Below are 56,240 nucleotides of genomic sequence, written 5' to 3'. Positions count from 1 at the left end.
GCGCACCGATGGCGCAGGCGCCGCTGGTGCAGCAGCAATGCGCAGGTTTTTCTCTCATTGAATAGCCGCCTGGCCGGGTCACCCGGCAGGCGACTGCAAGGATGTGTTCATGGCACGCAGTGCATTGGCAACTTCGCCCGATACCTCGCCGGACAAACGCGCGGCACGCGACTGGCACTGGCCGGCTGACGTGACGATCGTCACGGTGCCCGGTCTGCATGGCAGCGGCCCAGGGCACTGGCAGACCCGCTGGGAGGCGCGCTTTCCGGCGTGGCACCGTGTGGAACAGACGGATTGGTCGACACCCGAGCTGCCGCGCTGGTCGGCACGCGTGGGTGAAACGGTGCGCGCGGCACTGGCCGAGCGTGCGACGTCTCGGCAGAAGCGTCGCGTGGTTCTTGTTGCGCACAGCTTCGGCTGCCTGGCGTCGCTCCATTGGGCCACCCAGGCACACGCAGCAGGTGAGGTGCGCGATTCGGTGGCGGGCATCCTGCTTGTCGCACCGGCCGATCCGGACAAGTTTGGCGTGCGCGAGCTGTTGCCGCAGCGCACCTTGCCGTTTCCTGCCGTGCTCGTTGCCAGCCGCAATGACCCGTGGATGCCGCACTGCTATGCCGTCGACTGGGGCTCGCGCTGGGGCGTCGAACTGGTCGACGCGGGGGAGGCTGGCCACATCAATGCCGATTCCAACCTTGGCGACTGGGACGCCGGCCTCGCACTGCTCGATCGCCTGATCGGCCGCGCAAGTGCGCAACACACCACCTGTGATGGTGCCGACTGGCAAGCACAGTGGGATGTCTTACCGAGCACTCCTTATATCTAAAACGATGATGCACATGCGCAAATATTCGTTTTCGTCATAAGAACAGTTCGCCACAATTGGTTCATCTGCATATCGGCCGTAGTGTTTTCGACTCTGCGGCCATTTTTATCGGTTGCGCTGATGAGCCTGTCTTCTGCGTTGTCCCTCTCCAAGCGGCCTAAGCTGGCCAATAAGCCCGCCAATGTGCTCCCCGGCTTCGGGCTGGCGCTGGGCTTTTCGCTGCTGTACCTCGCGCTGATCGTCCTGATCCCGCTGTCGGCGACTGTCCTTAAGACGTTCACCATGACGTGGGACGCGTTCTGGACCACGGTCACCGCGCCGCGTGTGGTGGCCTCGTACAAGCTCACCTTCGGCGCGTCGTTGATTGCGGCGGTGGTCAATCTGGTATTCGGGCTGATCCTGGCGTGGGTGCTGGTGCGCTATCGCTTTCCGGGCAAGCGGCTGATTGATGCACTGGTCGATCTGCCGTTTGCGCTGCCCACCGCCGTGGCCGGCATTGCGCTCACCGCGCTGTATGCACCGAATGGCTGGATCGGCTCGCGCCTGGAGCCACTGGGCCTGAAGGTTGCGTTCACGCCGCTGGGCATCGTGGTGGCGCTCACGTTCATCGGCCTGCCGTTTGTGGTACGTACGGTGCAGCCGGTGCTCGAAGATCTGGAGACCGAGCTGGAAGAGGCTGCTGCCAGCCTGGGTGCCACGCGCTGGCAGACCTTTACCCGCGTGATCTTGCCGACCTTGCTGCCCGCGCTGCTGACTGGCTTTGCACTGGCCTTTGCGCGCGCCACGGGTGAGTACGGCTCGGTCATCTTCATCGCCGGCAACATGCCGATGATCTCCGAGATCACGCCGTTGATGATCTATTCCAAGCTCGAGCAGTTCGACTACGCAGGTGCCACGGCCATTGCCGTCGTCATGCTCGGCATCTCGTTCACGTTGCTGCTGGTGATCAACCTGTTGCAGGCCTGGACGCGCCGCCGCAGCAATCGCAATGACACCATCGAGCGTGCCCCTGAAACCTTGACCACCAGCGCGGCAGGAGCCTGACATGGCCGGTACTGTTTCCCGTCAACTCGGCCAGGCACCGGCGGCTGGCCCTTCCGCACGAAAGGGTGCCACCGCCGAATCCGCCTGGGTGCGTGCGACGCTGATCCTCGTGTCGTTTGTCTTCCTCGCGCTGTTCCTGTTCGTGCCGCTGGCGAGCGTGTTCTACGAGGCGTTCAAGAAGGGCGTGGATGTTTATCTCGAAGCGCTGATCGAGCCCGATGCACTGTCCGCGATTGTCTTGACGCTGACCGTCGCGCTGATTGCCGTGCCGCTCAACGTGGTGTTTGGCGTGGCAGCAGCGTGGGCCATCGCCAAGTTCGAGTTTCGCGGCAAGAACCTGCTGCTCACGCTGATCGACTTGCCGTTCTCGGTGTCGCCGGTCATTGCGGGCCTGATCTACGTGCTGCTGTTCGGTGCGCAGGGATGGTTCGGACCGTATTTGTCGGACCACGATTTCAAGGTCATCTTTGCCGTGCCGGGCATTGTGCTGGCGACCATCTTCGTCACCTTCCCGTTTGTCGCGCGTGAGCTGATTCCGCTCATGCAGGCGCAAGGCAGCGAAGAGGAAGAGGCAGCCATCGTGCTGGGTGCATCGGGTTGGCAAACCTTCTTTCGCGTGACGCTGCCCAACATCAAGTGGGGCCTGCTGTACGGCGTGATCTTGTGCAATGCGCGGGCGATGGGTGAGTTTGGCGCGGTGTCGGTGGTGTCGGGCCACATCCGCGGGCTGACCAACACCATGCCGCTGCATGTCGAAATCCTCTACAACGAATACAACTTTGCGGCCGCATTTGCCGTGGCCTCGTTGCTGACGCTGCTGGCACTGGTGACGCTTGCGCTCAAGACGCTGGTCGAATGGCGCAGCCGCCGTGAGCTGGCTGACGCAGACGCGGGTGTGGGCGAGGGCCCAGGGCAGCGCGTAGCCCAGCAACAGACATCCAATTCGAACTCGCACATCTCCGTGCAATCTCCGCTCGAAGGGAGCGCAGCATGAGCATCCAGGTTCAACACATCACCAAGCGCTTTGGCAGCTTTTACGCCCTCAACGATGTCTCGCTCGACTTCAAGCAGGGCGAGCTGACCGCGCTGCTGGGTCCGTCGGGCTGCGGCAAGACCACGCTGCTGCGCATCATCGCGGGGCTGGAGCATGCGGATTCGGGAAGCATTCATCTGAACGGTGAAGACGCATCGGACCAGCACGTGCGCGAGCGCCAGGTCGGCTTCGTCTTCCAGCACTACGCGCTGTTCAAGCACATGACGGTGTTCGAGAACGTGGCCTTTGGCCTGCGTGTGAAACCGCGTGCGCAGCGGCCGAGCGAAGCGCAGATCCGCGCCAAGGTGAAGGAGCTGCTGGAACTCGTGCAGCTTGACTGGCTGGCCGATCGCTATCCGCCGCAACTGTCGGGTGGGCAGCGTCAGCGGATTGCCCTGGCGCGTGCGCTGGCGGTGGAGCCGCGTGTGCTGTTGCTCGACGAGCCGTTCGGTGCGCTCGATGCCAAGGTGCGCAAGGAGCTGCGCCGCTGGCTGCGTCGCCTGCACGACGATCTGCATGTCACCAGCCTGTTCGTCACGCACGACCAGGAAGAAGCGCTGGAAGTGGCCGACAACGTGGTGCTGATGAACCGCGGCCAAGTCGAGCAGGTCGGCAGCCCGGATGCGGTCTACAACACGCCGGCCACACCGTTTGTCTATGGCTTCCTCGGCAACGTGAATCTGTTCCACGGCCGCCTGGAAGAAGGCGAGGGCGGCAGCGTGCTGCACGTGGGCGATTCGTCCATTGCCGTGCCGTCGGGCGGTGTGGATTCGTCGCGTGCAGATCAGGCGGTGGCGTTCGTGCGCCCGCACGAGATCGACCTGGAGCGCTATGCACCCGGCGCCGAGGGCATTCCCGTGACGCTGCGTCGTGCGCTCACGCTCGGCGCCATCGCGCAACTGGAGCTGGAGCGCGAGGACACCGACGACATCATTGAAGTCTCCCTGCCCATCGAGCGTTTCCGCGCCGAGGGCTTCCGTGAAGGCGAAACGCTGGTGGTGCGCCCGCGCGCCATTCGCGTGTTTGCACAGAACGCGCGGCCCACCGTTGCGCAAGCCACCGCTTAATTCCGCAGCTCGGATGACAACCAATACGAGAGGACACGAGCCATGAACTTCCAACAACTGCGTTCCATCCGCGAGGCGGTGCGCCGCCAGTTCAACCTGACCGAAGTGGCCAACGCGCTGTACACGTCGCAGCCGGGCGTGTCGCGGCAGATCCGCGAACTGGAGGACGAGCTGGGCGTGGAGATTTTCGAGCGCTACGGCAAGCGCCTGACCGGGCTGACCGAGCCAGGCCGTGAAATCGTCCGCATCGTTGAGCGCCTGCTGCTCGAAGCCGAGAACCTGCGCCAGGCGGGTGAGGAATTCTCCGGCCGACAGTCCGGCCGCCTGACGGTAGCGACCACGCACACGCAGGCGCGCTATGCGTTGCCGAAGGTGGTGCAGTCGTTCCGCAAAGAGTATCCGCACGTTACGCTGGCGTTGCAGGAGGCATCGCCTTCGCACATCGTTGAGCTGCTGCTGACGGGCCAGGCCGATATCGGCATCGCCACCGAGGCCGTGGCCAATGAGCCGGGGCTGACCTCGTTCGAGGCCTATCGCTGGCGCCACGTGCTGGTGGTCAGCCCGGACCATCCGCTGACCAAGAACCCGCTGCCCACGCTGGAAGACGTGGCACAGTATCCGCTCATTACCTACGACGCCGGTTTCACGGGTCGCCGCAACATCGATGCTGCGTTTGCCGGCGCCGGCCTGCATCCCGAGATCGTACTGACCGCCATGGATGCGGACGTGATCAAGACCTACGTGGCGCTGGACGTGGGCGTGGGCATCATCGCGTCGATGGCGTACGACGGGCGCAAGGACGACAACCTCGTCTGCATTGGGGCAGATCACCTGTTCGAGCCGAACACCACGCGTGTGGCGGTGCGTCGCGGCGCCTACCTGCGTGGCTATGCGCACGACTTTATCGGGATGTTTGCGCCGCATCTGTCGCGCGAGACGGTGGCGGAGGCGGTGGCTTCCACGGTGGTCACCCAGGGGGTACGGGAGGTGCTGGCGGCGTAGGCGCCACGCCAGCGGGGCGGGATGGCAGCCGTTCATCCCCCCAATCTCACCATTCGTCGCACACCAATGGCGCCTGCTCAGGCGCCATTCCTATACTGCGGACATCCTCGGTTCCACCTGAGACTGCCATGTCCGCCATCCCCTACAACACCTCCACTGAATCGGACGATGCTCTGCTGCGCCGCGCGCGCCACCGCGCCGGCGCACGCATGGGGTTCCGCCTCCACCTGCTATCGTTCCTGGCTGTGAACGCCGTGCTGGCAGCGATTGCGCTGTCGCGCGGGCAGTTCTGGTTTGTCTGGCCGTTGCTCGGCTGGGGGATGGGGCTGGCCGCGCACGGCCTGAGCTTGGCCTGGAGCAGGGGCAACGGCTACCAGCGCATGGTCGACCAGGAACTCGCGCGTCTGCGGGCACAGGCCGGACAGTCCCAATCCGGCCGCCAGTGATGCGGGAAACCCCAAGCTTCAACGCCGGAGAACCCTCCGGTAAGATCGCCCGCATGTTCGCCAATGTGTCGTTCCCTTCGCTTGCCGACTGCCTGCGCCTCCTGCGGCGCTGGCTGATCCGCTACGCCGTCATCATCGTCGCGGACACGGCGATTGCGGCGGCGCTGGCATTCGGCATCCGGCCGGAGGAGTCGTTCTGGCAGAACTTCGTGTTCAGCCAGGCGATCGGCCTGTCGGTGTTCACGCTGATCGCGATTCCACGCCATACGTTCTGGGGGGATGGGCCGCCCAGCAAGAAGGTATTTCCGTGGATCGTGCTGGGCGCGGTGGTGGTCGGCGTGCCGTTCGGACAATGGATTGCCCGCATGATCCTTTGCATGAACAGCAGCAGTTCCATGCCGTGGCGCGCCGACAGCCTGCGCATGAGCTTCATCATCACGGTGCTGGCGTCGCTGGGTGCATCGTATTACTACTGGTCAAGTGGCAAGCTGGCCGCGCTGCAACGCCAGGCCGCGCTGGACGCACTGGAGCGTGAAGAGGCCGAGAAGCAGGTCGTGCGCGCGCAACTGATGGCGCTGCAGGCGCAGATCGAGCCGCACTTTCTGTTCAACGTGTTGGCCCATGTGGATGTACTGATTACACGTGACCCGGCCGGCGCGCGGCGCTTGCTGCAGCATCTGATCGGTTTTCTGCGCACGTCACTCTCGCATGCCCGCGCCGAGCAATGCACGCTGGCGCAGGAGTTTGCGCTGCTGCGCGCGTATCTCGACATCCAGGCGCTGCGCTTCGGCAATCGGCTGCGGTTCTCGCTGGCGCTTGATGACGCCATTGCCAACATCGTCATCCCGCCCATGCTGATCCAGCCGCTGGTGGAAAACGCCGTCGTGCATGGAATCGAGCCAGCGCGTGAGGGCGGTGAGATCGCACTCTCTGCCCGGCGCGACGGCGAGCGCCTGGTGCTCGAGGTGCGTGATACCGGTGTCGGCTTCGGCAACGATGGCGGCAAGGGCTCCGGGCTTGGCCTCACCCACGTGCGCGAACGCTTGTCGCGCCTGTTTGATGGCGACGCGCGCCTGACGATCACCGAAACCGCGCCGCACGGCGTGACGATCATCGTTGAGCTGCCGCTCGCACGTGAGACCGCCGAGACGCCTGCACAGGCCGATGCACCTGAATGGCGCTGCCGCTTCTCCCAATCCTCACGCCCAGCTACCAACCCCGCGCTGTCTTCGCGCGCGCCCGCCGGAACCTGACCGATGCCGTCTTCCCCCCGCCTGCTGATTGCTGACGACGAACCGGCGCTGGCCGACAACCTGGTTGCTGAGCTGGCTGCACTCTGGCCTGAGGCCACGCTGCTGCCAGCCGTGCATGACGGGCAATCCGTGCTCGACGAGATTGACGATGCGCAAGCCGGGCAGGGGCCGGACGTCGTCTTTCTCGACATCCGCATGCCGGGGCTCTCGGGCATCGACGTGGCGCGTGAGTTGTCGGATCGGGAGGATCGCCCACTGGTGGTGTTCGTCACGGCCTACGACCAGTTCGCGCTCGATGCCTTCGAGCAGGCCGCCGTTGACTACGTGCTCAAGCCGGTGCAGACCGAACGGCTGGCCGAGACGGTCAAACGCCTGAAGGATCGTCTGACCGTGCGCCCCAGCAGCAACGGCACCGCAGACCCGGCACAGACGCTGGCCGAGCTCGTCGAGCGTCTTGCCGGCCTGCAAGGCGCCGCGCAGACGCGCGTGACGCCGCAGGGCGGCTATCTGCGTTTCATCAAGGCGCTGGTCGGCCAGGAGGTGCGCTTCATCCCCGTGGATGACGTGCTGTATCTGGAAGCGACAGACAAGTACGTCAACGTGGTCGCTAGCAGTGGTGAATCGCTCATCCGCATGAGCCTGCGCGAGTTGCTCTCGCAGCTTGACCCTGAACACTTCTGGCAGGTGCACCGCGGCACGGTGGTCAACGTGACGCATGTGTCGAGCGCCGTGCACTCGTCGCTGGGCCGGTTGGGCCTGAAGATCCGTGGGCGGTCAGAGACGTTGCCGGTGGCGCGGCAATACGCGCATCTATTCCGTCAGATGTAGACCGATTCGGGCGTGTACGCGTGCGGGCCTTCCGCTATGATCCGTTGTGTCGTCAACGAGTCAAGCGCGAGACCACCCGCCATGGAGACCGCAGTCGTACACCCCGCAGGTACCAACCCCACGCCACGCCACGGCGGGCAGATCCTAGTCGATGCGTTGGTTGAGCACGGTGTCGACATCGCCTTTGGCGTGCCGGGTGAGAGCTACCTGTCGGTGCTCGAAGGCTTTTACCAACGTCGTGACCGCGCACGCTTCATCGTCTGTCGGCAGGAAGGCGGCGCCGCCAATATGGCCGACGCCTACGGCAAATTGACCAGCCGCCCCGGCATCGTTTTTTGCACGCGCGGGCCCGGTGCCACCAACGCCAGCATCGGCGTGCACACCGCGTTTCAGGACTCCACGCCGATGATCCTGTTCATCGGCCAGGTCGGCCGCGATTTCGCCGATCGCGAAGCGTTTCAGGAGATCGACTACCGCCGCATGTTCGGCCAGATGGCCAAGTGGGTGGCGCAGATCGATAGCGTGGAGCGCATTCCCGAATACATTGCCCGGGCATTCCAGACCGCCACTGCCGGCCGGCCCGGCCCGGTTGTTCTGGCGCTGCCGGAAGACATGCTCACTGAAGTGGCCACGGTGGCCGACGTGCCGCCAATGCCGCGCGCGATGGCGTGGCCCGGCCCGCATGACCTCGCCCAACTGAAGACGCGGCTGCAGAACGCGGAGCGCCCGCTGTTGCTGCTGGGCGGCTCCGGCTGGACGCCGCAAGCCGCCGCACGCATGCAGGCTTTTGCCGAGCGCTGGAACCTGCCCGCTGGCTGCGTGTTCCGCCGGCAAGACCTGTTCGATAACCGCCACCCGAACTACGCGGGCGATGTCGGTATCGCCATCAACCCGAAGCTCGCCGCACGCGTGAAAGAGGCCGACGTGGTGCTCGCCATTGGCCCGCGCCTGGGCGAGATGACGACCTCCGGCTACACGCTGTTCGACGTGCCGCGCCCGAAGCAGACGCTCATTCACGTACACGCCGGTGCGGAAGAACTGGGCCGCGTCTACCAGGCGGACTTGATGATCCACGCATCCATGCCCGCGATGGCCGAGGCACTGGACGGTATTTCGCCTGATGTGACACCGCGCTGGTCTGCCTGGACGGAAGCGACCCATGCCGACTACCTCGCCAACATCGCGCCGCCGCCGTTCAACGGCAAGGGCATCGACATGGCCCGCGCCATGCAATGGCTGCGTGAGCGTCTGCCGCACAACAGCATCCTGACCAACGGCGCGGGCAACTACGCCACGTGGCTGCATCGCTTCTATCAATACGGTGGGCTGGCTTACGGCTCGCGCACGCAACTCGCGCCGACCAGCGGGGCGATGGGCTACGGCGCACCCGCTGCCGTGGCTGCCAAGATCGTCTGCCCCGACACGCCCGTCATCTGCATGGCGGGTGACGGCTGCTTCCTGATGAACGGCCAGGAGCTGGCGACCGCCATGCAGTACAACGCGCCGGTGATCTTCATCGTGGTCAACAACGGCATGTACGGCACCATCCGCATGCATCAGGAACGCGAGTATCCCGAGCACGTGAGCGGCACCGAGTTGCGCAACCCGGACTTCGCTGCGCTGGCCCGCGCTTACGGCGCCGAGGGGCATACGGTGCGCTCGCTGGAGGGCTTCCAGTCGGCAGTGGAGGCCGCGCTGGTTGCCCCGGTTGCCACGATCATCGAAGTGCAGACCGATCCGAATATCATCAGCCCACGCGCAACGATCGATTCATTGCGCGCGCAGTCACGCAGCTAATCTCCTTCTACCAACGCCCACCCCTTCGACACTGCCATGACGATGACCCCAGTGACCGACCTGTGCGACATGCACGAAGACAAGCTCGTCTACGGAAGCCTGCGCGTGCTCACGCCGGTGTTCCGCAGCTTTGGCAAGCGTGCCGCCTTTGCCGGCCCGGCCTCCACACTCAAGGTGTTTGAAGACAACGGCCTGGTGCGGGCCGCGCTGGAAGAGCAGGGCGCGGGGCGTGTGCTTGTCATTGATGGCGGCGGCTCGCTGCGCTGCGCGCTGGTGGGCGGCAACCTCGGCAAGCTGGCCGAAGAGAACGGTTGGGAGGGCATTCTGGTCAATGGCTGCGTGCGTGACACGCGTGAGCTGATCGAGTGCAACGTCGGCATTCATGCGCTGGCGGTGCATCCGCGCAAGAGCATCAAGAAGAACACGGGCCAACGCGAGGTGGGCGTGCAGATGCCCGGTGCGTACATTCAGTCCGGCGAGTGGGTCTATGCCGATGAAGACGGTGTGCTGGTTTCGCAGGATCAACTCGTATGAGCCACGCCAATGCCATTCACGTGTTCGTCTATGGCACGTTGCGCGCAGGAGAGGCCAATGACCTGCGTGTCGCGGCGGTCAAGCGCGGCATTCCGGAGCCCGAACTGCTGGGCACGGCCACGCTGCACGGCCGCTTGTACGACTTCGGCACGTATCCGGGCCTCGTGCTGGATCCGACCGGCACGGCCGTGCGCGGTGATGTCTACCGTATCGACGCGGCGCTCGTGCCGGTGCTCGACGAAATCGAAGAGGTGTACCCCGGCGGCGACGCGCTCTTCCTGCGCGAGAACCACGCCGTGATGCTGGGTAGCGAGCCTGTCGAGTGCATCGTCTATCCGGTCAGCCCCGCGCACATTGCTGGGCGACATGTCATTACGGGCGGGGATTGGGTCGCGCATCGGCTGGCGCGCGGCTGATTTCATCCGCCCGAGCCACGGAGAACGCCGCAACCGCGGCGTTTTTTTATTCCTTACGCCCATGTGATGGTTGTGGGTGCTGATTTTTCATAATGCGGAAAGTCTTTTTGGTCCGCAAAAATCTGGCATCGCAGGGCACCATCTGCATCTTTCATGATGGGGAAAATCTTGCCGTATTGTGAAATATTGATCGCAAGTATTTGAAAACAAAAGGATAAAAACTTACTTTCGAGGTGAGGTTCTTCTTGTTGCGGTGCACGGGGCTTCCCTACACTCTTATATAAGACATAGGACATGAGCTGCCCGACGGTACCCCAAGAAAGTGCCGGCGGCTCAAAGCGATGAGTGAGTGACCTCAGCATTGATTTGATGGATGCGATCGGACAGGAGAGTGTGATGACCCGCGAACAGGAAGTGCAGCAACTGCAGAAGGAATGGGACACCAACCCGCGTTGGAAGGGCATCAAGCGTGGTTACACCGCCGAAGACGTGGTGCGCCTGCGTGGCTCGCTGCAGATCGAGCACACGCTGGCCAAGCGTGGTGCCGAAAAGCTGTGGGGGCTGATGAACAACGAGCCCTTCGTCAACGCACTGGGTGCCCTGACGGGCAACCAGGCCATGCAACAGGTCAAGGCTGGCCTGAAGGCGATCTACCTGTCGGGCTGGCAGGTTGCCGGCGACGCCAACAGCAACGGCGAAATGTATCCGGACCAGTCGCTGTACTCAGTGGACTCGGTGCCCAAGGTCGTCAAGAAGATCAACAACACGTTCCAGCGCGCTGACCAGATCCAATGGTCTGAAGGCAAGGACGACATCGACTTCTTCGCCCCGATCGTGGCGGATGCGGAAGCCGGCTTCGGCGGCGTGCTGAATGCGTTCGAATTGATGAAGGCCATGATCGAAGCGGGCGCTGCGGGCGTGCATTTTGAAGACCAACTGGCTGCCGTGAAGAAGTGCGGCCACATGGGCGGCAAGGTGCTGGTGCCGACGCGTGAAGCCGTGAGCAAGCTGGTGGCCGCGCGTCTGGCTGCCGACGTGATGGGTGTGCCGACCGTGCTGATCGCTCGCACCGACGCGGAAGCCGCTGACCTGCTGACCACCGACGTGGATGAGAACGACCAACCGTTCTGCACCGGCGAGCGCACCGTGGAAGGCTTCTACCGTACGAAACCTGGCCTGCAGCAGGCCATCTCGCGCGGCCTGGCCTACGCTGAGTACGCCGACCTCGTGTGGTGCGAAACCGGTAAGCCGGATCTGGAATACGCCAAGAAGTTTGCCCAAGCCATCCACGCCAAGTTCCCGGGCAAGATGCTGGCCTACAACTGCTCACCGTCGTTCAACTGGAAGAAGAACCTGGACGACGTCACGATCGCCCGCTTCCAGAAGGAACTCGGCGCGATGGGCTACAAGTTCCAGTTCATCACGCTGGCCGGCTTCCACGCGCTGAACTATTCGATGTTCAACCTGGCCTACGGCTATGCCCGCAACCAGATGAGCGCCTTTGTCGAGCTGCAGGAGGCCGAGTTCAAGGCTGCCGAAAAGGGTTTCACCGCAGTGAAGCACCAGCGCGAAGTCGGCACGGGTTACTTCGACGCCGTGACGCAGACGATCGAACGCGACGCGTCGACCACGGCGCTGAAGGGGTCGACCGAAGACGAACAATTCTTCGAAGAAACGGCGCAAGCCAAGAAGGTTGCTTGAGGTTGCCGACGCATCCGGCATCCAAGTCACCTGGGCCCGCGTGCTGACCACACGCTGGCCTCTCAAACCGCGCTCCCTCAACAGCGCGGTTTTTTTATGCGCGCTTGAAAATCGATTCGAGGTCCAGCGCCGACGTGGGCGTCGTGTGCAGGTCGAGCGAATGCTCGATGTGCTCGAGGTGCTCGCGCATCAGGTCGTGCGCGCGTGCGGCATCGCCGGCAGTGATGGCTTTGGCGAGGGTGTCGTGCTCGTGCTCGGGACAGGCGGGCAGGCCGGGGCGGTCGTACAGCGTGATGATCAGGCAGGTGCGCGAGACGGTCTCGCGAATCAGCCGCTCCAGGACGTGGTTGCCGGCCATCTCCGCGATGAGCACGTGGTACTCGCCGGAGAGGCGGATGGTGGCTGCGCGATCTCCACGCTCACGTGCGGCATGCTCAGCGGCAATGTGGTCACGCAGGCGTGCGGCCTGTGCGCGGCTGCATGCACGTGCCAGCATGGCGGCCAGTTCGGGTTCGATGATACGGCGAGTCTGGAAAACGTCGCGCGCCTCCTCCACGGAAGGCTGCGCGACGAAGGCGCCTTTGTTGGGCACCAGGGTCACCAACTGCTCATGCGCCAGCCGCGCCAGCACTTGGCGGATGCGCGGTCGGCCCGCGCCGGTGGCTTCACACAGACGCTCTTCGACCAGCTTGGTGCCGGCTGGAAGCCGGTGTTCCATGATGGCCGTCAGTAGGCCTTGGTAGATCGGTTCGGCAGCCGGCTGGTTGTCGGCGGTTTCCCGTTCGGATGCGGGCATGGCAGATGACGGTGCAGAAGAAAAAACGGGATGGTGCATGGTAGCAAATGCGCCACCCCGCGCTGCACTAGGCCAGTGCAAACGGTGCGAGCATGCCGGTGTAGGCCTTGGGCAGAGGGCGGGCCCAATCGCCACGCTTGCTGGTGGAAAGCCGTATGCCGACCAGCGCCTCCACCAGCTTTACAGCCGCCACCACGCCGTCGATGACAGGTATGCCCAGTTCGGCGCTCAAGTCTTCGCATAGGTCTGCCATGCCGGCGCAGCCGAGCACGATGCAGTCGCTGCGGTCTTGCGTCAGCGCGTCGTGGCAGGCTTGCAGGATGATGTTGCGTGCGTTGGAGCCGGGCTTTTCCAGGTCAAGCACGGGCAGGTCACTGGCGTGCACGTTGCGACAGGCATGACGCATGCCGTAGCGCTCGGCCAGGTGCCAGGCCATGCCGACGGTGCGTTCCAGCGTCGTCACCACACTGAAGCTGTTGCCGATCAGGCTCGCCATGTGCATGGCCGCTTCTGCAATGCCGATGACGGGGCCATGCGCCAGTTCGCGTGCGGCGTAGAGGCCTGGGTCACCAAAGCAGGCGATGACGTAGGCATCGGCGCCGTCGCGTTCGCCGTGGCGGATTTCTTCCAGGATGCCGGGCACCGAGAGTGCCTCGTCGTAGTGGCTCTCGATGGAAGCTGGGCCCATCTTCGGGCTGACTGCCGTGGTGCGTGTGCTGGGTGCGGCTGCCGCCTGTGCGCAGCGGCCGATCAGCGCGGTCATGCTGGCGGTCGTGTTGGGGTTGATGATGCGGATGTCCATGTTCTGCGTGCGCGGATGGGTTCGGATTAGGGGGTGAGGGTGCCTTGCCTGCGGCTCAACACGGTGTAGAGCACCAGCGAGATGCCCACGCCGATGAACCAGCTGTAGTTGGCCAACCACTGCAGACGCTCGAACACCACGCACGCCATCGGAATCAGCGCGGAGGGGATCATCGTCCAGACGGCGGCCGGGTTGTAGCCGTTGCGGAACCAGTAGCGGCCCGTGGGGCGCATCGAATAGAGGTCATCCACGTGTACCTGCTGGCGGCGCACGAAGTAGTAATCCGCAATCAGGATGCCGAACAGCGGGCCGATGAAGGCGCCCAGCACGTCGATCGTGTAGTGGATCACCTCGGGGTTGTTGTAGAGGTTCCAGGGCGTGATGAAGATCGATGCCACTGCCGCGATCATGCCGCCCGTGCGCCAGCTGATGTGCTGCGGCGCCACGTTGGAGAAGTCGAACGCCGGCGAGACGAAGTTGGCGACGATGTTGATGCCGATGGTGGCAATCATGAACGTCAGCGCGCCAATCACCACCGCTGTCGTATTGTCGATGCGGGCGATGACTTCCACCGGATCGGAAATCAACTGGCCAAACACGGGCAGCGTGGCGGAGGTGGTGATGACCACCAGCAGCGCAAAGCCGAGGAAGTTGACCGGCAAGCCCCAGAAGTTGCCGCGCTTGACCGAGCCGAAATCCTTGCCGTAGCGGGAGAAGTCACCGAAGTTGAGCATCGGGCCCGAGAAGTACGACACCACCAGCGCGATCCCGCCCAGCATGACCGGCACGGCATCCCAGCCTTCGTACTTGAGGAAGGAGAGCGTGAAGTTGATGTTCTCCCAGCCTGCCTTGTGCACCAGCCATACCGCCAGCGCGATCATCACCGCATACACCGCCGGGCCGGCCCAGTCGATGAACTTGCGGATGGATTCCATGCCGTGCCAGAACACGCAGGCTTGCAGCACCCACAGCAACATGAAGCCGCCCCAGCCCAGCGTGGACAGGCCGGCAAAGCCATGCTGCTTCACGTCGGCATACGGCGCGAGCTCTGGCATGAACTTCAGTGCCAGCACCAGGAAGGCGTGCGAGGCCAGATACGTCTGGATGCCGTACCACGCCACCGCAATCAGCCCGCGGATGATGGCCGGAATGTTAGCGCCCAGCACCCCGAACGATGCCCGGCAGATCACCGGATACGGTGTGCCAGTGGCCTGGCTAGGTTTGGCGACGAGGTTGCAGAAGTACTGCACGATCAAGATGCCCACGATCAGGGCAAACAACACCTGCACGCTGGACAGCCCCAGCGAAAACAAGCTTGCTGCCGTCAGGTAGCCGCCCACGCTGTGCACGTCCGACATCCAGAACGCGAAGATGTTGTAGGTGCCCCAGGTTTGCTTGCGCAGCGGGGCGAGGTCTTCGTTGGTGAGCTTGGGGTCGTAGTTCGCCTTGATGACGACGTTGGGGTGCGTGTCGGGCGGATGCGCCGCGTTGGCCGCTGAAGCGGTGGTCGTGGTCATGCAGTCATCTCCTTTGGTATTGCCGGCATGAAGTTGCGTTTTTTCTGCCGTGCAGTCATTGTGCGCAAGTGCGTACACAAAGTTATATAGTTTTGTGTACAAAGTTGTATGCAGTGGCAGACCAAGTGTCAAGGGCAAAAGAAAAGCCGCCCGAAGAGGGCGGCTGTGGGCGACTGTATGTGATGCCGGAGTTGTGCTGCTTCAGCGGTAGACGATCACCGGAATCTCCGTGTGCGTAAGCACTTTTTGCGTCTCGCTGCCGAGCAGCAGCCCCGCCAGCCCGCGCCGGCCGTGCGAGGCCATGAAGATCACGTCACACCCGTGACGTTCTGCCGCATCAATGATGCCCATGTAGGGCACGGCAAAGCAGCTCATGTCGGTGTCGCAGTGGATGCCGGCGCTGCGGGCGGCCTCTTCCACGTCTTTGAGCACCACGCGCGCCTGCGCTTCCACACGCTCCTTGAAGGCCTGGGGGGTCTCCACGACGATCTCGGAAAAGGGCGTGTAGGGGTATTCCTCTAGGCAGGTGTAGGCCGTCAGGCGCGCGCCCAGCGTTTTGGCAAAGTCGAGCGCGCCTGCCACCGCCTTGCGCGACAACTCGGAGCCATCGGTGGGGATGAGGATGTGCTGGAACATGCGACCTCCTTCATGTGTGGGGATACGTGCTGTCTTGATTGTAGGCTGCACGTATCGCAGTACACATTCGGAGTGATCGCTAGTCCATCCCGATGAGGGCGTCGGCCCGGCGCCAGTACGCCGGGTTGCCGTACGTGTTCTTGAGGAAGTCGATAAACAGCCGCACGCGCAGCGGCAGGTGCTTGCGTTGCGGAAACACCGCGTGGATGCCGATCGGCGGCGCCTCGAACGCATCGAGCACCGTCACCAGCTTGCCGGTGGCGATGTCGTGGCCGACCTCCCACCACGAGCGCCAGGCCAGGCCGTAGCCCTGCGCGCACCATTCGCGCAGCACGGCACCGTCGGTGCACTCCATCGTGCCCGACACCTTGACGGTGACGGTCTTGCCGCCTTGCTGGAAGACCCAGCCGCGCTGCACGTTGGCGCTGGCGCCGAAGGCCAGGCAGTTGTGACCCGAGAGCTGCTCCAACTGCGTCGGAACGCCATGGCGCTCCAGATAGGTGGGCGCAGCTACTACCACGCGACGGTTCTCCCACAGGCGGATCGACACGAGGCTGGAGTCGGGCAGGTCACCCAGGCGGATGGCGCAGTCGAACCCTTCGTTGACGAGGTCGACCACGCGGTCGCCCAGATCCAGCGTCATCGACACGTCCGGGTGTGCCTCGATGAAGTCCGGCACCATCGGCGCAACGTGGCGGCGGCCAAAACCGGCCGGGGCCGTCACGCGCAGGTGTCCGCTGGCTTTCACGCCGCCGGCAGACACGCTGGCCTCGGCGTTGTGCAGGTCGTTGAGGATGCGCTGGCAATCCTCCAGGAACGCCGAACCCTCAAAGGTGAGGGTGATGCGCCGCGTGGTGCGTACCAGCAGCTTCACGCCCAGACGTTCTTCCAGTGCGTCGATACGCCGGCCGATGATCGCAGGCGCCACGCCTTCGGCGGCGGCTGCGGAAGACAGGCTGCCGCGCGTGGCCACGGCGACAAAGGTTTCGAGTTGCTTGAAATGATCCATGCTGATACCAGCGCTGTTAGGCGGGAAGTCCCGCCGGTGTCGATGTCCGGCGCAAGCGCCATTGCGCCAGACCGATCTCTAGTGCCGCTAGGGCCAGCCAGAAGAGGCAATGCAACCCGACCCCGCGATAGATTGCGACAAAGAATGCATGTATCCGCTGGGCCAGGACGCTCGTCACGAACTCGCCGTCAGCCAGCGTCGCCAAGGATTGGCGCAGCGCGATGCGCGTGGTTTGCTCGTCGATGTGCGCGAGCGTGTGCAGGCGCTCCACCAGCACATTCTTGATCGTCTCGCGAAACGTCTGCGCGCCCAAGAGTACGGCACCTGCTGCTGCCAGTTGTCGTAGCGCGCCGTTGCCGACCGCCTCGGGGGCCTGCACTGCCTGGGCAACCGTAACGTCTACCACATGCTCGATGGAAACCGTCGAGAGCTGCGGATGCTGATCCAGCAGTGTCTGCAGTTGCGTCTGTATCGTGCCGAGCGCTTGCTGCGTCAATGTCCGGATGACGGGGCGGGCAGCCTGTAGGTGCTCCGCCAGCGTGCGTTCCACACAGAGTGCCAGGGCGGCCTGCATTGCGCAGATCGCCAGGACGATCGGCAGGTACAGGAAGTACAGGCGTGCAGCCCAGCGCCCGACGCGCGTGCGTCGGCGGAGCAACCCGGCGCGATGCAGCCCCCATGTCGCCATGACGCCGAGCACCAGTCCGGCCAGCAATGCCAGTCCGGCGTATAGCGTCAGTTTTGCGACCGGCACGAGTTGTGCAATCGACCAGAATTGAGCCCACAGAGACATAGGGTTTGGAATGTATCGGAAAGCGCGGGATTGTGACGAATATAAAGGTTATCACTCGTCATTCAGATGGTAAAAGTTAAAGATCAAGTGACCATTGCCGTCTTTGTGCGGTGCGTCACCTTTTCTACAATGGCCACCGTTGCGAAGGTCGGAGAGGCGTTCTGTGCAGTAGAACAAACGGAGCGCGCGGCCTTCGAGGTCCGTGGAGCTTTTGCATGAGTTCGATTCGCGCGGTGGTCTTTGATGCCTATGGCACGTTGTTCGACGTGTATTCCGTGGCTGCGCGCGCCGAGCAACTCTTTGCCGGCAAAGGCGAGGCACTGTCGGTGCTCTGGCGCGACAAGCAGATCGACTACACGCGTATCCGCTCACTGGCCGGCCTCTCGGGCGAGTACTACAAGCCGTTCTGGGATATCACCATCGATGCGCTGCGCTACGCGGCGGCACGGCTGGGGCTGCCCCTGTCGGAGCACGACGAAGCCACACTGATGCGCGAATACGCGTGCCTGTCGGCGTTTCCCGAGAACGTGCCCGCACTGCGCCGCCTGCGTGAGATGGGGCTGCCGCTGGGCATTCTCTCCAACGGCAATCCGCAGATGTTGGACATCGCCGTCAAGAGTGCGGGTATGTCAGGCCTGTTCGACCACGTGCTGTCGGTGGATGCTGTCAAGCTGTACAAGACCGCACCGCAGGCTTACGCGCTGGCACCTCAGGCTTTCGGTGTACCGGCGGAACAGATTCTTTTTGTGTCGTCCAACGGCTGGGATGCCTGCGGAGCGACCTGGTATGGCTTCACGACCTTCTGGATCAACCGCCTGGGGCATCCGCCCGAGGCGCTCGACGTGGCGCCCACCGCGGCTGGCCACGACATGCGCGATCTGCTGCAGTTCGTGCAGGCAACACAAGCAACGTAAAACGTAAGGCATGGCATTGAATCGGCCCAGCCATAGGGCCGAACCCGTTCAACCCTCACATCATCCTCTGGAGAAAACCATGGCGCTCACGCTGCCCCAAGGCATGGAGATCAAGGCCGAGATCCTGCCGGCCTACGAAGACATTCTGACCCCCGAAGCACTGGCGCTGGTCGCCAAGCTGCACCGTGCCTTCGCGCCGCGTCGCAAAGAACTGCTGGCTGTCCGTGTCGAGCGCGCCAAGCGCCTGGACGCCGGCGAGCGCCCGGATTTCCTGGCTGAAACGAAGGCCATCCGTGAAGGCGACTGGAAGGTTGCCCCGATCCCGCAGGCACTGCACTGCCGCCGCGTGGAAATCACCGGCCCGGTCGACGCCAAGATGGTCATCAACGCGTTCAACTCGGGCGCGGACAGCTACATGACCGACTTCGAGGATTCGAACTCGCCCAACTGGCACAACCAGATCCAGGGTCAGGTCAACCTGAAGGCAGCCGTGCGCCGTACGCTCACGCTGGAATCCAACGGCAAGTCCTACAAGCTCAACGACAAGATCGCCACGTTGCAAGTGCGTCCGCGCGGCTGGCACCTGGACGAAAAGCACGTGCTGATCGACGGTGAACGCGTGTCGGGCGGCATCTTCGACTTCGCGCTCTTCCTGTTCCACAACGCCAAGGAGCAAATTGCCCGCGGCGCCGGCCCGTTCTTCTACCTGCCGAAGATGGAAAGCCATCTGGAAGCGCGCCTGTGGAACGACATCTTCGTGATGGCCCAGAACGAGATCGGCCTGCCGCAAGGCACGATCAAGGCCACTGTGCTGATCGAAACCATCCTCGCCGCGTTCGAGATGGAAGAAATCCTGTATGAACTGCGTGAGCACAGCGCTGGCCTGAACGCCGGCCGTTGGGACTACATCTTCTCGTGCATCAAGAAGTTCAAGGTCGACAAGAATTTCTGCCTGGCCGACCGCGCCAAGGTGACGATGACCTCGCCGTTCATGCGCGCCTATGCGCTGCTGCTGCTCAAGACCTGCCACAAGCGCGGCGCGCCCGCCATCGGCGGTATGAGCGCACTGATCCCGATCAAGAACGATCCGGAGAAGAACGCCATCGCCATGGCCGGCATCATCGGCGACAAGAAGCGCGATGCGACCGACGGCTATGACGGCGGCTGGGTGGCGCACCCGGGTCTGGTCGAGCCAGCCATGAAGGAATTCGTGGCCGTGCTGGGCGACAAGCTGAACCAGTTCGAGAAGCAACGCCCGGACGTGGAAGTGAAGGCCGCCGACCTGCTGGATTTCCAGCCGGAAACGCCGATCACCGAAGCCGGCCTGCGCATGAACATCAACGTTGGTATCCACTACCTGGGTGCCTGGCTGGCCGGCAACGGTTGCGTGCCGATCCACAACCTGATGGAAGATGCCGCAACTGCGGAAATCTCCCGCTCGCAAGTGTGGCAGTGGATCCGCTCGCCCAAGGGCAAGCTGGAAGACGGCACGAAGGTCACGGCCGAACTCGTGCGCGGGCTGATCCCGCAAGAATTGGCCAAGGTGAAGGAGACGGGCGCGGTGGGCCACTTTGACCGCGCAGCAGTGATCTTCGAACAGATGTCGACGTCGGAAGACTTTGCGGAATTCCTGACGCTGCCGCTGTACGAAGAAATCTAAGCGACACTTGGGTCGCAATGGAAACGCCGGCTGGGGCAACCCACCGGCGTTTTTCATTTGGCGCAGGGTTGCCCGTGCCGCGCGATAATGTCGGGAAATCTTGCGGAGGCCGCTTTGCGCTTTGAACATCTGGTGGAAGTCAATGATCCACTGAACCCCCTCATCGACACGCTGACCCTGAACCAAATCTGGCAAGGCCTGGTGCTGCGCGTGCGAGAACAGACCGAATTTGTCGAAAGCCTGGACGAATGCATCATCACTGCGGAAGGCGATGGCTGGGTCGAACGCGAGCTGGTGTTCGGCAAGGCGCGCATTCAAGACCGCGTGACCCTCGAACCGCACAAGCGCGTGACGTACACGACGGCCGCCACGGGCGAGCACGCCGGCGGCTCGCTCACGATGACGATCGAGACGAACGACAACAACGCGGCGTTCATCCGCTTCGTCTACGACACCACGCTGCCCAGCGCAGATGAGACCGGTGACACGCGCTACGCCGAGATCGTCAAATCGGCCTATCGCGAGAGCGATATCGATACCGTGCGCCGCATCCGCGAGATTGCCGCCACCGGCCGCCTCGGCTGATCGTTTCTCTGCCCGCCCGATGCGTGGAGGACGCACCGGGCCGGGTTTGCCCTCAAGTCGTCTCACATCACTAGAACGAGACCATGACGACATTCACGCCCACCCTGGAAGCCCTGCGCGCTCGCTATGGCGAGCGCTTCAAATGGCTCGTGCTGCTCACGCTGATGGTGGGCGCGGTGTCGTCCGTCATCTCGGCCACCATCGTCAATGTGGCGATTCCCGATCTGAGTCGGCATTTCGTGCTCGGACAGGAGCGCGCGCAGTGGGTGTCGGCCAGCTTCATGGTGGCGATGACGTTGTCGATGCTGCTCACGCCGTGGCTGCTGCTGCGCTTCGGGTTGCGGGGCACGTTCATCGGCGCGTTGTTGTTGCTGGGTGTGGGAGGGCTGGCAGGCGGCCTGTCACCCAACTACGAGGTGATGATCACCATGCGAGTGGTGGAGGGCATTGCCGCCGGCATCATGCAGCCGCTGCCCAACATCCTGATCCTGCGTGTGTTTCCGGAGCGGGAGCAGGGCAAGGCGTTTGGTTTGTTCGGTTTTGGCGTAGTGCTGGCGCCTGCGGTGGGCCCAAGCGTGGGCGGCTTCCTAGTGGAGCTGTTCGGCTGGCGCTCGATCTTCTTCGTGGTGGTGCCGTTCACGCTGGTGGGCTGGCTGATGGCGCGACGTTTCATGGCGCTCAATTCGTCCATGGCGGGTGAGCCCAAACCGCTGGATTGGCGCGGGCTGCTGCTGATTGGCGCGGCAACGGTGTCGCTGCTCAATGGGTTGGTGGCGCTGCATGCGGATGCCGCGCACGGCATGGTGCTGATGGTGGTCGCGGCGGCGTGCGTGGCGGGCTTCGTATTCTGGCAGCGGCGGGTGGAGTCACCGTTGCTGGATTTGCGGCTGTTCAGCTATCGGCAATTTGCGATGGGGGCGGTGGTCGCGTTCATCTACGGGGCGGGGCTGTACGGCTCGACCTATCTGGTGCCGGTGTATATGCAGGTGGCGCTGGCATATGCGCCGTCACGCGCGGGGCTGGTGCTGCTGCCGGCTGGGTTGGTGCTGGCGGTGACCATCATGCTGGCCGGGCGCCTGACCAACCGTATCGAGCCGTTCCGGCTGGTGTCGTTCGGGTTGGCGGCACTGGCGTTGTCGTTCTTCTTGATGGCGACCAACACGCGTGCAACGAGCTATCTGCTGCTGATCGCGATTGCCATCATCGGCCGCATTGGACTGGGTTTCGTGCTGCCGTCCCTGAGCCTGGGGGCCATGCGCGGTGTCGATTTCACGCTGATTCCGCAAGGCTCCAGCGCTGTCAATTTCCTGCGCCAGTTGGGTGGGGCGATTGGGGTGTCCGCCACGGGCATCTTTCTGCAATGGCGGCTCGCCTCGCGTGGCATCGAGACCATTCACAGCGCGGCGGTCGACCCAGAGGCACGCATTCTCGCCTTCGATGAGACCTTCATCTTTCTCGGCACGCTGTGCGCGCTGGCAGTGTTGGCTGCGTGGCGTATGCGGCGGCGTGAGGTGCCCTCCGCCGTGCCGGCCGCGCAATGAAAAACCGGGCGCAAGGCCCGGTTTTTCGTCTGACGCGGCAACAATCAGGTCGTTGCGCCGCTCTTCAGTTCTTCGACGAGGTCGATGTACTTCTGCTTCGCGTCGTCTTGCGAGGTGCCCTTCAGGCCTTCCCACGCTTCAAACTTGTAGCGGCCGACGATGTCGGTGAAACCCGGCTTGTCGCCGTGCGCGTCACCTTCGGCGCCTTGCTTGAAGAGGGCGTACAGGCGCAGCAGCGTCATGTTGGCGGGGCGCTCGGAGAGGCCCTTGATGTCGATCTGGGCTTGGTCGAAACGGGCTTGCAGGTCGCTCATGATGATTCCCGGCTGAAAACAATGGTCCGGCGATGATAGCGCCGGGGTCGCCCTGCCGGGCCGTTTGAATTCGAGGATGACTTCGGTTTTTCGGCCAGTTTTCCGCTCAGTTTCCACATCTGCCGCCGAGAGTTTGGGCATTCAGCCGTCACACCAGCCGGTACAATGCCGCCATGCCCTGGATTCTTGCTTTCGATACTTCCACCGAGTTCTGTTCCGTCGCCCTTGGTGACGGCACGCGCACGCTGTTCCGTCACGAGCACACCGGCGCGCGCTCCAGCAGCCGCGTGCTGCCGGCTGCCGGCGAATTGCTGGCCGAAGCCGGCATCGCCCTGGCCGATTGCGCGGCGATTGCCTTTGGCGTCGGGCCAGGTTCGTTTACCGGCCTGCGTACAGCATGTGGTGTGGCACAGGGTTTGGCCTTTGGGGCCGATCTCCCGGTTGTGCCCGTCAATTCGCTGGTGGCCTGTGCCGAGCAGACGCGCGCCTCGCTACCAACCGGCACGGCCGTGACCGTTGCGCTCGATGCGCGCATGGACGAGTGCTACTGGGCCAGCTTCGTACCCGCCGATGCGACACAGGATGCTTCGGGCTGGCACGCGCTGTCGGCCATCCAGGTGAGTGGCCCACAAACCGTGATCGCGCCAGCGCAGCCGTACTGGCTGGCAGGTAATGCCGCCACGGTATTCGGTGATCAACTGAGCGTCGCAGCCGGCGCTGCTGCGGTGCTGCCCGAGGTGGCACCGCACGCGCGCGAAATCGCCACGCTCGGGCTGCGCCTGCTGGCTGCCGGCCACACGGTCCGCCCGGAAGATGCTGCACCGCTGTACGTGCGCGACAAGGTTGCGCTCACCATTGAAGAGCGCCAGGCCGTGCAGCAGGCCAAGGCTGCAGCAGGGTCCCACGCATGAGCCTGATCGACAGCGCACTGGCCAGCGTGACCGCGCAGACGCCGCTGCCCGCCGGCTGGCGTGCCGAACGCATGACGGCGCTGGACCTGGGCGGCGTGGCCGCCATCGAGCAGGCCGCATTTGCATTTCCCTGGTCACGCGGCAACTTCGAGGATTCGCTCAAGTCGGGTCACCTCGGCATCGTGCTGCGTGACGGTGGCAACGAGGTCGCCGGCTACCTGATCCTGATGCCGGTCGTTGACGAGATGCACCTGCTGAATGTGACGGTGGCACCCGTCTGGCAACGGCAGGGGCTGGGCCGCTGGCTGCTGCGTCTGGCGGTGGCCCTGACGCTGGCACACGGCTTTGGCAGCCTGCTGCTGGAAGTGCGGCCGTCCAACACCGGCGCGATTGCGCTGTATCGCCGCGTCGGGTTTGCCGAGATCGGCCGCCGCAAACGCTATTACCCGGCCGAAAACAACACGCGGGAAGACGCGCTCGTCATGCGCATCGTCTGCGAAGCAAGCGGGGTGGAGGCAGCATGAATCGTCGATCTCGCATGCTGGAGGCGCTGGGTGTCTCCAATGAATGGATGTTGCGTGGTGCCGAGTCGATTGAGGCGGAGGTTGTTGAGGCCGCCGAGGTTGCCGTCGCTGAGCCGGTTGCTGTCGAAGCTGTGCTTGTCGCTCCGAAACCGGTCGTTGCGCGCGTCGAGGTGTCTGCTGCGCCCGACGAGATCGCCGTTGTGCCAAGCGATGTCGCCGTGTCCCGCGCCCAACGCATCGCCGCATTTGACTGGGCGCAGCTTGAGGCGGCGGTTTCCGGCTGCACGTCATGCAAGCTGTGCGAGCGCCGTACGAACACCGTCTTTGGTGTTGGCGATCGTCAGGCGGAGTGGATGCTGATCGGCGAGGCCCCGGGCGAGCAGGAAGACAAGCAGGGCGAGCCCTTCGTCGGCCAAGCCGGCAAGCTGCTCGACAGCATGCTGCGTGCGATTGGCCTGTCGCGCGAGAAGGGCGTGTTCATCGCCAACGTGCTCAAATGCCGCCCGCCTGGCAACCGCGACCCAGAGCCGGACGAGGCAGCGATGTGCGATCCGTATCTCAAGCGTCAGATTGCGTTGGTCAAGCCACGCATCATCGTGGTACTGGGCCGTGTTGCCGCACAGAATCTGCTGCAGACGCAAACGCCGGTGGGCAAGCTGCGCGGTCAGGTGCATGAGGTGGAAGGCGTGCCTGTGGTGGTGACATATCACCCGGCCTACTTACTACGCACGCTCACCGACAAGGCCCGCGCGTGGGAAGACCTGTGCCTTGCGCGCAAGGTCTACGCGGAGCGCGGCGGCCAATAGCCCGGCACTCAGGTGAGGGCAACATACGCCGCCACCGCAAGCATGCACCCTCCGAAAGTCCACCCCTGAATGCGCAGCGCCCGCGGCGAGCGGAAGCGCTGCAGCACCACCTTGCCTCCCGCGATCCATGGGAAGTGGCATGCCACACAAACGACCAGGAACGCGGCTGTGAGTAGCGCCACCTGCGTCGCCATGCCCGCATCCGGCTTCAGGAACTGCGCGAACATCACGACGATCATCGAATGAATCTTCGGGTTGACCATCACGCAAAAGAAGCCCGTACCGAAACCCAGATGCGAGGCGTCGCTTTCCTGCACCACGCCCTTGGAGGATGGCATCAGGAAGCCCTTGGCGAGGTAGAGCAGGTACAGCACGCCCACCCATTTCAGCGTTTGCTCGAAGGTTGGGTAGTCGTGTAGCACACGACCGAGCCCAAGGCCATAGATCAGGCACAGCACCAGGTTGGCGGCTTCAAAGCCTAGCCAGAACGGCACCGACCCGCGGATGCCGAAGCGCCCGCCGGCGGTGGCCAGCAACGTGTTGCCTGGGCCGGGGCTGATGACCATCGGGATGGCATAGCCGAAGAAGGCGGCCCACAGTTCCCAAGCGAGCATGGCGTCGGTCTCCAATGACAGCGGCGCGGTGTGCGCCGAAGCCGCCATTAGACGGGCCGCACGATGCGGCGCAAAACGATCTATCCTCATAGCTTCGATCAAACAGGGTTATCGAGCAAACGCCATGCGACGACTGCCGCCGCTGGGTGCGCTGCGGGCCTTTGAGGCTGCCGCGCGCCACCTGAGCTTCACCCGTGCCGCCGCTGAGTTGTGCGTGACGCAAGCCGCCATCAGCCATCAGGTACGGCAGTTGGAGGACTGGCTTGGTTTGAAGTTGTTTGCCCGACGCGGGCACGCGTTGACGTTGACGGCAGAGGGCGGCAATTACCTGTCTGAACTGACGCAGCTGTTCGATGGTCTTGCGGAGGCGACTGCGCGCTTGAGCGGGCGCCAACAAGACACCCTGCGCATCACCGCATTGCCGTCGTTTGCCTCGCGCTGGCTGTTGCCGAGGCTAGGCGGTTTCCGGGCGCAGCATCCGGAGATCGAGCTGAAGCTGACAACTTCCACCACGTTGTGGACTCACACCGATGACAGCTTCGACATTGGCATCCGCTCGGGGTTAGGGCGCTGGCCCGGTCTCAAAGCCGATCTCATTGCACGTGAATACCTGAGCCCCGTGTGCAGCCCCGCGTTAGGTGAGCCATTGGTGGAACCGACGGACTTGCGCCATGCCACGCTACTGCACGACGAGCCCAAGGACGCATGGCGTGCGTGGTTCGAGCATGCCGGCGTCACACCGCCCCGGCGCACATCGGCTGTGGTCTTCAACGATGCGGGGATGGTGCTTCAGGCGGCTGTGGAAAGCCAGGGCGTGGCGTTGGGCCGGCTGATGCTGGCTGCCGACGATCTGGCGGCGGGGCGGCTGGTGCAGCCGTTCGACATGAGCATGCCGAACGACTTCAGCTACTGGCTGGTGTATCCGCGTGCCTCGGCCGGGCGGCCCGAGGTTGCTGCGTTCCGCGCGTGGCTCCTGGCGGAGGCACGCGGCGGCGCTTAGTGGTGCTTGTCTTCGCCGATGAGTGCGGCGGTGTGATAGAGCTTTTCGTTGATGCGATGCCGGCGCATCACCAGCGCCATCGTGATGCACACGAAGATGCCGAACGACACGATCACCACGCCAACCGACACGTTCAGCTTGATGAGCAGCGCGTACAGGCACAGCATCAGCAGCACTGAAACGTTCTCGTTGAAGTTCTGCACGGCAATTGAGTGGCCCGCCGAGAGCAGCACGTGTCCGCGGTGCTGCAGCAACGCATTCATCGGCACCACGAAATAACCCGACATGGCGCCCACCACCATCAGGAACAGGTAGGCGATCAGCATGTACAGCGGCAGCTTCATCGAGCCGATGTGGAAGGTGACTTCGGGAATCGTGTGCTTGGTATAGAACGCCATCAGCATGACGACGGCGCCCATCGCCACACCCACCGGCAGCACGTCGAGCGAGCGGCGCAGCGGAATCTTCACGGCCGCCGCCATGGCGCCGGCAGCCACACCCACGGCCACCACAGCCTGCAGGATGGCACCTTGCGACAGGTTCAGCTCAAGCGATTGCTCGGCCCACTTCAACACGATGAACTGCAGTGTGGCGCCGGCGCCCCAGAACAGCGTCGTCACCGCCAGCGAGATCTGGCCCAGCTTGTCGCGCCACAGGGCGTTGAAGCAGTCGGCAAATTCAGAGATCAGGCGTACCGGGTTCTTTTCCTGCTGCGGATAGCGTGCACCTGTGTCGGGAATGCGCAGGTTGAACAGTGCCGCGATCAGATAGAGCACCATGATCACGAGCATGGCCGCTTCAGCCGGCGTATCAATGGCTTCGAGGCCTGGAATGTCGAATGACAGCAGCCACGTCGACACATGCTTGGAGATGAGCGCGCCCCCCAGCACGGTGCCGAGAATGATCGAGCTGACAGTCAGGCCTTCGATCCAGCCGTTGGCGGCAACGAGTTTTTCTGGGGGAAGCAGCTCGGTCAGGATGCCGTACTTGGCCGGTGAATACGCTGCCGCACCAAAACCGACCACGCCATAAGCGAGCAGCGGATGCAGGCCGGTGAGCATGACGCCGCAGCCCAGCAGCTTGATGGCATTGGTGATGAGCATCACCTTGCCCTTGGGCCTGGAGTCGGCGAAGGCACCCACGAAGGCGGCAAGCAGAACGTAAGAGAGCACGAAGAACAGCTTGAGCAGCGGGGTCATCCACTGCGGGGCATGCATCTCTGTGAGAAGGGCGATGGCTGCGATCAGCAGCGCATTGTCGGCGAGCGACGAGAAAAACTGCGCCGCCATGATGGTGTAAAAGCCCTTCTTCATACCTTCGAATTCGTCCCCGTAGAGCGCGGTGCCAATCCCGTCTTCACAACGCGCAGGCGCGGTGCCGGCGTGCGGAAGCTTCCCTCCCAGGTCGCCGGCCGAGCGATACATCGGCTGACCGGCCGTGCAGCGCGCAGGTGCACGAGTGCGGCATACATGCCGCTGCCCGCACGGGCTCCCCTAGCTGTGGTTCCCTTTACCGGACCCGTTCGGTGCTGCAAGACATGCATCGCCGGACAACCGCAGGAATCTTCACTGACAGGCGTCCGAGACATGCGTTCCGCTCGGTGCGTCTTTTGGTCTCGCCTGCGCACATGGTCAAACCGTATGCGACGCCGTCATGCAAAAAAGAAGTGGTGGTTGCCCAACTTTCCTTATGCCGCCAATGCATCACGTATGTTTGCCCATGCCTAAATTGAACGGCTTTATAACATGAAACTTGTGCGCTTCCGGTGACGGCGGCGCACTTTCTTTTTTGCCGATCGGCCCGGCAGCGCGAACCAGTTGGCGTCCTGTGGTCAAATAGAACGCTGATCGCGCGGGACTGGCCGCAATGGCTTTGCCAGCCTCGCAATACTTATTGCATTGCAACACCGATGCCGCACCACAAGCGCGTCATCGCACCAACGTTCTGCAGGTTTGCCGTCATGCCAAGACCCATTCAGGCCGTCATCCACGGCCCCGCACTTGCCAACAATCTCCAGGTTGCCCGTCGCCATGCTCCAAACTCGCGCGTGTGGGCGGTCGTCAAGGCCAATGCCTACGGCCACGGTATCGAGCGTGCCTACGAAGGCCTGCGCCAGACCGATGGTTTCGGGCTGCTCGATCTCGATGAAGCCGTCCGTGTACGCCAGCTTGGCTGGCAGGGGCCGATTCTGCTGCTGGAAGGCTTCTTCAAGCCCGAAGACCTCGCCATCGTTGAGCAGTACCGCCTGACTAGCACCGTCCATAGCGAAGACCAGTTGCGTATGCTGGAGCAGGCTCGCCTGAAAGGGCCTATCAGCGTGCAGCTCAAGATCAACACCGGCATGAGCCGCCTGGGCTTTGTGCCGGCGGCTTACCGTGCCGCGTGGGAGCGCGCCCGTGCCATTTCCGGCATCGGCACCATCGTCCACATGACGCACTTTTCCGATGCGGATGGCCCGCGCGGCATCGAGCATCAACTGGCCGCCTTCGAGCAGGCTACGCAGGGGCTGCCGGGCGAGGCTTCGCTGTCGAATTCCGCCGCCACGCTGTGGCACCCGAAGGCCCATCGCGACTGGGTGCGCCCGGGCGTGATCATGTATGGCGCCTCGCCGACGGGACTTGCCAGCGATATCGAGGGCACTGGCCTGATGCCGGCCATGTCGCTCAAGAGCGAGCTGATCGCCATCCAGGATCTGCAGGTGGGTGACACCATCGGCTACGGCTCGCGTTTTGTCGCGGAGCGTCCGATGCGCATCGGCATCGTTGCGTGCGGCTATGCAGATGGCTACCCGCGCCACGCACCCGGCTGGGGTGAGCAGTTCACGCCGGTGCTGGTGGACGGCGTGCGCACGCACACAGTGGGCCGTGTGTCGATGGACATGATTACGGTTGACCTCTCGGGCATGCCGAATGCCCGTATCGGTACCCCCGTTACGCTGTGGGGCGAAGGCTTGCCGATTGACGAGGTGGCCCATGCCGCCGGCACCGTCGGCTATGAGCTGATGTGCGCGGTGGCGCCGCGTGTGCCCGTGACCGTTGAGCCAGTTGGAACGGCTGACGCAGGCGACCTTGGCAAGGCGGCCTGAGCGCCGTATCGAGTTACACACGCAATACGAAGATCAAGCGGCCGCCGGGCAACCGTAGCGGCCGCAAGCAGGGGGTTGTTTGGCCAAGAGCAAGACGGTTTATACGTGCACCGAATGCGGTGGCACGGTGCCGAAATGGGCGGGGCAGTGTCCGCATTGCCAGCAGTGGAATACGCTGGTGGAAACCGTCGCGCAGCCGACGTCCGGTGCGGGCTCGCGCTTTCAGTCGCTGGCATCGAGCGCAACGGTGCGCAGGTTGTCAGAAATCGACGCCGAAGACGTGCCGCGCTTCTCCAGCGGCATCGATGAGTTTGATCGCGTGCTGGGCGGTGGCTTGGTGGGCGGTGGTGTGGTGCTGATCGGCGGTGATCCGGGGATCGGCAAGTCGACGCTGTTGCTGCAGGCGCTGTCCAATCTTTCGGCAACGCGCCGCGTGCTGTATGTGAGTGGTGAAGAGTCCGGCTCGCAGATTGCGCTGCGTGCGCATCGCCTGGGCATCGAAAGCCAGAACCTGGCGCTGCTTGCGGAAATTCAACTCGAACGCATCCAGGCGACCATCGAGACGGAAAAGCCTGAAGTCGTCGTCATCGATTCGATCCAGACCTTGTATTCGGAGGCGCTGACTTCGGCGCCAGGCTCTGTGGCGCAGGTGCGTGAATGCGCGGCGCAACTCACGCGCATTGCCAAGCGGCTGGATGTGACGACCATCCTCGTCGGCCACGTGACCAAGGAAGGTGTGCTGGCCGGCCCGCGTGTGCTCGAACACATCGTTGATACGGTGCTGTACTTCGAGGGCGATACGCATTCGGCCTACCGGCTGGTGCGTGCGTTCAAGAACCGCTTTGGTGCCGTCAACGAATTGGGCGTGTTTGCGATGACGGAGAAGGGCCTGCGCGGCGTGGCGAATCCGTCGGCGCTGTTCCTGTCGCAGCATGAACAGGTGGTACCGGGTTCGTGCGTGCTGGTGACGCAGGAGGGCACGCGACCGTTGCTGGTGGAAATTCAGGCACTGGTGGATACGGCCAATGTGCCGAACCCGCGTCGCCTGGCCGTGGGCCTGGAGCAGAACCGGCTGGCGATGCTGTTGGCGGTCCTACACCGCCACGCGGGCATTGCGTGCTTTGACCAGGACGTGTTCCTCAACGCAGTAGGCGGGGTGAAGATCACCGAGCCGGCGGCGGATCTGGCGGTGCTGCTGGCGATCCATTCGTCGATGCGCAACAAGGCGCTGCCGCGTGGGCTGGTCGTCTTTGGAGAAATCGGCCTCGCGGGCGAGATTCGCCCCACGCCGCGCGGTCAGGAGCGCTTGAAGGAAGCGGCGAAGCTGGGCTTCTCGATTGCTGTCATCCCGAAATCGAATGCGCCCAAGCAGCCGATTGATGGTCTGGAGGTGATTGCCGTCGAGCGTATCGAGCAGGCGATCGACCGGGTGCGTGCGCTGGAGGCCTGATCCTTCAAAATTTCGCAATGGTATCGCTCGCATCATTTGAAAGTGCGCGAGCTGTTGCAATGCGATAATCCTCCAACTTTTCTCTACGACTCCTCTGAGTTGACGCCGCCATGCAAGCCAATTCGCGTGCCTTTTTCCTGCTGATTGCCGTGATCTCCTTCGGGGTGGTCGGCTATGCGTTGTACCTACAGCACGTAGAGGGGCTGCAACCGTGCCCGCTGTGCATCCTGCAGCGATTCGCGTTCCTGGGGATTGGCGTGTTCTCGTTGCTGGCGGCGCTGTCGTCGGCCACGCGGCTGCTGTGGCACGGGCTGGGCATGCTGTCGGGGCTGGCGGGGCTCTGCGTGGCGGGGTACCACGTGTCGCTGCTGCTGAACCCGAAGGCGACGTGCGGTATCGACCCGATCGAAAACTGGGTCAATGCGCTACCCACTGCCAAGTGGCTGCCGCAGGTGTTCGAGGCGGATGGCTTGTGCGTCGGGCCGATGCCCCCGGTGCTGGGCCTGTCGGTGCCAGTGTGGTCGCTGATCTGGCTGGTGATCCTGGCGCTGACCCTGGTGGTGGCGATGATCCGCCGCGAGCGTCGTTAAACCGGGGCGATCGACGGTGCAACGCGTCCTCGTGAGCGCATGTCTGCTGGGTCAGCCAGTGCGCTATGACGGCGGCACGGTTGTCACCGAGGGCGGCATCCTGGCGCGCTGGCAGATGGAAGGACGCATCGTCCCGATGTGCCCTGAGATGGCCGGTGGCCTGCCGGTGCCGCGCCTGCCGGCGGAAATCCACGGCGAGGGCGGCGGTGCTGCAGTTCTGCGTGGTGCCGCCCGCGTGGTCGAGCATCACGGTCATGACGTAACCCATGCCTTTGTACAGGGCGCGCAACGCGCTCTGGAGGCCGCGCAGGAGGCCGGCGTGCAGGTGGCCGTGCTGACCGAGCGCAGCCCGTCCTGCGGTTCCACCTTCCTCTATGACGGCACGTTCTCCAGCCAACTGCAGCCCGGTGAGGGCGTGACGGCGGCGCTGCTGCGCGAGCATGGCATTCGCGTGTTCAGCCAGCACCAGTTGGAGGAGGCCGCACGGCTGCTGGACGAACTGGACCGCGCCGCTTCAGTCGGCAAACCGTAGCGGCAGGGCGAGCTGTACGGGCTCGCCGTTCTCCTTCACCACGCTATTGCGCTTGGTAAAGAGCGGGTGCTGCAGGGCTTCTTCCATGCGCAGCACGGGCGTGACACAGCAATCGGCGTCGGCAAAACGTGCGGTCCATTCGGCTTGCGTGGCGGTGAGGAACAGTGCGGCGAGTTCATCGCGGATGGTGCGTGCATCCTCACCACCTACGCGCTGGCCGAGTGCCCAGTGCTTGTCCTTCCATTCCGGCTTGCCGATGACGTCGCACATCACCTGCCAGAACTTCAATTCCAGCGCGCCGACGGCCATGAAGCGATCATCTGCCGTGCGGTAGACGCCGTAGCAGGGCACGCCGCCGTTGAGTAGATCGGCGCCGGCCAGGCTCGCATTGCCGCGCGTGCCCACCGCAAAGAACGCCATCAGGTTGTGCGCGAACACCGAGTCCGTCATCGACACGTCGACATAGCGGCCGTGCCCTGTGGCACGCGCATCGACCAGCGCAGCAAGGATGCCGACCACCGCTGTCAACGCACCGCCCAGCAGATCGCCGATCTGCACGTTGGGGACGATGGGCGTGCCGTCTGCACTGGCCAATTGGTCCAGCATGCCTGCATAGCCGACGTAGTTGATGTCATGGCCCGCTGCCTGGGCGAGCGGGCCGTCCTGGCCGTAGCCGCTGATGGAGCACATCACCAGCGCCGGGTTGGCGGCACGCAGCACGTCCCAGCCAACGCCGAGGCGTGCCATGACGCCGGGGCGGAAGCTCTCGATCAGCACATCTGCATGGCGCACGAGCTCGATGAGCGCTTCGCGGTCTTCGGCGAGCTTGAGGTCGAGCCGCATCTCGGTCTTGCCGCGATTGAGTGAGCGGAAGAACAGGCTCGGGCGCTCGGCCGCGCGGTCGGCGGGCGAGCGCATCATGCCGCGGGCGTAATCGCCGGGGCTGGGATCTTCGATCTTGATGATCTCGGCGCCGAGATCCGCCAGGTGGCGCGTGGCGGCAGGGCCGGGCAGCAGGCGCGTGAGATCGAGCACGCGCACGCCAGTCAGCGGCTGGCCTGTGGTGGTGGCGGTGTCCGGCGACGGGGTTGTCTTCAACAAGGTCTCCTTGGCCGGACGCGCCGGCATTAACCGATTTGTTCGAGTTGTTCGTGCAGCTCGAGCCAGCGTTCTTCCAGTTGGTCGAGTTCGGTGTTCAGCTCGGCCTGGCGGCGCAGGCTGTCCATCATGCGTGTCTTGTTGGCCTCTTCGTACGCGGCGCCATCGGCCAGGAAGGCTTCAAGCTCGGCCTTTTCCTTCTGCAGCGGCGCCATGCGTTTTTCAATGGCATCGACGTTCTTCTGCAGCGGCTTGCGCAGCGCGTTCAGGCGCTGACGTTCGGCGGCTTCTTCGCGTTTCTGGTCGCGGCGGTTGGTGGCTTGGGCGCCATCCGCATCGGTGGAGGCGGCAGGCGTACTTGCGGCTGCGCGCTTGGCGGCGGCTTGCTTGAGCAGCCAGTCGCGGTAGTCGTCCAGATCGCCGTCGAACGGGGCGACGGTGCCTTGGCCCACCAGCAGGAACTGATCAGTCGTGGCGCGCAGTAAGTGCCGGTCGTGCGAGACGAGGATCAGCGTGCCGTCGAACTGGGCGAGCGCCATCGTCAGCGCTTCACGCGTGTCGAGATCCAAGTGGTTGGTCGGCTCGTCGAGCAGCAGCAGGTTGGGGCGCTGCCAAACGATCAGGGCCAGCGCCAGGCGCGCTTTCTCGCCACCGGAGAACGGCTCGATCGGCGCGGTTGCCATGTCGCCGCGGAAGTTGAAGCTGCCGAGGAAGTCGCGCAGCTCCTGCTCGCGCACGTCAGGCGCCAAGCGTGCCAGATGCAGCAGCGGCGAGGCGTGGTCGTCCAGCGTTTCCAGTTGGTGCTGGGCGAAGTAGCCGATCTGCAGGCCCTTGCCGCGGCGGATTGTGCCGGACAGCGACGCCAGCGTTTCCGCCAGCGTCTTCACCAGTGTCGATTTGCCTTGGCCATTGGCGCCCAGCAGGCCGATGCGCTGGCCGGTCTGGATCGAGAACGTCAGGTGCTTGAGGATGGTGATGGGCTGATCTTCGCTGGCGCCCGGGTAGCCGCAATCGACGCCCTCGAACGTGAGCATCGGGTTGGGCGCTGCATCGGGCTCTCGGAATTCGAATGAGAAGCCCGCTGCAGCATGCACGGGCGCGAGGCGCTCCATGCGCTCCAGTGCCTTGACGCGGCTTTGCGCCTGCTTGGCCTTGCTGGCCTTGGCCTTGAAGCGCGTGATGAACGATTCAAGATGCGCGATCTGTTTCTGTTGACGCGCGTAAGACGCTTCCTGCAGCGCCATCTGCTGCAGGCGCTGCGTCTCAAATTGCGTGTAGTTGCCGCCGTAGCGCTTGAGCTTCTGGTGCTCGATGTGCAGCGTGACGTTGCACACACCGTCGAGGAACTCGCGGTCGTGCGAAATCATCACCAGCGTGCCGGTGTAGCGCGAGAGCCAGTCTTCCAGCCAGACCACGGCGTCCAAGTCCAGGTGGTTGGTCGGCTCGTCAAGCAGCAGCAGATCGGACGGACACATCAGTGCCTGCGCAAGGTTCAGCCGCATGCGCCAGCCGCCCGAGAAGCTCGTCACCGGCTGCGAGGTCTGCGCCATCGTGAAGCCGAGGCCGAGCAGCAGCGCCTGCGCACGGGCCGGGGCGGTGTAGCCGTCGGCATCGGCGAAGGCGGTGTGGGCTTCGGCCTGGGCATGGCCATCGTGGGCGGCTTCGGCGGCCGCAAGGCGCTGTTCGATGTCGCGCAGGCGGGTGTCGCCGTCGAGCGTGTAGTCGAGTGCGCTGCGGTCCACCGCCGGCGTTTCCTGCGCCACGTGGGCGACTTGCCACGTGGGCGGGATGGCGACTTCGCCGCCGTCGGCATGCAGCTCGCCGCGCAGCATTGAGAACAGCGTGGATTTGCCGCTGCCGTTCACGCCGACAAGGCCGACCCGTTCACCGGGGTTGAGTGTGGCGGTGGCGTGGTCGAACAGCACCTTGGTGCCGCGCTGGAGGACGAGGTCGTCGAATCGGATCACGAAAAACTGCGCTTTGGACAATCGAAGAAGGGTGCGATTGTAGCCTGCTGCGGCGCACGATCCTGGCGCACCCTGAACGTTTGGACTGGTGCATCGCACCGTAGGGAGGCCTCGCCGGCCCGCAATCTGTGCACCCGCTTTCGACCTAGGGAAAACCATAGGCCTTTGTGAAAGTTTTTTTCTTTACTTGGTTGATTCGTGAAAATACATTTACACAAAATTTTCACGGCCCAGGAAGATGGCGAAATCCACCAGCAAGCGTACGGATGTGTCGAAAGGCGCATTTGCCGCCGATGCGACGGTCTCCGAGCGCATTGGGGCGGCGCTTGCCACGCTCACGCCGGCGCACCAGCGCATGGCCGAATACGTGCTGGCGAACCCGTTTCGCGCCGCCACCATGCGCATCGACGAGTTTGCTGCGGCGGTGGAAATGTCCATTGCCACCGCCAACCGCTTTGCGCTGGCGCTGGGCTTTGACGGCTATCCGCAGTTCCGTGCCGGGCTGCTGCGCGGCTTCGAGGCAACCCTCGCGCCGGTGGAAAAGCTGCGCCACGAACTGGCGCGTCCGGCTACCAGCGCGGAAATCTTTGCTGCGTCACTCAACGAAGACATCGCCAACCTGGATGCCACGCGTCGCATGCTCGACCCCGCCGCCTGTGAGCGCGCGGTGGACGCCATCCTGGGTGCGCAGCGCATCTATGTGATGGGCTTTGGCGCGAGCGGCTATCTGGCGGGCTTGCTGCGCCACGGGCTGGATCTGTATTGCGACACGGTGATCTCCGTTTCACAGCCGGGTGGGGCGTCGGATGCGGCGCGCCAACTGCGCAAGATCGGGCGGAAGGATCTGCTGATCGCCATTGCGTTTCCGCGTTACGCGGCCGACACGATCACGCTGGCCAAGCAGGCCGGCGAGCAGGGCTGCAAGGTGCTGGCGTTGACCGACAGCCCGACCTCACCCCTGGCGCCGCTGGCCGACATCGCGCTGTATGCGCGCCCGGAACGGCAGTTTTCGGCGACGTCCGATACGGCTGCCGTGGCGCTTTTCGAAGCGCTGTGCGGCGCCGTGGCGCACCGCTCTGCACATTCACTGGAATCGGCTGAGCGCCTGACCGAATTCGTGTTGCCGTGGCTGCATACCAGTCAACAGCCACGTACGGCGCCCGGCAACGATGCGGCCAATGCGCCCACGACCACCCGACGCGGCCGCAAGCGCACCGCTGAAAACTGATTTTCATAGAGCCAAGCATGACTACGCCCATCCTCGCCATCCACGGTGGCGCCGGCACCATCACCCGCACAGCCATGAGCGCCGAGAAGGAAGCCGCTTACGAGCAGGCGCTCAACGACATCCTGGCCGCGGGCCAGCGCATCCTCGTTGAGGGCGGCAGCGCACTGGATGCGGTGACCGAAGCCGTGCGCCTACTCGAAGAGTGCCCGCTGTTCAACGCCGGCAAGGGCGCGGTGCTCACCAGCGCCGGCACGTACGAACTCGATGCGTCGATCATGGATGGCACCACGCTGGCCGCTGGTGCAGTGACGTGTGTCAAGCGCCTGCGCAACCCGATCCTGGCCGCGCGTGCCGTGATGGAGCGCAGCGAACACGTGCTGTTCACTTCTGAAGGCGCAGAAGCCTTTGCGCAGGCACAGGGCCTGGAATTCGTCGAAGCCGATTACTACTACACCGAAGCGCGCACCGCTCAATGGCAGCGCGCTCGCCAGCAAGAAGGTATGGCGATGTTCCTCGACCATGATGCTGCGTCGCTCCTGGCTAAGGAAAGCGAGCCCATCGATCCGGACACCAAGTTCGGCACGGTGGGCGCCGTGGCGTGCGATGCACAAGGTCGCCTGGCGGCAGCCACCTCCACCGGCGGCGTCACCAACAAGAAGGTCGGCCGCGTGGGCGATACGCCCATCGTTGGCGCGGGTTGCTTTGCCAACAACGTGGCGGCTGTGTCGTGCACGGGTACCGGCGAGATGTTCATCCGCGCCGTGGCCGCCTACGACGTGGCCGCGCAGATGGAATACGCCGGCAAGTCGCTGGCCGATGCGGGCGACGACGTGGTCATGCGCAAGCTGGTGGCCATCAACGGCCGCGGCGGCCTGATTGCCGTGGATGCGCAGGGCAACGTCGCCTTGCCGTTCAACACCGAAGGGATGTACCGCGGGTTCGCACGCGGCGCCGAGGCGCCTGTCGTGTCGATCTATCGCTAAGGGTGAGTAGGGGAGATTTGTCGTGACAGCAACCAAACAGTCCACCGTCATTGCGATGCCTGATCAGCGCATCGTGCAGGTGCAAGACCTGAGCGTGCGCTTTGCCACGTCCGAGCGCGTGGTCGACGCGGTGCGCAACCTGTCGTTCCATGTGGATCGCGGCGAAACGCTGGCCGTGGTGGGCGAATCGGGCTCGGGCAAGTCGGTCACGTCGCTGGCGCTGATGCGGCTGGTGGAGCACGGCGGCGGCAAGATCGTCGGCGGGCAGATGCACCTGCGCCGGCGCAATGGCGAGGTGCTGGACTTGGCAAACGCCAGCGGCGCTGCCATGCGCGGCGTGCGCGGTGCTGACATCGCGATGATCTTCCAGGAGCCGATGACCTCGCTCAATCCGGTGTTTACCGTGGGTGAGCAGATTGCCGAGTCGATCCGCCTGCACCAGGGCAAGTCGGCCAGCGAGGCCAAGGCCGAAGCGCTGCGCATGCTGGAGCTGGTCCGCATTCCGGAAGCGCGCAATGTGCTGGGGCGCTATCCGCATCAACTGTCGGGCGGCATGCGCCAGCGCGTGATGATTGCGATGGCGCTGTCGTGCAAGCCGTCGCTGCTGATTGCGGACGAGCCGACCACGGCGCTGGACGTAACCATCCAGGCAGAAATCCTGCAACTGATCCGTGCACTGCAGAAAGAACTGCACATGGCCGTGGTCTTCATCACGCACGACATGGGCGTGGTGGCCGAAGTGGCCGACCGCGTGCTCGTCATGTACAAGGGCGACCGCGTGGAAGAGGGCCCGTCGGCCACCGTGTTTGCGCAGCCGGCGCATCCGTACACGCGCGCGCTGCTGTCGGCGGTGCCGCGCTTGGGTGCAATGGCGGGCACCGATGGTCCGGCGCGTTTCCCGCTGGTGCGTGTGGACGGTACTGAGGTGGCGGTCGACACGGCGCCGCAGCCGGCGGCTTCGCACGACGGCCAACCGATTTTGCGCGTGCGTGATCTCGTCACGCGCTTTGACGTGCCCACGGGCATCTTCGGCCGCGTCACGCGCCGGGTGCATGCGGTGGAGCAGGTCAGTTTTGATCTCTACCCTGGTGAGACGCTGGCGCTGGTCGGCGAATCGGGCTGCGGCAAGTCGACGACGGGACGGTCGCTCTTGCGTCTGGTGGACAGCCAGAGCGGCAGCATCGAATTTGCCGGCCAGAACATCGGCGAGCTGAAGGGGCCTGCGCTCCAGACGCTGCGTCGAAACATCCAGTTCATCTTCCAGGACCCATTCGCCTCGCTGGACCCGCGCGTGCCGGTCGGCTACTCCATCATGGAGCCGCTGCTGGTGCACAAGGTGGCCTCTGGCAAAGAGGCGCAGCAGCGCGTGGAGTGGCTGCTCGACAAGGTGGGCCTGCAGGCCGCGCATGCATCGCGCTATCCGCACGAGTTTTCGGGCGGGCAACGTCAGCGCATCTGTATCGCACGTGCACTGGCGTTGAACCCGAAGGTGGTGATTGCCGACGAGTCGGTGTCTGCGTTGGACGTGTCGATCCAGGCGCAGATCGTCAACCTGATGCTTGATCTGCAGAAGGAATTTGGCGTCGCCTTCCTGTTCATCTCGCACGACATGGCGGTGGTGGAGCGCATCAGCCACCGCGTGGCGGTGATGTACCTCGGCCAGATCGTCGAGATCGGCCCGCGCCGCGCGATCTTCGAGAACCCGCAGCATCCGTACACGAAGAAGCTGATGTCGGCCGTGCCGATTGCAGACCCGGCGCGCCGTCATCTCAAGCGTGAGCTTTCCACGCACGAAATCCCCAGCCCGATCCGTGCCATTGGCGACATGCCGGTGGTGCAACCGTTGGTGCAAGTGGCGCCAGACCACTTTGTTGCCCGCCATTCGATTGGCGGCGCGTATTGAAAGCAGTGAAGAACGCAGTGAAGTCAGAAACTTCTTTGAGGAGGAAGGACATGTTCAATCGATTTGCATTCGCTCCGCGCGCAGCGATGGTGGCCAGCGGCCTGGCCCTGGCAGCATTCACCATGCCGGCCTTTGCCGCCAAGGACGCCGTAATGGCGGTCTACTCGACCTTCACCACGATGGACCCGTACGACGCCAACGACACGCTGTCGTTCAGCGCCGCCAAGTCGTTCTATCAAGGCCTGTTTGGCTTCGACAAGGACATGAAGCTGGTCAACGTGCTGTGCGAGAGCTATGAAGTCAGCAAGGACGGCCTGGTCTACACGTTCAAGCTGCACAAGGGCGTGAAGTTCCACGACGGCACCACGTTTGACGCCACCGCCGTCAAGGCCAACCTGGACCGTGTGACGGACCCGGCCAACAAGCTCAAGCGCTTCGTGTTGTTCAACCGCGTGGCCAAGACCGAAGTGGTGGACCCGTACACCGCACGCGTGACGCTCAAGGAGCCGTTCTCGCCGTTCATCAACGTGCTGGCCCACCCGTCGGCGGCCATGATCTCGCCCACCGCGCTGAAGAAGTACGGCAAGGACATCGCCTTCCATCCGGTCGGCACCGGCCCGTTCGAGTTTGTCGAGTGGAAGCAGACCGACTACCTGAAGGGCAAGAAGTTTGACGGCTACTGGAAGCACGGCCTGCCTAAGATCGACACCATCACCTGGAAGCCGGTGGTGGACAACAACACCCGCGCCACCGTCATGCAAACGGGCGAAGCGGACTTCGCGTTCAGCATTCCGTTTGAGCAGGCTGCCGTGCTCAAGACCAGCCCCAAGGTGGACCTGATCGCCGCGCCGTCGATCATCCAGCGCTACATCACGTTCAACACGCGCGTGAAGCCGTTCGACAACCCGAAGGTGCGTCAGGCCATCAACTACGCCATCAACAAGGATGCGCTGACCAAGGTGGCGTTCTCGGGCTATGCCGTGCCGTCCGACGGTGTGGTGCCGCAGGGCGTGGACTACGCCACCAAGCTGGGCCCGTGGCCGTATAACCCGGCCAAGGCGAAAGAGCTGCTGAAGGAAGCGGGTTACCCCAACGGCTTCGAGACGCAACTGTGGTCGGCCTATAACCACACGACTGCGCAGAAGATCATCCAGTTCGTCCAGCAGCAACTGGCGCAGGTCGGCATCAAGGCGCAGGTGCAAGCGCTGGAAGCCGGTCAACGTGTCGAGAAGGTCGAGAGCGTGCAGAAGCCGGAAGACGCCGGCGTGCGCATGTACTACATCGGCTGGTCGTCTTCGACCGGTGAATCCGACTGGGCGCTGCGTCCGCTGCTGGCCTCGGAATCGATGCCGCCCAAGCAGCTGAACACGGCGTACTACAAGAACGACCAGGTGGATGCCGACATTGCCGGCGCCCTGCGCACCACTGACCGTGCCGAGAAGACCAAGCTCTACAGCGACGCACAGAAGCGCATCTGGGAAGACGCACCCTGGGCCTTCCTGGTGACGGAGAAGATCGTCTACGCGCGTTCCAAGCGCCTGTCGGGTGCCTACGTGGCGCCGGATGGTTCGTTCAGCTTCGACGACATCGACATCAAGCAGTAAGCCTCATTGTTGGTCAGGCCCGCGCGCACCCGTGCGCGGGCCATCGAATTTCTGCTGCAGTGGATTTGCCATGCTGAATTACTTCCTCAAACGTGTACTGGGCGTGATCCCGACACTGCTGATCGTGGCGGTGCTGGTGTTCCTGTTCGTGCACCTGCTGCCGGGGGACCCGGCGCGCCTGGCTGCCGGCCCCGAAGCCGACGAGGCGACCGTTGACCTTGTGCGCCGCGACTTGGGCCTGGACAAGCCGATGCCCGAGCAGTTCGTCCGCTTCTTCACCAACGCCGTGCGCGGCGAGTTTGGTACCTCATTGCGGACCAAGCGTCCGGTGAGCGAAGAGATTGGCGAGCGCTTCTGGCCGACGCTCAACCTGACCATCGCCAGCATGGTGTGGGCGGTGATCTTCGGCATGGTGATCGGCATCACGTCTGCCGTATGGCGCAACAAGTGGCCGGACCGCCTGGGCATGACGCTGGCCGTATCGGGCATCTCGTTCCCGGCCTTCGCTCTGGGCATGCTGCTGATGGAAGTGTTCTCCGTGCAGCTCGGCTGGCTGCCGTCCATCGGGGCGGACAGCTGGAAGCACTACATCCTGCCGTCGATCACGCTGGGCGCCGCTGTGGCCGCAGTGATGGCGCGCTTCACGCGTGCCTCGTTCGTGGAAGTGCTGCAGGAAGATTTCGTGCGCACCGCCCGCGCCAAGGGTGTGCGTGAAACGGTGGTGGTCATCAAGCATTGCCTGCGCAACGCGATGATCCCGGTGGTGACCATGATGGGCCTGCAGTTCGGCTTCCTGCTGGGCGGCTCGATCGTGGTGGAGAAGGTGTTCAACTGGCCGGGCCTCGGGCGCCTGCTGGTGGATGCAGTGGAGATGCGCGACTACCCGGTCATCCAGGCCGAAGTGCTGCTGTTCTCGCTGGAATTCATCCTGATCAACCTGGTGGTGGACATGCTGTACACCGTGATCAACCCGACCATCCGCTACAAGAAGTAAGGAGACGGCCATGTCCCAGACAACCAGTCCGGCCGTCGTGCCGCAAGCCGCTACCGAACCCGTCCGCACCCCGTGGACGGAGTTCTGGCGCAAGTTCCGCAAGCAGCATCTGGCGATGGGCGCCGGTGTGTTCGTGATCGCGCTGGTGTTGGTCGCGATCCTCGCGCCGCACATCGTGCCGTTCGATCCGGAAAACTATTTCGACTACGACGCGCTCAATGCGGGTCCGTCGGCGCAGCACTGGTTTGGCGTCGACTCGCTCGGCCGCGACATCTTCAGCCGCATCCTGATGGGCACGCGCATCTCGCTGGAAGCGGGCTTTGTGTCGGTCATCATCGGCGCGATCATCGGCACCGTGCTGGGCTTGCTGGCCGGCTACTACGAGGGCTGGTGGGACCGCATCGTCATGCGCATCTCCGACGTGCTGTTTGCCTTCCCCGGCATCCTGCTGGCGATCGGCATCGTCGCCATCCTGGGCAACGGCATGATCAACGTGATCTTTGCCGTGGCGGTGTTCAGCATCCCGGCGTTCGCGCGCCTGGTGCGTGGCAACACGCTCATGCTCAAGCACCTGACGTACGTGGAAGCCGCACGCAGCATCGGTGCATCCGACTGGACGATCATCATGCGGCACATTCTGCCGGGCACGATTTCGTCCATCGTCGTGTATTTCTCGATGCGGATCGGCACCTCGATCATCACCGCCGCGAGCCTCTCATTCCTGGGCCTGGGTGCGCAGCCGCCCACGCCGGAGTGGGGCGCCATGCTCAACGAAGCGCGCGCCGACATGGTGACCGCACCGCACGTGGCGATCTTCCCAAGCCTGGCGATCTTCCTGACTGTGCTGGCATTCAACCTGCTGGGCGACGGCCTGCGCGACGCGCTGGACCCGAAGATCGACCGCCGCTAAGTCGCTCGTATGCCCCTGAGCCTTCCGCACATCGGCGCGCTGCCAGCCGGTGCCCGCAACAGCATCACTGACGTGGCCGGCGTGACCGTCGGCCACGCCACCCTTGCCGGCGGCGACATCCAGACCGGCGTGAGCGTCGTGCGCCCGCATGCCGGCGACCCGTTCCGCGACAAAGTCCCCGCTGCCAGCGTGGTGCTCAATGGTTTCGGCAAGAGTATCGGCCTCGTGCAGGTGGACGAGCTGGGCGTGCTGGAAACACCCATCGCGCTGACCAACACGTTTGCCGTCGGTGCCGTGGCGCAGGCACAGATTCGCCAGGCCGTTGCGGCCAACCCGCAGATCGGCCGCGCGTGGTCGACGGTCAATCCGCTCGTCTTCGAATGCAATGACGGCTACCTGAACGACCTGCAGGCGTTTGCCGTGCAGGACGTGCATTACGACGCGGCATACGCTGCCGCCGCCGAGACGTTCGAGCAGGGCGCCGTCGGCGCGGGCCGTGGAATGTCGTCGTTTGGCGTGAAGGGCGGCATCGGCTCTGCTTCGCGCGTGGTGACGCTGGCCGATGGCACGCAACGCACGGTGGGCGCGCTGGTGCTATCCAACTTTGGCGTGACGGAAAACCTGACGCTGGCCGGACGCCACGTCGGCACCGAACTGGCGAATGCGCTTGCCGCTGTCGCCCCCGAGCCGGAGAAGGGCTCGATCATCATGCTGCTCGCCACCGATGCACCGCTCGACGCACGCCAGTTGCGGCGCCTCGCCTTGCGCGCGGGTGCGGGCCTGGCGCGCACCGGCTCCGTCTTCGGCCACGGCAGCGGTGATATTGCGATGGCGTTCTCCACGGCCTACACCGTGCCGCACGAGGGCACGCGCGCAATGCCCGCCATCGCCATGACCCACGAAGCGCACCTCGACCCGCTGTTCCAGGCCGCCGCCGACAGCGTGGAGCAAGCCATCGTTCATGCGCTCTTTCATGCAGACGCTGTAACTGGCCGCGACGGCAACGCACGTCGCGCCCTGACCGACTTACTCTGACCTCATGCGCATCCTGATTTCCGCCGACATCGAAGGCGTGGCCAACGTCTTCCACACCGAGCAGACGCGCGCCGGCAATGGCGAATACGAACGTGCACGCCGCTGGATGACCGCCGAAGCCGACGCCGCCGTACGCGGTGCTTTCGACGGCGGCGCCACCGAAGTGCTCGTCAACGATTCGCATGGTGGCTTCCGCAACTTCATCCCCGATTCGATTGACCGCCGTGCACGTTTCGTGCTCGGCAAACCGCGCTACCTGAGCATGATGGCCGGCGTGGACGGCTGCGATGCCGTCTGCATGATCGGCTACCACGCGCGCGCCGGCAGCCGTGGCGTACTGGCCCACACCATCAACAGCTTCGCGTTCACGCGCGTCTGGTTCAACGAACAGGAACTGGGCGAGGCTGGCCTGTACGGCGCCCTGGCCGGTGAGCGCGGCGTGCCCGTGGCCGTCGCCAGCGGTGACGATGTCTTCATCAAAGAGACGCTGCCGCTGCTACCGCACACCACCTTTGTTGAGACCAAGCAAGCCGAGGGGATGAACGCAGGAACATCGCTCTCGCCCGAACAGTCATGCGACGCCATCTATGCAGCAGTGAAGGCAACGGTGCAGCGCGGGCATTTCAGCATGCCGCTGCGCATCCAGGCCCCGATTGTCTGCCGCCTGCAAACGCAAACGCCCGCACTGGCCGACCTGTTCTGCCAGTGGCCCGCACTGGAACGCATGGATGGAACGATGCTGCGTTTCGCCGCAGATTCGGTCGAGCACGCCGTGCGCATGCTCAACAGCCTGTCCGCCATGTCGGCGATGCTGCGCTGAAGAGCGCAAACCTGGCGTCAACACTCGCGCCCAGATGGTTTGGCCGTTCCTGCCCTTGATGGCGCCTTGAATTTTCGTAAGCGGGCGGAAAAAAGACGGGGAACTGTCTGAGCGCAGCGAGTTTTTCCCGTCTCCGCCCGGTTACGCAAATTCAAGGAATCTTTCGCCATCTCGGGCGCGCCTTTCTTTGCTTACTTTCTTTGGCAAGACAAAGAAAGTGAGTCAGCCCCGGCAGGGGATGAAATGGGAGATGGACCACCAGGGTCCAATACGGGTCATTGCAGTCCCCCGCCGCAAGCGTCAAACTTTCGGAATGACCATCCCGAAGGAGAACACCATGCCCCGCGCACTCACACTTGGCATGCTGCTCTGTGCGCTTGCGCTGACGGCTTGCGACCGCCGCCCATCCCCGTCCAACCCGCCCACGCCTCAGACCTCGAAAGCCGAAAAGGCCGCTGCAGCCCTGTCCAAGGCCGCCGCCGAGTTCAAATGCCCCGGGCCATCCGCACGTTTCCTCGTTGACGACGGCACCAACCGCGGCCCCAACCAGCCCATCCGCACCAACTGCACCACCGCTTACGCCACCTGCGACGCACAGTCGCAAGCCGTCCTCGACCACTGCCCGAGCGGCCAAGTCTTCGACAAGCGCTTTTCGATCTGCGTCGTGAAAGACGCGTGTGATGAGGTGAGGTCCTGACGTCAGCCGGGTGGAAGGCTGAACTCGTGCAAGGTCTTCCACTGGCCGGACGTGTTTTCGAGCAAGGCCAAGGTTTCGCACTTGGCGCGGACTGGATCGTGGTTGCGAAGGCGGTGGCCCAGTTCGATCTCCGCTTCGGCTGCGTTGGCGGCATCCCCATGCGCGACCGTTAGGTGTGGAATCACGCGCGGATGAATCCCGCCATACGGCGGATACGCGGGAAAGCGCGCCACCACCGCCATCGTCAACGCAACAAACGGCTCCGCATGCGTGGGAGCAAGGTAGGTCGTTGCCGGAAAGCGGCCGATCGTTTCCAGCAAGAAGTCAAACGCCCGCATGTCCGCCAGCGCGTCTTGCACCTGATGCAAGACGCCCGGCGTGATCTGCTCGGCCGGCATGAAGGGCGACAGCACCGTAATGTGGGCAGGAACGCCCAGCGCCGCCGTGCTATCAAAGCGCTGCCGGAGGTCACCCACCAGCAATTCAGCGGCCGGGACTTTGACGATGATGGCTGATAGCGCCATGACGGTCTTGTATGCGTTGCCGTCGAACGCGGTTACAGCGCCTCGCGCGTGACCAGGAAGACCTGGTCTTCGCCCGCGCTGGTCGGCAGCCAGATCAAGTCCAGATCGGGAAACGCCGCTTCCACGTTCTCACGCTCGTTGCCGATCTCCACCACCAGCACGCCGTGCGGCTTCAGATGGCGCGGTGCGTCAGCCAGGATGCGACGCACGATGTCCATGCCGTCATTGCCGCCAGCGAGCGCCATGTGCGGCTCGGCACGGTACTCGGGCGGCAGCGCCTGCATCGACGTCTCGTTCACGTACGGCGGGTTGGTAAGGATCACGTCGTAGTGCACGCCCGGGGGCAGCGGCGCATACAGATCGCCCTCGTGCAGGCGGATGCGGTCTTCCAGCTTGTAATCGTCGACGTTGCGGTTGGCGACCACCAGCGCATCCGGCGACAGGTCCACCGCATCGATGGTCGCATTCGGCCATTGGAGCGCCGCCAGGATCGACAGGCAGCCGGAACCGGTGCACAGCTCCAGCACGTCGGTCGGGCCATCTTCCTGGTCGAGCCACGGTTCCAGGCCGTCTTCCAGCAACTCGCCGATGAAGCTGCGCGGCACGATCACGCGTTCGTCCACGTAGAAGCGCATGCCGTGCATGAACGCCTCGTGCGTGATGTACGCGGCGGGCACGCGGTCGACGGCGCGGCGCTCGATCACCTTCAGCACGGCGGCCACTTCTTCGGGCAGCAGGCGCGCGTCCATGAATGGCTCCAGCGTGTCGATCGGCAGGTGCAGCGTATGCAGGATCAGGTAGGCGGCTTCGTCGTAGGCGTTCTCACTGCCGTGGCCGAAGACGACGCCGGCGGCGGTGAAGCGCGACACGGCGTAGCGCAACAGGTCGCGCACCGTGGTGAACGGATGGGAGGCGGGGAGGGTATGGGCGGTCATGTTTGGCTCAGTGTTGTTTTGCGGCCAGCAGGTCGACGTAGGCCACGTCGAGCAGGTCAGTCTCGGCAATGCCGAGCGATTCCATGAGTTGGTGCGCGATCTTCACGCCGTCGTCTTCGGATTGATCATCGCGCAGCACGACTTCGAGTTCGACAAAATCGCCGAGGTCTTTCACGGCATCGACATGGATGCGCGTCTGGCCAGCCAGGTAAAGCTGGCGCACTTTGATGACGCGGCCGGCCGTGCCGATGGCGGCGGCCAGCGTGTCACGCAAGGCGTCGGGCGCGTTGGTCGGGACGATGTGGTAGTTCGACACGCGCGGCCCGGTGCTGTTGGCGCGGAAGTAGTGGATCAGTTCGCCGTGCTCGGGCGAGAACTGCCGCAGCTTCAGGCGCCCGTTGGCGCAGGCGAAGAACGTGTCGTCCTGGTCGATGCGTTGCGGGCCGGAATCAGCGATGGCGGCAGCGCGGGCGACCAGCCCGGCCACATCGCGCACGCGCGCCTTGATCTCGACGTTGCGCGCCATCAGGCAACCAGCGTTTCGAGCACGCGGCGATACACATTCTTCAGCGGCTCGATGAAGGCCACTTCGACGTGTTCGTCGATCTTGTGGATGCTCGCGTTCGGCGGGCCGAATTCGATCACCTGTGGGCAGATCTTGGCGATGAAGCGGCCGTCCGAGGTGCCGCCGGTGGTCGACAGTTCAGTGGTCACGCCGCACTCGGCCTGGATGGCGGAGGCGAGGGCTTCTGACAGGTCACCGCGCTCAGTCAGGAAGGGCTCGCCGCCCAGCGTCCAGCCGATCGTGTAATCAACGCCGTGCGCGTCAAGGATGCTGTGCACGCGGGCCTTCAGACCGTCCGGCGTGCTCGCGGTGGAGAAACGGAAGTTGAAATCGATGGTGACGTGGCCCGGGATCACGTTGGTCGCGCCCGTGCCGCTGTGGATGTTCGACATCTGCCACGTGGTCGGCGGGAAGTATTCGTTGCCGTCGTCCCACTTGGCGGCAGCCAGCTCAGCCAGTGCGGGGGCAGCCAGGTGGATCGGGTTCTTGGCCAGATGCGGATAGGCGATGTGGCCCTGCACGCCATTGACAGTGAGCTTGCCCGACAGCGAGCCGCGTCGCCCGTTCTTGACCATGTCGCCGAGCGTCGACACCGAGGTCGGCTCGCCGACCACGCAGTAGTCGAGGCGCTCGCCGCGTGCGCGCAGCAGGTCGCACACCTTGATGGTGCCGTCGTGCGCAGGGCCTTCTTCGTCGCTGGTGATCAGGAAGCCGATCGAGCCGGCGTGGTCCGGATGCTTGGCGACGAATTCTTCCGAGGCCACCACGAAGCCGGCGATGGACGTCTTCATGTCTGCCGCGCCGCGGGCGTAGAGCTTGCCGTCACGGTGCGTGGGTTCGAACGGGTCGGAGTGCCATTGCTCGACGGGGCCAGTGGGTACCACATCGGTGTGGCCCGCGAAGACGAGCAGCTTGCCTGCGGTGCCAGCCGTGCCGCGCTTGACGGCCCAAAGGTTGGTCACGCGAAAGTGGTCAGGGCCGCTGACCACGGTTTCGCATTCGAAGCCGGCAGCGGTCAGGCGTTCGATCAGCACGTCCTGGCAACCCTTGTCTTCGGGCGTGACGGAGCGACGGCGGATCAGGTCTTCAGTGAGGGCAAGCGTGGGCTGCATGACAGTAGCGGTGGTGTCGTTATTGTTAGAACAGGGTGGCGTACTGGTCTGCCGAGAAGCCGACATTGACGCTCTTGCCATGCACCAGCACCGGCCGCTTGATGAGCGACGGGTTGGCCTGCATCAGGGCAATCGCGCCGGCTTCATCTTCAGCGCGGGCCTTGTCGGCATCCGACAGCGCACGCCACGTGGTGCCTTTGCGGTTGAGCAGCGTGGTGAGCGGCACATGCTTGAGCCAGCCGGCCAGCATGTCGGCGCTCACGCCCTGTTTCTTGAAATCGTGAAAGGTGTAGGCAACGCCGTTCGATTCGAGCCACGTGCGGGCTTTCTTCACGGTGTCGCAGTTGGGAATGCCGTGCAGTGTCGTCATGGTGTCAATGTTGGGTGGCGACGATGAGCGCCGCGATGGCCAGCACAAACCCGATGGCGGCCAGCCATGTCATGCGCTTGAGGCGGCGTTCGAGCCGCGCGGCTTCATCGCGCAGGGCGTCGATGGTGATGGCGTGTTGCTCGGCCAGCAGCTTGACGGATTCGGCCTGCTGCAGGATCGCCGCTTCCAGCTCGGCAATGCGGGTATTCGGGTCAGACGTGGCACCGTCCGTACGAGCAGGTTCGGTGCCGGTCTTCTTGCGGTTCTTGAACTTGTCGATGGTCTTGTTGGCCTGCTCCAGGATGGTGGGCAGCAGAGACAAGACGGTACCGATGGTGTTCGGATCAAGACCCATGATGCGTTGGCGCAGTTTGTCGAGTTTTCCAGACATGCTGCGTTCAGGTTGGTTGGCGTGCCGATGAGACTACACGACACGCCAGCCGTTCCGGCTTAGTCGCCCTTAGTCACCACGGAGCAGTTCGTTCAGACCAACCTTGGCGCGCGTCTTGGCGTCCACCTTTTTGACGATCACAGCGCAGTACAGGCTGTGCGTGCCATCCTTCGACGGCAGGTTGCCCGCCACCACCACCGAGCCTGCCGGGATGCGGCCGTAGCTGACTTCACCGGTTTCGCGGTCGTAAATCTTGGTGCTCTGGCCCAGGTACACACCCATCGAGATCACCGAGTTTTCTTCAACGATCACGCCTTCCACCACTTCCGAACGCGCGCCGATGAAGCAGTTGTCTTCAATGATGACCGGGTTGGCCTGCAGCGGCTCCAGCACGCCGCCGATGCCCACACCGCCCGACAGGTGAACGTTCTTGCCGATCTGTGCGCACGAACCGACGGTGGCCCACGTGTCGACCATCGTGCCTTCATCCACATAGGCGCCGATGTTCACGTACGACGGCATCAGCACGGCGTTCTTGGCGATGAACGAGCCACGGCGCGCCACGGCCGGCGGCACCACACGGAAGCCGCCATTGGCGAAGTCTTCGGCCGTGTAGTTGGCGAACTTGCTCGGCACCTTGTCGTAGAACTGCGTGAAACCGCCAGCAGCCATCGGCGCGTTGTCTTCCAGGCGGAACGACAGCAGCACGGCCTTCTTGACCCACTGGTTGACGATCCACTCGCCGTCCTTCTTCTCGGCCACGCGCAGCGCGCCCTTGTCGAGCTGGCCGATCACGTTGGCGACGGCTTCGCGGACATCGGCCGGAGCGGCCTTAGGCGACAGGTTGGCGCGGTCTTCCCACGCTTGATCGATCAGGGATTGCAGTTGTTGCGTCATGGCTGTGTTAGCTCTCGAAGAGGGAACAGAAAAGGGATTAGCGTTGCTGGCAGAAATCAACAATGCGGCGCGCGCCTTCCAGGCATTCGTCCACACCGGCCACCAGGGCGATGCGCACGTAGTCCTGGCCTGGGTTCGTGCCATGTGCTTCGCGTGCGAGGTAGCTTCCAGGCAGCACGGCGACGTTCTTGGCGGCCAGCAACTGGCGTGCGAATTCGGTGTCCGACAGACCGGTGCGTTTGACGTTGGCCCACAGGTAGAAGGCCGCGTCGGGCAGGGCCACGTCCAGCACTTCAGCCAGCATCGGCGTGACTTGCTGGAACTTCTTGACGTATTGCGCGCGGTTGTCGCGCACATGGGTCTCGTCGTTCCACGCAGCGATGCTAGCGGATTGCACCGACGGGCTCATCGCGCTGCCGTGATACGTGCGATACAGCAAGTAGGCCTTGAGCAGCTTGGCGTCGCCTGCCACGAAACCGGAGCGCATGCCCGGCACGTTGGAGCGCTTGGACAGGCTGGAGAACATCACCAGTCGATCAAAGCCGCGGCCCAGTTGGTGCGCAGCCTGCAGCGCGCCCAGCGGCGGGTTGGCCTCGTCGAAATAGATCTCGGAATAGCACTCGTCCGACGCGATGATGAAGCCGTATTCGTCCGACAGCGCGAAGAGCTGCTTCCAGTCTTCCAGCGTGAGCACGGCGCCGGTCGGGTTGCCCGGGCTGCACACGAAGACGAGCTGCACGTTGCGCCATTCTTCCGGCGTAATGGCGTCGAAATCGGGCGCGTAATTGCGCGCCGGGTCGCTGTTCGCGAACAGCGGCGTCGCGCCAGCCAGCAAGGCTGAGCCTTCGTAGATCTGATAGAACGGGTTCGGGCACAGCACGCGTGCGCCGGGCTTGCTGCCGTCGATGACGGTCTGGGCGAACGAGAACAGCGCCTCACGCGAGCCATTCACAGGGATGACCTCGGTGGCGGGATCCACCTTCGGCAGGCCGTAGCGGCGTTCCAGCCACGCGGCGATGCACTGTCGCAGTGCATCGGAGCCGAGCGTCGTGGGATAATTCGCCAGCCCGCCGAGCGCAGCCACGAGCGCATCCTTGATGAGCGCAGGCGTCGGGTGCTTGGGCTCGCCGATGCCGAAGCTGATCGGCGTATGGGCGGCGCTGGGCGTCACGTCCTTGACGAGCGCTTTCAGTTTCTCGAACGGATACGGCTGCAGGGCGGACAGGCGCGGATTCACGGTGCTGGGCTTGGTTGGTGAGCCAAGCGCGGCGCTTGGCAGGAAGCCCGAAATTATACGGCCAACGTGTGTTGGCCGCGTGATCAGCCACCTCGGACATTGCAGGAAGCGGCGGTTTTCCGCCGTTTTTTTATTGAATTCATGACAACGATTGCTTCTTCGGCGCCTTCATCGGGCACCCCGGCGGACAGCGCCACCCACTACGAGCCGCAATGGACGGCCGCGCTGTTCATCCTTGTCGGCGCCTCGGTCTGGGGGATTTCCTGGTACCCGTACCGCTTGCTGGCCGGCTGGGGGCTGGGCAGCATGCTGGCCTCGTCGGTCACGGGCGCGGTGGCCGCCGTGCTCGCAGCCGTGGTACTGCGGCGCCACTTTCCGACCTTCCAGTGGTCCTGGCTGATTCCGGCGCTGGGGTTGGCGGCGGGCATTACCAACGCCGGTTTTGTCTGGGGCACGGTGCACGGCACGATCATGCGTGTGCTACTGCTGTTCTATCTGACGCCGGTGTGGACGGCGCTGCTGGCGCGCTTCTGGCTGCACGAGCGTCTGGGCTGGCGCGGCGGCGCTTTGCTCGCACTGGCCTTGGCAGGCGCCATGCTGATGCTGTGGTCAGGGCAGGCGGGTACGCCTTGGCCGGGTTCCCCTGCGGAATGGGCCGGGTTGATTGCCGGATTGGCTTTCGCGTGCAACAACGTACTCTCGCGCTTGGCTGGGCAGCGTCACCCGACAATGCGGCCCGAAATGCGCACCGTGGTCGTTTTCACGGGCAGTGCCCTAGTGGGGCTGCTGGCGGCGATTTTGTTCGATGGTGTGCACGCGGTGCCCGCAGCAATCGCGCAAACCAACACGTGGATGCTGCTGCTCGGCATGGCCTGCGTGCTGGTGGGCGGCAATGCGATGGTGCAGCGCGGTCTGCAGCGGTTGCCGGCCAATCGTGCTGCGCTGTTGATGTTGTTCGAGATCGTGGTGGCGGCGGTGTCGTCGGCGCTGCTCACGTCGGAGCGCTTGTCGGTGCAGGAGATGGTGGGCGGTGCCTGCATCATCCTGGCTGGCGCGCTGTCGGGGCTCTCGCGACGGAAGTAGCCGCCTCGGGTCCAAAGGAGTGCATTGATGTTGCTTCGCTCGATGTTCGTTGTGCTGGCTGCCACCGTGGCGATGGCCAGCGTTTCCGCGCAAGCCGCACCCGCTGAGAGCGGCCCCGCGTATGGCCCCCGGTTGGAGGGTTTCGACTACCCGGCGCCAGTCCACCTGTTCAAGTTCGAATCCCAGGGAAATGCGCTGGAGATGGCCTATCTGGACGTCAAGCCCGAGCGGGCCAACGGCCAGGTCGCTGTGCTGATGCACGGCAAGAACTTCTGCGCGGCCACCTGGGAAGGCACGATCAAGGCGTTGACGATGGCCGGCTACCGTGTGATCGCGCCGGACCAAATCGGCTTCTGCAAGTCGAGCAAGCCGAGTGCGTACCAGTACTCATTCCAGCAACTGGCGAGCAACACGCATGCTCTGCTGGCGTCGCTGGGGATTCAGCAGGCCATCATGATCGGCCATTCGACCGGCGGCATGCTGGCCACGCGCTATGCGTTGATGTATCCGACCGAGGTGTCGCGGCTGGTGATGATCAACCCGATCGGCCTGGAAGATTGGAAGGCCAAGGGTGTGCCGGCCATGACGGTCGACCAGTGGTTTGCGCGTGAGAAGCAGACGACTGCCGAGCGTATCCGTGCCTACGAGCAATCCACGTACTACGCAGGCCAATGGCGCGCGGAATACGAACCCTGGGTGCAGATGCTGGCCGGCATGTATCGTGGCCCGGGGCGGGACTTGGTCGCCTGGAACTCGGCACTGCTGTACGACATGATCTACACGCAGCCCGTGGTGTACGAATTCGGTCAAGTACGCCCCTGGACGCTGCTGTTGATCGGCCAGAAGGACACCACTGCCATTGCCAAGGACACGGCGCCGCCGGAAGTGCGTGCGCGTCTGGGCAACTATCCGGAGCTGGGCCGGGCCACTGCCAAGGCCATCCCGCGCGCGACGCTGGTGGAGTTTCCGGATGCGGGCCATGCGCCACAGATCCAGGACGCTGCTGCGTTGCACCAGGCCTTGCTGGACTGGCTGGCGAGCCCGGAGCGCTCGCGCACACGTCGCCCAGACTGACAGGATTTGTCTGGAAGGTGAAACTGCTCACAAATCTGCAGCAATTTGCCTTCCCATGCTGCAAATTTCGTCCATTTTTGTAGCGATTTGGTTGGCGGGGGCCCAGGGTGCGAATGGTATGATGACGCCATCCGCGCCCCGCCGGGTGCTTTGCCGCTTCACGCCAATGTGACGGCAAAGGTGCCTGCCACGGGCGCTCGCTTCATCACTCTTACTGATCCCTTCGAGACGACCTCAACGTGCGCCTCTCCTCGATCAAGCTCGCAGGCTTCAAGTCTTTCGTCGATCCGACCAATTTCCATGTTCCGGGCCAGCTCGTCGGCATCGTCGGCCCGAACGGTTGCGGTAAATCCAACATCATCGACGCCGTGCGCTGGGTGCTCGGCGAATCACGCGCTGCGGAACTCCGCGGCGAATCGATGCAGGACGTCATCTTCAACGGCTCCACGCAGCGCAAGCCGGCCGGCCGGGCCAGCGTCGAACTCGTGTTCGACAATGCTGAAGGCCGCGCCGCCGGCCAGTGGAGCCAGTACGCCGAAGTGGCGGTCAAGCGCGTCCTGAGCCGCGATGGCACCTCGTCGTACTTCATCAACAACCAGGCGGTGCGCCGCCGCGACATCCAGGACATCTTCCTCGGCACGGGCCTCGGGCCGCGCGCCTACGCCATCATCGGGCAGGGGATGATCTCGCGCATCATCGAGGCCAAGCCCGATGACATGCGCATCTTCCTGGAGGAGGCTGCGGGCGTGTCCAAGTACAAGGAGCGCCGCCGCGAAACCGAAAACCGCCTGTCCGACACGCGCGAAAACCTCACGCGCGTGGAAGACATCCTGCGCGAACTCGGCACCAACCTTGAGAAGCTCGAGGGCCAGGCCGAAGTGGCGCAGCGCTTCCGGACCCTGCAGGCCGACGGCGAAGAGAAACAGCACCTGCTGTGGCTGCTGCGCAAGCGCGAAGCGCAAGGTGAGCAGGAACGCCACCAGCGTGCCATCGAACAAGCGCAGATCGACCTCGAAGCGCAGACCGCGCAGTTGCGCCACATCGAGGCCGAGCTGGAAACGCAGCGCGTGGCGCACTACGCATCATCCGACGCCATGCACGCCGCACAGGGCGCGCTGTACGAGGCCAACGCCGAGGTCAGCCGCCTGGAAGCCGAAATCCGCTACGTGGTGGAATCGCGTAACCGCATCCAGCAACAGATCGCCACGCTGACCGCGCAGCAGGACCAATGGCACACGCAGGGCGATCAGGCGCAGGAAGATCTTGCCGCGGCCGAGGAAGAACTCGCCATGGCCGAGGAGCGTGCCGCCCAGGCCGCCGAGGAAGTCGCCCGCAAGTCCGACGAGCTGCCGGGCATGGAAACGCAATGGCGCGACGCGCAGACCACGCTGAATGATCAGCGCGCCGCCATCCTGCAATCGGAACAGGCGCTCAAGCTCGAAGCCGCGCACCAGCGCAACGCCGACCAGGCGCTGCAGCAGCTTGACCAGCGCCGCGAACGTCTGTCGCAAGAGTCCAGCGGTCTCGACAAGCCGGACGACGTGCAGCTCGAAACGCTGCGCGCCGAACTGGCCGAACAGGAAGAAGTCCTGGCCGAAGCGCAAGCCGCGCTGGAAGACGCAGAGACGCAATTGCCGCAGCTCGACGAGGCCCGCCGCGCCGCGCAGGACCGCGTGCAGTCCGAAGCTGCCGCCATCGCCACGCTGGAAGCCCGCCTTGCTGCGCTCAAGCAACTGCAGGAAAACGTGCAGACCGACGGCAAGGTCCAGCCGTGGCTGGCCAAGCATGAACTGAGCGAACTGCCGCGCTTCTGGAAGAAGCTGCAGATCGAACAGGGCTGGGAGCCTGCGCTGGAATCCGTGCTGCGCGAGAAGCTGGGCGCGCTGGAAGTCTCCAACCTCGATTGGATCAAGGCGTTTGCCGCTGATGCGCCGCCCGCCAAGCTGGCGTTTTACGCGCCACCGGCAGCAGCGGTTCCGGCAGAAGCGCCGGCAGGGCTGCGCCCGCTGATGTCGCTGCTGCAAGTGACGGAGCCGGGCATTCGCGCCGTGCTGCAGGATTGGCTGGCCGACGTCTATATCGCCGACGACATGCAGGCTGCGCTTGAGCACCGCCAGACGCTGCCCGAGGGAGGCACGTTTGTCGTCAAGGCTGGGCATCTGATCGGTCGTTCGTCGGTGCAGCTGTACGCGCCGGATTCCGAACAGGCCGGCATGTTGGCCCGCGCGCAAGAGATTGAAAACCTGCACAAGCAGGTGCGTGCGCAGATGCTGCTGTCAGACGAAGCCAAGGGCGCCGCCGTGCGTGCGGATGCGGCCTACACACAAGCCAGCCAGGCGCTTCTGCATGTGCGCGCCCGCGCTGATCAGGCGACACGCCGCGTGCACGTGCTGCAGATGGATGTGCTCAAGCTCTCGCAGGCGATGGAGCGCTACAACGCCCGCAGTGGCCAGATCGACAGTGAGCTGGAAGAGATTCGCGCACAGATCGAAGAGCAACGCGCCATCCGTGCTGAATCTGAAGCCACCTTCGAGCAGCACGACGCGGCACTCGCCGATATGCAGGCGCGCTTTGAAGACAGCCAGCAGGCATTCGAAGCACTCGAAGCGAGCCTGGGCGATGCCCGCAACGCGCTGCGCGAGTTGGAGCGCGGTGCGCAGGAAGCGCACTTTGCCGAGCGCAATACGCAGAACCGCATCGCCGAACTGAAGCGCAACATCCAGGTCGCGACCGACCAGGCGCAGCAGATCGTGTTGACGCTGGAAAACGCCCGCGCGGAACTCGAAACCA

At 64.0% G+C, this 56,240-nt stretch carries 56 protein-coding genes (2 of these 56 running past the window's edge); 37 read left to right on the top strand and 19 right to left on the bottom strand.

The window, feature by feature from the left end:
• The 13 genes from PI87_RS01570 to aceA form a co-directional block, all read left to right on the top strand.
• A protein-coding gene (locus tag PI87_RS01570; RefSeq protein WP_039595927.1) for an EAL domain-containing protein crosses the window boundary here: on the top strand, nucleotides 1-65 show its 3' end. 838 nt of this gene lie to the left of the window's left edge; 65 of the gene's 903 nt are visible here — the last part of the coding sequence; the start codon falls outside the window, past its left edge; its stop codon occupies nucleotides 63-65.
• 44 nt (nucleotides 66-109) lie between these two features.
• Nucleotides 110-823 carry an RBBP9/YdeN family alpha/beta hydrolase gene (locus PI87_RS01565; protein ID WP_039595926.1) on the top strand — a complete coding sequence of 238 codons (714 nt, stop codon included), beginning with the start codon at nucleotides 110-112 and terminating at the stop codon, nucleotides 821-823.
• A 120-nt stretch (nucleotides 824-943) separates the two neighbouring features.
• Nucleotides 944-1,867, top strand: a complete 924-nt coding sequence (gene cysT, locus PI87_RS01560; RefSeq protein WP_039595925.1) for a sulfate ABC transporter permease subunit CysT — start codon at nucleotides 944-946, stop codon at nucleotides 1,865-1,867.
• 1 nt (nucleotide 1,868) lies between these two features.
• Nucleotides 1,869-2,861 (top strand): sulfate ABC transporter permease subunit CysW, encoded by a 993-nt coding sequence (gene cysW / locus PI87_RS01555; protein ID WP_039595924.1) that lies wholly within the window; start codon nucleotides 1,869-1,871, stop codon nucleotides 2,859-2,861.
• Nucleotides 2,858-3,967, top strand: a complete 1,110-nt coding sequence (locus PI87_RS01550) for a sulfate/molybdate ABC transporter ATP-binding protein (protein ID WP_039595923.1) — start codon at nucleotides 2,858-2,860, stop codon at nucleotides 3,965-3,967. The genes cysW and PI87_RS01550 overlap by 4 nt, the downstream gene beginning before the upstream one ends.
• 42 nt (nucleotides 3,968-4,009) lie before the next feature.
• On the top strand, nucleotides 4,010-4,969 hold the full coding sequence (locus PI87_RS01545) for a CysB family HTH-type transcriptional regulator (RefSeq protein ID WP_039595922.1): 960 nt from the start codon (nucleotides 4,010-4,012) through the stop codon (nucleotides 4,967-4,969).
• 128 nt (nucleotides 4,970-5,097) lie between these two features.
• Nucleotides 5,098-5,415 (top strand): 2TM domain-containing protein, encoded by a 318-nt coding sequence (locus tag PI87_RS01540; protein WP_039595921.1) that lies wholly within the window; start codon nucleotides 5,098-5,100, stop codon nucleotides 5,413-5,415.
• On the top strand, nucleotides 5,415-6,668 hold the full coding sequence (locus PI87_RS01535) for a sensor histidine kinase (protein WP_039595920.1): 1,254 nt from the start codon (nucleotides 5,415-5,417) through the stop codon (nucleotides 6,666-6,668). Before PI87_RS01540 ends, PI87_RS01535 begins: the two co-directional genes overlap by 1 nt.
• Before the next feature lie 3 nt (nucleotides 6,669-6,671).
• A complete protein-coding gene (locus tag PI87_RS01530) occupies nucleotides 6,672-7,496 on the top strand; it encodes a LytR/AlgR family response regulator transcription factor (protein ID WP_039595919.1) in 825 nt (274 codons plus the stop codon).
• Between the two features lie 81 nt (nucleotides 7,497-7,577).
• Nucleotides 7,578-9,293 (top strand): thiamine pyrophosphate-binding protein, encoded by a 1,716-nt coding sequence (locus PI87_RS01525; protein WP_039595918.1) that lies wholly within the window; start codon nucleotides 7,578-7,580, stop codon nucleotides 9,291-9,293.
• A 36-nt stretch (nucleotides 9,294-9,329) separates the two neighbouring features.
• Nucleotides 9,330-9,827: a ribonuclease E activity regulator RraA gene (rraA, locus tag PI87_RS01520; protein WP_039595917.1), complete on the top strand. Its 498-nt coding sequence runs from the start codon at nucleotides 9,330-9,332 to the stop codon at nucleotides 9,825-9,827.
• Nucleotides 9,824-10,243 (top strand): gamma-glutamylcyclotransferase family protein, encoded by a 420-nt coding sequence (locus PI87_RS01515; RefSeq protein ID WP_039595916.1) that lies wholly within the window; start codon nucleotides 9,824-9,826, stop codon nucleotides 10,241-10,243. The genes rraA and PI87_RS01515 overlap by 4 nt, the downstream gene beginning before the upstream one ends.
• 396 nt (nucleotides 10,244-10,639) lie before the next feature.
• Complete coding sequence (aceA, locus tag PI87_RS01510; protein ID WP_039595915.1) at nucleotides 10,640-11,944, top strand: isocitrate lyase; 1,305 nt, start codon at nucleotides 10,640-10,642, stop codon at nucleotides 11,942-11,944.
• A 94-nt stretch (nucleotides 11,945-12,038) separates the two neighbouring features.
• Here aceA and PI87_RS01505 read toward each other — a convergent pair whose 3' ends face one another.
• The 6 genes from PI87_RS01505 to PI87_RS01480 all read right to left on the bottom strand — a co-directional run bounded on the left by PI87_RS01505 (nucleotide 12,039) and on the right by PI87_RS01480 (nucleotide 17,497).
• On the bottom strand, nucleotides 12,039-12,740 hold the full coding sequence (locus tag PI87_RS01505; RefSeq protein ID WP_039595914.1) for a GntR family transcriptional regulator: 702 nt from the start codon (nucleotides 12,738-12,740) through the stop codon (nucleotides 12,039-12,041).
• A 67-nt stretch (nucleotides 12,741-12,807) separates the two neighbouring features.
• Nucleotides 12,808-13,542, bottom strand: a complete 735-nt coding sequence (locus tag PI87_RS01500) for an aspartate/glutamate racemase family protein (protein WP_039595913.1) — start codon at nucleotides 13,540-13,542, stop codon at nucleotides 12,808-12,810.
• 26 nt (nucleotides 13,543-13,568) lie between these two features.
• Nucleotides 13,569-15,059, bottom strand: a complete 1,491-nt coding sequence (locus PI87_RS01495; RefSeq protein WP_039595912.1) for an NCS1 family nucleobase:cation symporter-1 — start codon at nucleotides 15,057-15,059, stop codon at nucleotides 13,569-13,571.
• A gap of 201 nt (nucleotides 15,060-15,260) precedes the next feature.
• A complete protein-coding gene (locus PI87_RS01490) occupies nucleotides 15,261-15,695 on the bottom strand; it encodes a universal stress protein (RefSeq protein ID WP_039595911.1) in 435 nt (144 codons plus the stop codon).
• 79 nt (nucleotides 15,696-15,774) lie between these two features.
• Complete coding sequence (locus PI87_RS01485; RefSeq protein ID WP_039595910.1) at nucleotides 15,775-16,704, bottom strand: LysR family transcriptional regulator; 930 nt, start codon at nucleotides 16,702-16,704, stop codon at nucleotides 15,775-15,777.
• 16 nt (nucleotides 16,705-16,720) lie between these two features.
• Nucleotides 16,721-17,497 carry a hypothetical protein gene (locus PI87_RS01480; protein WP_039595909.1) on the bottom strand — a complete coding sequence of 259 codons (777 nt, stop codon included), beginning with the start codon at nucleotides 17,495-17,497 and terminating at the stop codon, nucleotides 16,721-16,723.
• Nucleotides 17,498-17,712: 215 nt separating this feature from the next.
• On the opposite strand from PI87_RS01480, the gene PI87_RS01475 reads away from it, so the two are divergent.
• The 4 genes from PI87_RS01475 to PI87_RS01460 all read left to right on the top strand — a co-directional run bounded on the left by PI87_RS01475 (nucleotide 17,713) and on the right by PI87_RS01460 (nucleotide 22,197).
• A complete protein-coding gene (locus PI87_RS01475) occupies nucleotides 17,713-18,411 on the top strand; it encodes a haloacid dehalogenase type II (protein WP_039595908.1) in 699 nt (232 codons plus the stop codon).
• Nucleotides 18,412-18,490: 79 nt separating this feature from the next.
• On the top strand, nucleotides 18,491-20,071 hold the full coding sequence (aceB, locus tag PI87_RS01470) for a malate synthase A (RefSeq protein WP_039595907.1): 1,581 nt from the start codon (nucleotides 18,491-18,493) through the stop codon (nucleotides 20,069-20,071).
• Nucleotides 20,072-20,185: 114 nt separating this feature from the next.
• Nucleotides 20,186-20,656 carry an SRPBCC family protein gene (locus PI87_RS01465; protein WP_039595906.1) on the top strand — a complete coding sequence of 157 codons (471 nt, stop codon included), beginning with the start codon at nucleotides 20,186-20,188 and terminating at the stop codon, nucleotides 20,654-20,656.
• A gap of 83 nt (nucleotides 20,657-20,739) precedes the next feature.
• Complete coding sequence (locus PI87_RS01460) at nucleotides 20,740-22,197, top strand: DHA2 family efflux MFS transporter permease subunit (RefSeq protein ID WP_039595905.1); 1,458 nt, start codon at nucleotides 20,740-20,742, stop codon at nucleotides 22,195-22,197.
• A gap of 44 nt (nucleotides 22,198-22,241) precedes the next feature.
• Here PI87_RS01460 and PI87_RS01455 read toward each other — a convergent pair whose 3' ends face one another.
• Nucleotides 22,242-22,511, bottom strand: coding sequence for an acyl-CoA-binding protein (locus tag PI87_RS01455; protein ID WP_039595904.1), 270 nt, complete (start codon nucleotides 22,509-22,511; stop codon nucleotides 22,242-22,244).
• 173 nt (nucleotides 22,512-22,684) lie between these two features.
• Between PI87_RS01455 and tsaB the strand changes: the two genes are divergently transcribed.
• From tsaB to PI87_RS01440, 3 genes are read left to right on the top strand one after another with little or no spacing between them, the layout of a single operon-like run.
• The gene (gene tsaB / locus PI87_RS01450) at nucleotides 22,685-23,422 is read left to right on the top strand and encodes a tRNA (adenosine(37)-N6)-threonylcarbamoyltransferase complex dimerization subunit type 1 TsaB (RefSeq protein WP_039595903.1); all 738 of its coding nucleotides are present in this window, start codon (nucleotides 22,685-22,687) and stop codon (nucleotides 23,420-23,422) included.
• Nucleotides 23,419-23,946, top strand: a complete 528-nt coding sequence (rimI, locus tag PI87_RS01445) for a ribosomal protein S18-alanine N-acetyltransferase (protein WP_039595902.1) — start codon at nucleotides 23,419-23,421, stop codon at nucleotides 23,944-23,946. Before tsaB ends, rimI begins: the two co-directional genes overlap by 4 nt.
• Nucleotides 23,943-24,752, top strand: a complete 810-nt coding sequence (locus tag PI87_RS01440) for a uracil-DNA glycosylase (protein ID WP_039595901.1) — start codon at nucleotides 23,943-23,945, stop codon at nucleotides 24,750-24,752. The genes rimI and PI87_RS01440 overlap by 4 nt, the downstream gene beginning before the upstream one ends.
• Nucleotides 24,753-24,760: 8 nt before the next feature.
• On the opposite strand, the gene PI87_RS01435 is transcribed toward PI87_RS01440, so the two are convergent.
• On the bottom strand, nucleotides 24,761-25,366 hold the full coding sequence (locus tag PI87_RS01435) for a LysE family translocator (protein WP_039596421.1): 606 nt from the start codon (nucleotides 25,364-25,366) through the stop codon (nucleotides 24,761-24,763).
• Between the two features lie 124 nt (nucleotides 25,367-25,490).
• Between PI87_RS01435 and gcvA the strand changes: the two genes are divergently transcribed.
• The gene (gene gcvA, locus PI87_RS01430; RefSeq protein WP_039595900.1) at nucleotides 25,491-26,366 is read left to right on the top strand and encodes a transcriptional regulator GcvA; all 876 of its coding nucleotides are present in this window, start codon (nucleotides 25,491-25,493) and stop codon (nucleotides 26,364-26,366) included.
• Here the strand turns inward: gcvA and lplT are convergent.
• The gene (lplT, locus tag PI87_RS01425) at nucleotides 26,363-27,679 is read right to left on the bottom strand and encodes a lysophospholipid transporter LplT (RefSeq protein WP_039596420.1); all 1,317 of its coding nucleotides are present in this window, start codon (nucleotides 27,677-27,679) and stop codon (nucleotides 26,363-26,365) included. The genes gcvA and lplT overlap by 4 nt on opposite strands.
• 647 nt (nucleotides 27,680-28,326) lie before the next feature.
• Between lplT and alr the strand changes: the two genes are divergently transcribed.
• The 4 genes from alr (at nucleotide 28,327) to PI87_RS01405 (ending at nucleotide 32,023) form a co-directional block, all read left to right on the top strand.
• Nucleotides 28,327-29,451, top strand: coding sequence for an alanine racemase (gene alr, locus PI87_RS01420; protein WP_039596419.1), 1,125 nt, complete (start codon nucleotides 28,327-28,329; stop codon nucleotides 29,449-29,451).
• 79 nt (nucleotides 29,452-29,530) lie between these two features.
• A complete protein-coding gene (gene radA / locus PI87_RS01415) occupies nucleotides 29,531-30,901 on the top strand; it encodes a DNA repair protein RadA (protein WP_039595899.1) in 1,371 nt (456 codons plus the stop codon).
• Between the two features lie 110 nt (nucleotides 30,902-31,011).
• Entirely contained in the window at nucleotides 31,012-31,491 is a 480-nt protein-coding gene (locus PI87_RS01410) for a disulfide bond formation protein B (protein WP_039595898.1), read from the top strand.
• Nucleotides 31,492-31,507: 16 nt separating this feature from the next.
• The gene (locus tag PI87_RS01405; protein ID WP_039595897.1) at nucleotides 31,508-32,023 is read left to right on the top strand and encodes a DUF523 domain-containing protein; all 516 of its coding nucleotides are present in this window, start codon (nucleotides 31,508-31,510) and stop codon (nucleotides 32,021-32,023) included.
• Here the strand turns inward: PI87_RS01405 and PI87_RS01400 are convergent.
• Nucleotides 32,006-33,151 (bottom strand): CaiB/BaiF CoA transferase family protein, encoded by a 1,146-nt coding sequence (locus PI87_RS01400; protein WP_052321358.1) that lies wholly within the window; start codon nucleotides 33,149-33,151, stop codon nucleotides 32,006-32,008. The genes PI87_RS01405 and PI87_RS01400 overlap by 18 nt on opposite strands.
• On the bottom strand, nucleotides 33,151-35,088 hold the full coding sequence (locus PI87_RS01395) for an ATP-binding cassette domain-containing protein (protein ID WP_039596417.1): 1,938 nt from the start codon (nucleotides 35,086-35,088) through the stop codon (nucleotides 33,151-33,153). Before PI87_RS01395 ends, PI87_RS01400 begins: the two co-directional genes overlap by 1 nt.
• Nucleotides 35,089-35,326: 238 nt before the next feature.
• Between PI87_RS01395 and PI87_RS01390 the strand changes: the two genes are divergently transcribed.
• From PI87_RS01390 to PI87_RS01350, 9 genes are all read left to right on the top strand, one after another.
• Nucleotides 35,327-36,316, top strand: a complete 990-nt coding sequence (locus PI87_RS01390; protein ID WP_039595896.1) for a MurR/RpiR family transcriptional regulator — start codon at nucleotides 35,327-35,329, stop codon at nucleotides 36,314-36,316.
• A 17-nt stretch (nucleotides 36,317-36,333) separates the two neighbouring features.
• A complete protein-coding gene (locus tag PI87_RS01385) occupies nucleotides 36,334-37,299 on the top strand; it encodes an isoaspartyl peptidase/L-asparaginase family protein (protein ID WP_039595895.1) in 966 nt (321 codons plus the stop codon).
• A gap of 22 nt (nucleotides 37,300-37,321) precedes the next feature.
• Entirely contained in the window at nucleotides 37,322-39,202 is a 1,881-nt protein-coding gene (locus PI87_RS01380) for a dipeptide ABC transporter ATP-binding protein (protein WP_039595894.1), read from the top strand.
• Between the two features lie 50 nt (nucleotides 39,203-39,252).
• Nucleotides 39,253-40,806, top strand: a complete 1,554-nt coding sequence (gene gsiB, locus PI87_RS01375) for a glutathione ABC transporter substrate-binding protein GsiB (RefSeq protein ID WP_039595893.1) — start codon at nucleotides 39,253-39,255, stop codon at nucleotides 40,804-40,806.
• Between the two features lie 70 nt (nucleotides 40,807-40,876).
• Nucleotides 40,877-41,800, top strand: a complete 924-nt coding sequence (gene gsiC, locus PI87_RS01370) for a glutathione ABC transporter permease GsiC (protein WP_039595892.1) — start codon at nucleotides 40,877-40,879, stop codon at nucleotides 41,798-41,800.
• Nucleotides 41,801-41,810: 10 nt separating this feature from the next.
• Nucleotides 41,811-42,710 (top strand): glutathione ABC transporter permease GsiD, encoded by a 900-nt coding sequence (gene gsiD / locus PI87_RS01365; protein ID WP_039595891.1) that lies wholly within the window; start codon nucleotides 41,811-41,813, stop codon nucleotides 42,708-42,710.
• A 9-nt stretch (nucleotides 42,711-42,719) separates the two neighbouring features.
• A complete protein-coding gene (locus PI87_RS01360; RefSeq protein WP_039595890.1) occupies nucleotides 42,720-43,745 on the top strand; it encodes a DmpA family aminopeptidase in 1,026 nt (341 codons plus the stop codon).
• Nucleotides 43,746-43,749: 4 nt separating this feature from the next.
• Nucleotides 43,750-44,565 carry a M55 family metallopeptidase gene (locus PI87_RS01355; RefSeq protein WP_039595889.1) on the top strand — a complete coding sequence of 272 codons (816 nt, stop codon included), beginning with the start codon at nucleotides 43,750-43,752 and terminating at the stop codon, nucleotides 44,563-44,565.
• 337 nt (nucleotides 44,566-44,902) lie between these two features.
• Nucleotides 44,903-45,262, top strand: coding sequence for a chitin-binding domain-containing protein (locus PI87_RS01350; protein ID WP_039596416.1), 360 nt, complete (start codon nucleotides 44,903-44,905; stop codon nucleotides 45,260-45,262).
• Between the two features lie 2 nt (nucleotides 45,263-45,264).
• Here PI87_RS01350 and PI87_RS01345 read toward each other — a convergent pair whose 3' ends face one another.
• The 8 genes from PI87_RS01345 to dapC all read right to left on the bottom strand — a co-directional run bounded on the left by PI87_RS01345 (nucleotide 45,265) and on the right by dapC (nucleotide 51,293).
• Complete coding sequence (locus PI87_RS01345) at nucleotides 45,265-45,786, bottom strand: 2'-5' RNA ligase family protein (protein ID WP_039595888.1); 522 nt, start codon at nucleotides 45,784-45,786, stop codon at nucleotides 45,265-45,267.
• A gap of 32 nt (nucleotides 45,787-45,818) precedes the next feature.
• The gene (prmB, locus tag PI87_RS01340) at nucleotides 45,819-46,721 is read right to left on the bottom strand and encodes a 50S ribosomal protein L3 N(5)-glutamine methyltransferase (protein ID WP_039595887.1); all 903 of its coding nucleotides are present in this window, start codon (nucleotides 46,719-46,721) and stop codon (nucleotides 45,819-45,821) included.
• Between the two features lie 7 nt (nucleotides 46,722-46,728).
• Nucleotides 46,729-47,247: a class IV adenylate cyclase gene (locus PI87_RS01335; RefSeq protein ID WP_039595886.1), complete on the bottom strand. Its 519-nt coding sequence runs from the start codon at nucleotides 47,245-47,247 to the stop codon at nucleotides 46,729-46,731.
• Nucleotides 47,247-48,398, bottom strand: coding sequence for a succinyl-diaminopimelate desuccinylase (dapE, locus tag PI87_RS01330; RefSeq protein WP_039595885.1), 1,152 nt, complete (start codon nucleotides 48,396-48,398; stop codon nucleotides 47,247-47,249). The genes PI87_RS01335 and dapE overlap by 1 nt, the downstream gene beginning before the upstream one ends.
• Nucleotides 48,399-48,423: 25 nt before the next feature.
• Nucleotides 48,424-48,768, bottom strand: coding sequence for an arsenate reductase (locus PI87_RS01325; protein WP_039595884.1), 345 nt, complete (start codon nucleotides 48,766-48,768; stop codon nucleotides 48,424-48,426).
• Between the two features lie 4 nt (nucleotides 48,769-48,772).
• Nucleotides 48,773-49,159 carry a membrane protein gene (locus PI87_RS01320; RefSeq protein WP_039595883.1) on the bottom strand — a complete coding sequence of 129 codons (387 nt, stop codon included), beginning with the start codon at nucleotides 49,157-49,159 and terminating at the stop codon, nucleotides 48,773-48,775.
• 69 nt (nucleotides 49,160-49,228) lie between these two features.
• Nucleotides 49,229-50,056: a 2,3,4,5-tetrahydropyridine-2,6-dicarboxylate N-succinyltransferase gene (gene dapD / locus PI87_RS01315; protein WP_039595882.1), complete on the bottom strand. Its 828-nt coding sequence runs from the start codon at nucleotides 50,054-50,056 to the stop codon at nucleotides 49,229-49,231.
• A gap of 37 nt (nucleotides 50,057-50,093) precedes the next feature.
• Nucleotides 50,094-51,293, bottom strand: a complete 1,200-nt coding sequence (gene dapC, locus PI87_RS01310; protein ID WP_039595881.1) for a succinyldiaminopimelate transaminase — start codon at nucleotides 51,291-51,293, stop codon at nucleotides 50,094-50,096.
• Nucleotides 51,294-51,434: 141 nt separating this feature from the next.
• On the opposite strand from dapC, the gene PI87_RS01305 reads away from it, so the two are divergent.
• From PI87_RS01305 to smc, 3 genes are all read left to right on the top strand, one after another.
• Entirely contained in the window at nucleotides 51,435-52,376 is a 942-nt protein-coding gene (locus tag PI87_RS01305) for a DMT family transporter (protein ID WP_039595880.1), read from the top strand.
• A gap of 27 nt (nucleotides 52,377-52,403) precedes the next feature.
• Complete coding sequence (locus tag PI87_RS01300; RefSeq protein WP_039595879.1) at nucleotides 52,404-53,450, top strand: alpha/beta fold hydrolase; 1,047 nt, start codon at nucleotides 52,404-52,406, stop codon at nucleotides 53,448-53,450.
• Between the two features lie 239 nt (nucleotides 53,451-53,689).
• Nucleotides 53,690-56,240, top strand: partial view of a chromosome segregation protein SMC gene (smc, locus tag PI87_RS01295; RefSeq protein ID WP_039595878.1) — the 5' portion only. It continues 965 nt past the right edge of the window; only the first 2,551 of its 3,516 coding nucleotides appear in the window; its start codon is at nucleotides 53,690-53,692; the stop codon falls past the right edge of the window.

Source organism: Ralstonia sp. A12, assembly GCF_000801955.1.
Lineage (GTDB): Bacteria > Pseudomonadota > Gammaproteobacteria > Burkholderiales > Burkholderiaceae > Ralstonia.
Note: the sequence above shows the minus strand (reverse complement) of the source record. Positions and strands in the feature narration are given on the sequence as shown.

Coding starts and splice junctions, on each gene's coding strand:
- PI87_RS01565 (WP_039595926.1), top strand. CDS start 110: ATGGCACGCAGTGCATTGGCAACTTCGCCCGATACCTCGCCGGACAAA.
- cysT (WP_039595925.1), top strand. CDS start 944: ATGAGCCTGTCTTCTGCGTTGTCCCTCTCCAAGCGGCCTAAGCTGGCC.
- cysW (WP_039595924.1), top strand. CDS start 1,869: ATGGCCGGTACTGTTTCCCGTCAACTCGGCCAGGCACCGGCGGCTGGC.
- PI87_RS01550 (WP_039595923.1), top strand. CDS start 2,858: ATGAGCATCCAGGTTCAACACATCACCAAGCGCTTTGGCAGCTTTTAC.
- PI87_RS01545 (WP_039595922.1), top strand. CDS start 4,010: ATGAACTTCCAACAACTGCGTTCCATCCGCGAGGCGGTGCGCCGCCAG.
- PI87_RS01540 (WP_039595921.1), top strand. CDS start 5,098: ATGTCCGCCATCCCCTACAACACCTCCACTGAATCGGACGATGCTCTG.
- PI87_RS01535 (WP_039595920.1), top strand. CDS start 5,415: ATGCGGGAAACCCCAAGCTTCAACGCCGGAGAACCCTCCGGTAAGATC.
- PI87_RS01530 (WP_039595919.1), top strand. CDS start 6,672: ATGCCGTCTTCCCCCCGCCTGCTGATTGCTGACGACGAACCGGCGCTG.
- PI87_RS01525 (WP_039595918.1), top strand. CDS start 7,578: ATGGAGACCGCAGTCGTACACCCCGCAGGTACCAACCCCACGCCACGC.
- rraA (WP_039595917.1), top strand. CDS start 9,330: ATGACGATGACCCCAGTGACCGACCTGTGCGACATGCACGAAGACAAG.
- PI87_RS01515 (WP_039595916.1), top strand. CDS start 9,824: ATGAGCCACGCCAATGCCATTCACGTGTTCGTCTATGGCACGTTGCGC.
- aceA (WP_039595915.1), top strand. CDS start 10,640: ATGACCCGCGAACAGGAAGTGCAGCAACTGCAGAAGGAATGGGACACC.
- PI87_RS01505 (WP_039595914.1), bottom strand. CDS start 12,740: ATGCCCGCATCCGAACGGGAAACCGCCGACAACCAGCCGGCTGCCGAA.
- PI87_RS01500 (WP_039595913.1), bottom strand. CDS start 13,542: ATGGACATCCGCATCATCAACCCCAACACGACCGCCAGCATGACCGCG.
- PI87_RS01495 (WP_039595912.1), bottom strand. CDS start 15,059: ATGACCACGACCACCGCTTCAGCGGCCAACGCGGCGCATCCGCCCGAC.
- PI87_RS01490 (WP_039595911.1), bottom strand. CDS start 15,695: ATGTTCCAGCACATCCTCATCCCCACCGATGGCTCCGAGTTGTCGCGC.
- PI87_RS01485 (WP_039595910.1), bottom strand. CDS start 16,704: ATGGATCATTTCAAGCAACTCGAAACCTTTGTCGCCGTGGCCACGCGC.
- PI87_RS01480 (WP_039595909.1), bottom strand. CDS start 17,497: ATGTCTCTGTGGGCTCAATTCTGGTCGATTGCACAACTCGTGCCGGTC.
- PI87_RS01475 (WP_039595908.1), top strand. CDS start 17,713: ATGAGTTCGATTCGCGCGGTGGTCTTTGATGCCTATGGCACGTTGTTC.
- aceB (WP_039595907.1), top strand. CDS start 18,491: ATGGCGCTCACGCTGCCCCAAGGCATGGAGATCAAGGCCGAGATCCTG.
- PI87_RS01460 (WP_039595905.1), top strand. CDS start 20,740: ATGACGACATTCACGCCCACCCTGGAAGCCCTGCGCGCTCGCTATGGC.
- PI87_RS01455 (WP_039595904.1), bottom strand. CDS start 22,511: ATGAGCGACCTGCAAGCCCGTTTCGACCAAGCCCAGATCGACATCAAG.
- tsaB (WP_039595903.1), top strand. CDS start 22,685: ATGCCCTGGATTCTTGCTTTCGATACTTCCACCGAGTTCTGTTCCGTC.
- rimI (WP_039595902.1), top strand. CDS start 23,419: ATGAGCCTGATCGACAGCGCACTGGCCAGCGTGACCGCGCAGACGCCG.
- PI87_RS01440 (WP_039595901.1), top strand. CDS start 23,943: ATGAATCGTCGATCTCGCATGCTGGAGGCGCTGGGTGTCTCCAATGAA.
- PI87_RS01435 (WP_039596421.1), bottom strand. CDS start 25,366: ATGCTCGCTTGGGAACTGTGGGCCGCCTTCTTCGGCTATGCCATCCCG.
- gcvA (WP_039595900.1), top strand. CDS start 25,491: ATGCGACGACTGCCGCCGCTGGGTGCGCTGCGGGCCTTTGAGGCTGCC.
- lplT (WP_039596420.1), bottom strand. CDS start 27,679: ATGAAGAAGGGCTTTTACACCATCATGGCGGCGCAGTTTTTCTCGTCG.
- alr (WP_039596419.1), top strand. CDS start 28,327: ATGCCAAGACCCATTCAGGCCGTCATCCACGGCCCCGCACTTGCCAAC.
- PI87_RS01410 (WP_039595898.1), top strand. CDS start 31,012: ATGCAAGCCAATTCGCGTGCCTTTTTCCTGCTGATTGCCGTGATCTCC.
- PI87_RS01400 (WP_052321358.1), bottom strand. CDS start 33,151: ATGCCGGCGCGTCCGGCCAAGGAGACCTTGTTGAAGACAACCCCGTCG.
- PI87_RS01390 (WP_039595896.1), top strand. CDS start 35,327: ATGGCGAAATCCACCAGCAAGCGTACGGATGTGTCGAAAGGCGCATTT.
- PI87_RS01385 (WP_039595895.1), top strand. CDS start 36,334: ATGACTACGCCCATCCTCGCCATCCACGGTGGCGCCGGCACCATCACC.
- gsiB (WP_039595893.1), top strand. CDS start 39,253: ATGTTCAATCGATTTGCATTCGCTCCGCGCGCAGCGATGGTGGCCAGC.
- gsiC (WP_039595892.1), top strand. CDS start 40,877: ATGCTGAATTACTTCCTCAAACGTGTACTGGGCGTGATCCCGACACTG.
- gsiD (WP_039595891.1), top strand. CDS start 41,811: ATGTCCCAGACAACCAGTCCGGCCGTCGTGCCGCAAGCCGCTACCGAA.
- PI87_RS01360 (WP_039595890.1), top strand. CDS start 42,720: ATGCCCCTGAGCCTTCCGCACATCGGCGCGCTGCCAGCCGGTGCCCGC.
- PI87_RS01355 (WP_039595889.1), top strand. CDS start 43,750: ATGCGCATCCTGATTTCCGCCGACATCGAAGGCGTGGCCAACGTCTTC.
- PI87_RS01350 (WP_039596416.1), top strand. CDS start 44,903: ATGCCCCGCGCACTCACACTTGGCATGCTGCTCTGTGCGCTTGCGCTG.
- PI87_RS01345 (WP_039595888.1), bottom strand. CDS start 45,786: ATGGCGCTATCAGCCATCATCGTCAAAGTCCCGGCCGCTGAATTGCTG.
- prmB (WP_039595887.1), bottom strand. CDS start 46,721: ATGACCGCCCATACCCTCCCCGCCTCCCATCCGTTCACCACGGTGCGC.
- PI87_RS01335 (WP_039595886.1), bottom strand. CDS start 47,247: ATGGCGCGCAACGTCGAGATCAAGGCGCGCGTGCGCGATGTGGCCGGG.
- dapE (WP_039595885.1), bottom strand. CDS start 48,398: ATGCAGCCCACGCTTGCCCTCACTGAAGACCTGATCCGCCGTCGCTCC.
- PI87_RS01325 (WP_039595884.1), bottom strand. CDS start 48,768: ATGACGACACTGCACGGCATTCCCAACTGCGACACCGTGAAGAAAGCC.
- PI87_RS01320 (WP_039595883.1), bottom strand. CDS start 49,159: ATGTCTGGAAAACTCGACAAACTGCGCCAACGCATCATGGGTCTTGAT.
- dapD (WP_039595882.1), bottom strand. CDS start 50,056: ATGACGCAACAACTGCAATCCCTGATCGATCAAGCGTGGGAAGACCGC.
- PI87_RS01305 (WP_039595880.1), top strand. CDS start 51,435: ATGACAACGATTGCTTCTTCGGCGCCTTCATCGGGCACCCCGGCGGAC.
- PI87_RS01300 (WP_039595879.1), top strand. CDS start 52,404: ATGTTGCTTCGCTCGATGTTCGTTGTGCTGGCTGCCACCGTGGCGATG.